Source organism: Actinomycetota bacterium (genome assembly GCA_014360655.1).
Taxonomy (GTDB): Bacteria; Actinomycetota; Geothermincolia; order Geothermincolales; family RBG-13-55-18; genus JACIXC01.
On record JACIXC010000004.1, the window covers coordinates 57,672 to 115,342 of the forward strand.

Below are 57,671 nucleotides of genomic sequence, written 5' to 3' on the forward strand. Positions count from 1 at the left end.
CCCGCCAGGGGAGGCAGGGTGCGCTCCGCCATCTCCTGTCCCATCATGAAGGATGACGCTCCCATCGGTGGCCTGGAACTCTACGACGTCGAGGCGCGCAACTACCACCGCCTGGACCTGGCGCTGCTGGCGGCATTCGCTCCCCAGGCGGGGGTGGCCATCGAGAACGCACGACTATTCTGGCTGGAGAGAAGGCGCAGCCGCCAGATGGAGCTCATGAAGGAGATGGCGGAGGAAACGGCGGGAGCGGTGAGCTTCGGCCAGGCGGTGGCGGCGGTGCTGCGCAAGATAGCGGAGGTCGCCTCCGTCGACAAGTGCCTCCTCTTCCTCTATCACCGCGAGGAGGACAAGCTGGAGTTCGTGCGCGGTCATGGGCTTACCGTACCCGTGAACAGGAAGATGCGGGGAGTGCGCTGGAGCCCGGGGGAGATCGACGAGATGACCGTGCAGGCCCTGCGCAAGGGGGAGACCGTCATCGTCGAGGACGCGGAGAGGGACCCGCGCGTGAACCGCGAGCACCTCGGAAGTTTCAAGATAAAATCCTGCATGGCGCTTCCCCTCGTCTCCGAGCGGGAGGTCACGGGGATCATATACCTGGGGGACTCCCGCAGGCGCAGGATCTTCGACAGGGACGAGGTGGAGATGATCGAGGCCATGGCCGCGCAGGCGGGGGTGGCCATCCTCCAGGCCCAGCTGCGCCAGCGCATACGAGTGCGCGAGAAGAGGCTGCAGGAGCTGGAGGCGAGCGAGAGGGTCTTCCACGAGAGGGAGCGCAGCGAGGCCATCGTTTCCGCGAACCCCGATGCCATCGTGGTGGTCGACCGCCAGCGCAACGTCGTCCTCTTCAATCCGGCGGCGGGGGAGCTCTTCGGCTGGCGCGAGGAGGAGGCCCTGGGAAGGCACGTGCACGAGATACTCTACGGGGAAGAGAACCCGCTTCCCGGTGCCTGCATGCGCAAGGACTGCCCGGTGGAGGCCGCTTTCCGGGGCGAGAAGGTCACCATGGGGGAGATGGAATACCGTAGGCGGGACGGCGGTAGGGTATGGATCAGCGGCTCCTTCTCCGTGATCAGGGACCGCAAGCGCCAGATAGTGAGCGTCATCTGTACCTTCCGCGACATCAGCGAGCAGAAGAGGTTGCAGCACCTGGCCCTTGTGGAGAAGGAACTGGATATCGCCGCGCATATCCAGGGGGCGCTCCTGCCCGAGGGGATGCTTGAGAACGAGACGGTCAGGGTGATGGCCCACATGGAACAGGCGCGCATCGTGGGGGGCGACTGGTACGATTACTGGGAAGAAGGGGGACGGCTGGTGTTCGTCGTCGGTGACGCCGCCGGCAGTGGCGTACCCGCCGCGCTCCTGGCCACCCTGGCCATGAGCGCCATCCGCGCCGAGGCCAAGTACCGCGTGGACGTCCTGGACGTGGTGAGGAAGGCGAACCTGGCCATCTTCCCCCACCGCCTGGAGGACCGCTTCATAACCATCATCTACGGTGAACTGGACCTCGAGACGCTGCAGTTGCGTTACGTCAACGCCGGACATAACGACCCCTACCTCATCCGCGGCGGCGGAGAGGTCATCACTCTCTCCTCCGGCCAGAGGTCGATACTGGGGGCCTTCGAGGATATCCAGCTCCAGGTGGAAACGGTGCATCTGGAGCCGGGCGACCGGCTTTTCCTCTACACCGACGGCGTCATCGACTGCCGTGACGCGAAGAGGCGGCAGTTCGGGGAGAAGCGCCTGCGACGCTACCTGAGGCGCTCCGGATCGCGGGCCGCCGCATCTTTCCTCGAGGGCTTGGTGGAGGAACTGCGTTCCTTCTGCGGGGGGAGGATGGAGGACGACTTCACCGTCATGGTATGCGACGTCAAGAGGTGACGGGTCGGGGTTGCCGGCCGTCGCGATGCGCCCGATCCCTTCCCCGCCGCTCCGGTACCGTTTGGGTTTATAATCATGGACGGCAGGTGTTGGCCGGGCAAGCCGTGAGGGGATGCGCTGCATGAGGAGATGAGGAAGGAAGACATCACCCCAGAGAAGGTAAGGCGCTTTGTCGGCTCGTGGAGCATATACTCCCGGGACCGCGGGAACCCGCTATGGATGAAACCGGACGAGCTGCGCGGGCTGCAGGAACGCAACCTGCGGCGCCAGCTGGAGCTGGCGGCCTCCTTCAGCCCCTACTACCGCGAGGCATTCCGCCGCGAGAAGGTGGACCACGAGAAGGTGCGCGGCCTTGCCGACCTGGAGAGGATACCGGTCACCCCCAGGGAAGCCTACGCCGAGAGGCCGCTCTCCTTTCTTCTGGCTGTCGACCCGCCCGACGTGCTGGACGTTACCTACGAGATCACCTACACCTCTGGGACCACCACCGGCGCGCCGTCCCCCTTCTTCAACACCGCCTACGACATGTTCCGCATCAGCCTGGCGCTGCGTCGCATGGCCGAGATATCCTGGATGACGCCCCAGGACACGGTGCTCAACCTCTTCCCTTACGGCAACCTCCCGCACATCGGCTTCTACCGCACTATGCACTTCGCGTCCTCGGTGGGCATGAAACTGGTGAACGCGCTTCTGGGCAGGGACGTCCCCGGTTTTCCCCTTCACCGCTCCCTGGACGAGGCGCTGGAGCTGGCGGTGATGCACCGCGTCAGCGTCCTCTCGGGCATGGGCCGCCAGGAGCGCCGCTTCATCCTGCGCGGCGAGCAGATCGGCGCGGACCTCTCCGGCCTGCGCGTCATCCTCTCCCTGGGGGACACGGTCACGGAGGGCATGCGCGAGGAGATGCGGGCCCACCTGCCCGGCGAGGCTTCGCAGGCCTTCATAAACAACGGCTACGGTTTCACGGAATGCCAGGGGACATTCGTGGAATGTTGCGAGTTCGGCGGCTGCCACAATCCCGCCCCCGATCTTTACCATATAGAGATCCTCGACCCCGAGACCCTGCGGCCCCTCCCCGACGGTGAACTGGGACTGCTGGCCATCACCCACCTCGACCGTCGGGGCACGGTGCTGCTGCGCTACCTGGTGGGCGACCTGGCGGCGCAGGAGAGCGGTACGTGCCCCCACTGCGGCCGTTCCGGGTGCCGCCTGGTGGTGCGCCTCGGCTCCACCTACGCGGTACGGGCTGAGAGGGTGATACGCGTGGAGGGAAAGCTGGTGAACCCGGAGGCGGTGAAGAGCCAGCTGGCGGGGATCGAGGGCGTGGTGGAATACCAGCTGGTGGTGGAGAAGGAAGACCCCGGCGATCCCCGGAGCCCCGACGTCCTCACCATCCGCCTCTCGGTGGCGGGAAGGCTGCGCCGGGACCTCGAGGAGGAGGTGGTGAGGAAGGTGAGGGAAGCGGTGGGGATCACGCCGCGCGTGCAGTACGTGCAGTCGCCGGAGATTTACGACCCGTCGCGGATGCTCAAGGCCACCCGCTTCGTGGACAACCGTTGACGAAGAGGGCCTCCCCCACCCTTTCCACGTGCTTATTCGATGGCCCCGATGGAGCAGTGCCCTCCCGACCTCCCCAGGAAGTACATGGCCCTCTCCGCCACCACGGGGTAGCGCGAGCTGACCTTCACGCTCACCTCCCGAGCACCCACTGCGGAGCCCACGTTCAGCGTGAAGCGCGAACGCGGCTTCACAAAGGCGTATAGGGTGCTGCTCCCTCCGTCGGGGAACATGAAGGTCACCTGAACGCGGCTCTCCCTCTCCCAGGGATTCTGGAGGACGACCCATTCCTCGAACCCCTCCGCTGTATAGCCCTCGGCGAAATACCAGGTGTACTCGGGGCAGGGTGATGCCAGGGTGGCGTGACCGTCGCTGCGTCCCTTCCAGTACATGGCGCGCTCGACCACCACCGGAAGGTCGGAGAGAACGGAGGTGGCCAGCTCCCTTCCGGGAAGGACGGAATGGGCGGCCACCGTGTAGCGGCTGCGGGGGGCGATATAAAAGCTGAGCTTGCTGTTGGTTCCGTCCGGTTGCATGAAGGTGAGGACGGCCTTTGCAGCGGCGTCCTGGGGGTTCTGGATGCATATCCATTCCTCGAACCCTCCCCCCGTGTACCCCTCCGCCAGGTACCAGGTGGTTGATGCGGAGCGGGCTCCAAGGGAGCAGCTCCCGCTGCGCATGTGGTTCAGGTACTGCGCCCTTTCCACCACCACCGGCAGGTAGCTGCTCACGAAGGTGCTCACCTGGGCGTCGGGCAGCAGCGCGTCCACGTGGATGGTGAAACGGGAGCGCGGCGGGAGCGGGAACGACCTGACGGTTTCACCCTGCCCCTGGGTCTGGAAGCGCACAAATACTTCGGCGACCGCGTCGTTGGGGTTCTGTATGAGCACCCATTCGTCGAAGTCGCCCCCCGTGTACCCCTCCGCCAGGTACCAGCGGGTGGAGAGGGCGTCGGCCCCCACGGAGCAGTGCCCGGCGCGGCGGCCGCTGAAATACATGGCCCTCTCCGCCACCACCGGGCGGTCGGTCTCGATCATGGTGGACACCTCGGCCTGGGGGAGGACGGCGTCCACGCTGAGGGTGAAGCGGGAGCGCGGTGAGAGGAGGTAACGGCGCTCCGTGTTCGTCCCGCCCGGCTGCATGAAGACCACCCTGGCGTTCACCGCCTGGTCGTTGGGGTTCTGGATGGTTATCCAGGTCTCGAAGTCTCCCCCTGTGGGGTTGCTGCCCGTGTACCCTTCCGCCAGGTACCAGCGGGTGGAGGGGGAGGGGACGTTGACGTTCACACCCACCTCGACCAGGGCGGGGGGCACGAACAGGGAGGGGTCGGCGCCGTCCGTCTTCAGGTAGACGGTATATACCCCGTCGGGCAGGGGTTGCCCGTGATCGTCCCTGCCGTCCCAGGAGAACCCCGAGGAGCCCGGGGCGACATGCCTCACCACCCGCGTTCCCTGCAGGACCAGCGCCTCGCTGACGGAGCCGGGAGGGGCGCTGTAGGAGACCTGCGCCGCGGGGCGGGTGCTGCCCTCCCTGGGGGAGCAGGAGAAGGGCCTGGTCTCCAGGCCGCTTATGGTGGATACCCTGGACCTCGCGAGGGTGGAGGGGAGGAGTTGCCGGTTGACCGTCTCGACCAGCGCGCCGCCGGCATCGAAGACCAGCACGGGGATGCGCGCCGCGGGGTCCGCGGCGCCCCAGTCGGCGCAGGCGAGGACGGGGACGCGGCCGGGAAGGTGAGCCGGGTCGTAGAGGAGCCGGTCGCCGGGAAGGTCCACGCGCAGGCGCGCCAAGGCCTCCAGGAGGCAGAAGACCGTGGTGCCCCGCGGGTAGTAACCCAGTGACTGGTGGTAGGCGGAGTCAAGGGAATAGGCGCCGCGCACCCCGCCCGCCTCCAGGCGCGCCTCCGCCAGGTAGGAGGTGGCCGACGCCGCGTCTGCGAAACCCAGCCCCACCGCCTCGCTGGTGCCCAGGAAGTAGAAGTCGCCGTAGTCGCAGACGTCCCAGAAACCGCCGTTCTTCTTGGTGGCGAAGTAATACTGCAGGTCGCGGTAGCGCGTGAGCCTGCCCTCCTGGCCTGCGGGCCACCCGTCCGAACCCAGGTAGTAGCCCAGGGCGTCGCGCCACAGGTCCTGGGAGACCCACTGGTTCTCGTTGTTCACGCTGGTATGGACGTGGCCGTACCTTCTCTCCGTGGCGGCGGCGGAGGAGAGGATATCCTGCCGCAACCGCTCCAGGTTCGTGGAGGTGATGCCGGCGTCCAGTCCCGAGGCCAGCAGGTAGAGCAGGCCGTTGGAGGCGTAGATGGAATAAGCCTCCCTCTCCTCCTTGGGGATGTCGGGGTCGCTGCAGACGACGAAATGGTCCCCGGTCCAGAGCTCCTTCTCCATGGTGAGGTTGATGGTCACCACGCGGCCGTCGCAGGCGTCGATGAAGCCCTGGTCGGGGGAGGCCTGGGCCGCTGCCATCTCCGCCGCCGCCCGGTAGGCGGCGAGCGCCTTCACCCCCAGGTAGGTCTGGTTGCTCGCGTGCTGCACGGCGTCGGAGCCCTGGTCGATGGTATTGGAGGTGTTGATGTCGGGGAGGCCGTCGGAGTCGGTGTCGCAGGCCATCACGAAGGCGACGTAGTCCCTTACGCGGGGGAAGAGCTCGCGCATGAGGGCGGTGTCCCCGGTGTGTTTCCAGTAGCCGTGGAGGAGCAGCACGTAATTGGTATTTTCTTCCACGGGCATGTCGTGGGGGTAGGCCATGCCCGTGACCTGGGTGGCCACGCCCATGTCGTGGGAGAGGTACTTTCCCTGCGCGTTGCTCTTTTCGAAGAGGGGCCACTCCCGCAGCAGCTTGCCCAGGAGGTCCGGCCAGAAGGTGAGGTAGAACCACGCGGCGTTGTACTCCAGGTCGATGGTGGAGTGGAACATGCAGGAGGTCCCCTCCCAGACGCTGAACCAGTCCTCGCCCGAGGAGTTGTAGCACCACCAGGTGTTGCTGAGGAAGCTCTGCAGCGCATAGGCCATGAGGTCCTTTCCCGCCTGCGGGAACGGGGAGAGGTGGGCGCCAGAGAGAAGGTCGTCCACGAAGGAAGTTTTTTCCAGGATGGCCGCGCGCTCCGCGAGGGCGTACTCCACCACCTCTTCCACGGACCCCAGGTCGGGCCCGGCGGGGTCGTTGTAGAGGAAGCGATAGCTGGTGTCCCCGCGCACGTTGAGCACCTCGGCGGAGGTGTGGCCCGCGAAGACCAGCCTCCTCTCCTCGCTCCCTCCCGCCGGGAGCGAGAACGACCAGGTGAGGCCGGAGTAACCCTTTGGCCGGAAAGTATAGACGCCGTGCGCATAAGGAGGAGGATAACCCGGCGGTGAGTCCCATATCCATCCCGTGGAGGTGATGTCGTCATAGTGCCAGGCGAACCCGGAGTCATCCTCCGCCGCCACGGCCTCGCCACAGACCACATAGCCCGAGTTGTAGGGGTCGGGCCGGACGTAGCTCTCCCAACCGTAGGTATACCTGGTATCGTGCCGGTAACCGGGCCTTCCCGCCAGGGGCTGCGGGCTTTCCCCTCCCACGTCGAGGTCCTTGTGCGCCCGCACCAGGAGGAAATCCCCCGTGACAGGGGAACCCCCCTCGTTCTCCACCGCGACCTCCAGGTAGACGAAGGGCGCGCTCGAGAGCTTGACGTCGCCGGGGTAGAAGGGCGCGCGCAGGGTGACCCTTGCCTCGAAGGGAAGAGACGGGTCCCGGCAGGTATAGGAGACGCCGGTGAGGAGGTCCTCCTGGTCTATGGAGGAGAAAACCGGGTAGCGGTCGGTGAAGGGAAGGCAGCGTATGTCTCCCTCCGCGTCGCGGAAGGCCAGGACCAACTCGCTCAGGTCGTCGCTCCAGGTCCCGTAGGGCGACTGGCGCCAGGCCAGGAGCTGAGGCACGGGGTTGACCATGAAGCGCGAGCCCAGGCGTCCCAGCACCACCTCGTGCAGGTCCTGTCCCGGACCGTTCACGAAACGCAGGGGGAAGGCGGAGAAGCGGCGGTTCTCCATCACGTTTATCTCCAGGACGGTGTCGCCCCACCGGAGGAAGCGGATGTTGCTCACGGTCGCCTCCCGCGAGAGCGCCACGAAGTGAAGGTCTATCTCGCCGTTGACGGGAGCGACGCCCGTCACCGTCACCTGGTGGGCCCTGTCCCTGCCCACCAGGGCGCAGAGGTCCAGGTTGGCGAGGCCGGGGAGGATGATGCCGTTGGCGTAGACGCTGAAGATGCGCTCCCCGGGGTTGTAGGTGGACTCGAAGAAGCTGAACTCGATGTCGTACCAGCTTTCCCGCAACCCGCTCACGCTGTAATGGAAATCGGGGCCGTACCGCTCCTGCTTGTACTTGTATGGCTGGCGCGTGACGTTGTCCGTTCCCGCGATGTAGCGGCCGGCATGGGAGACGGACCAGGAGAGGCCGGAGAGTTCCACCACCAGGCGATCATCGCCGGCGGCCGCCCTTCCCGCGGAGAGCAGGAGAAAAAGCGGGAGCACCACGAGGACGGCGAGCAGCCAGAGGGTTCCCCCGGGACGAAGGGTTCCCCTGGGGCAAGGGATTCCCCTTGGACCTGACGTGCCCGCGCGCGTGCCGCGCGGGACCATGCGCGCTTGCCCGAACCGCCTACCGGTTGGGATCGTGACCGAAGACACAGCTCCCTCCTCTCCATGCCGAAGAACCGTAGGAGAAGTACATGGGACGCTCCGCCACCACCGGCACCCCGTTCAGGGAGGTGACGCGCAGGGAGACGTCTTTGCCCGCCCCCACCGCCTCGTTCACGAAGAGCGTCTCGCGCGCCCGGGGAGGGACGTAGACCGTCCGGGAGATCACCGGTCCCTGCCCGGGACCCGGGAAGAAGTCCACGCCGGCCACAGCCGCCTCTCCTCCCGGGTTGGCCAGGGTGAGCCATTCCTCGAAACCGTCGCGGGTGGTCCCCTCCGCGAAGTACCAGTTAATGGAGGGGGATACGGCCCCCACGGCGTTGTGGCCTCCCTGCACCGTCCCCTTGTAGGAGAAGTACATGGGACGCTCCGCCACCACCGGCACCCCGTTCAGGGAGGTGACGCGCAGGGAGACGTCCTTGCCCGCCCCCACCGCCTCGTTCACGAAGAGCGTCTCGCGCGCCCGGGGAGGGACGTAGACCGTCCGGGAGATCACCGGTCCCTGCCCGGGACCCGGGAAGAAGTCCACACCGGCCACCGCCGCCTCTCCTCCCGGGTTGGCCAGGGTGAGCCATTCCTCGAAACCGTCGCGGGTGGTCCCCTCCGCGAAGTACCAGTTAATGGAGGGGGATACGGCTCCCACGGCGCTTTCCCCTCCCTGCCAGGCACCGCGGTAGTTGAAATACATGGCCCTCTCGGCGACGATGAAGCCGGCGCTCTGCACCACGGCGGACACGTCCTTACCGGGGCCCAGCGCCTCGTTCACGTTGAGGGTGAACCTGCTCGCGGGCGGCACGGAGTAACCCCGGACTTCCTCGCCTCCGCCCGGCAGGAGAAAGGTGAAGCGGACGTATATGTCCTCCCCTGAGGGATTGAGCACGCAAAGCCATTCCGAGAAACCCTCGCGGGTGGTCCCTTCCGCGAAGTACCACCTGTTGGACTGCATGGCGCGCAGCGCGGCGGCCACCTGCAGGATGCCGTGCCCGTGATAGGGGTCCCACCCCGCCGGGCCCAGGTCGCGGCAGGTCGCGGTTAGTAACCGGGTGATCTCCGGGGGAGAGAGCCTGGGGTCAAGGGAGAGGAGGAGCGCCGCAGCGGCCGCCGCCTGCGGGGCCGCCATGCTCGTCCCCTCCCCCCACACCAAGGAAAAGCCGGACTGGGGGTTGCCCGCGGTGCGGTAGGACTCCTGGGGGATGCCGTCCCCGTGACCGTCGCCGTTGTCGTCGCGGGTGAGGTCTCCCCCCGGCGCCACCAGGTCCAACCCCTCCCCGTAGTTGGAGTAGTGGGCGCGCAGGTCGCGGTAGTCCGTGGCGCCCACCGCCAGCACGTAGGCGCCCTCGTCGGCGGGGCAGTCCATGCCGCCGGGATAGCCCGGGTCGGAGCCCTCGTTCCCGGCGGCGGCCACGCAGGTCACGCCCTTGCCGTAGGCGTAGCGCACCGCCTCCCCCACCGTTTCGCTGTGTCGTGGGGAGGCCAGGCTGAGGCAGATCACCCGTGCCCCGTGGTCGGCGGCGTAGCGTATACCGGAGGCCACGGCGGAGGCGGTGCCCACGCCGTCCGCGTTCAGGACACGCACGGGCATGATGGAACAGCGGTAGGCCATGCCGGCGGCCCGGAAGGCGTTGTTGTAGGAGGAGGCGATGATGGCGGCCACGTGGGTGCCGTGCCCGTACTCGTCGTCGGGGTAAGCGTCGTTGGCCACGAAGTCGTAACCCGGGACGAAGGAGGTGTACTGGAAGTCGGGGGCGCGCGAGAAGTAGCCGTCGCTGCGGTAGGCCACCCCGGAGTCCACCACCGCCACCACCACGTCGCCGCTCCCGCCGCCGGCGATGTCCCATGCTTCCGGCATGGTGATCTTTTCCATGTACCACTGCCTGGGGTAGTCGGGGTCATTGGGCGTGCCCGCCGCCCGGAAGAGGAGGTCCGGCTCGGCCCAGGCCACCCCCGGCAATCCCTGGAGGCATTCCGGGGACAGGGAGGAGGGGACGTCCAGTAGGAATTCCCCCCCGGGGAGGCGCTCCAGGAAGCGCGCCCCGCGGGAAAGCAGCTCACCGCGGGCCTTGTCCTGACTCCCTTCCTCCAGGCGCACGATGACCCGTTCGCGGGGGGCTCCATCACCGCTTTCGCTTCCACCGTCCCCCGCGGCGGAGACGATGCCGGAAAGCGGGAAGGCGAGCAGCAGGACGGCCGAGAGCAGCAACACCGTGAGGAGCCCGGCTTTGTCTACGAAACCGTAGCCGCAGCCCTTATCCGCTCCGCCGGCGAGATCTCCCCTGCGCATCCCGGTTCCTCCGGTTTCATATGAAAATGGTTCGGCTCGTTTTCCCGTGCTATGCATGTGACGCCTTTCGCGCGTCACGGTTCCCTCTTGCCCCAGAGCCCGTTTCCCCTCCGGGCGTAAGTCCCGGATACCTGATGATATCCGATGATATACGATAAGACGATTGTGCGGTAAAGCAAGGCAAGAATTCCAGGCGCCGTCATGCGGTGCGGTAGGAGGGACGCAGGCTTATCCCTGCCCCGGGCCGCGGGAGGCCAGGTAGGCCTCCAGGCGGCGCGCCCCCTCCTCCAGCCTGTCCAGCCGGTTGGCGTAGCTGAAGCGTATGTAACCCTCCGCCCCGCTGCCGAAATCTATCCCCGGGGTGACCGCCACGCGGGTGTTTTCCAGGAGCTCCATGGCGAAGGAATAGGAATCGTCGGTGAAGCGCTTCGCGTTGGCCAGGATGTAGAAGGCGCCGTGGGGCTCCACCGCCACACCGAAGCCGATCTCGCGCAGGCGGGGGAGGAGGAAGCGGCGCCGCTGGTCGTAGGTGCGCACCATGGCCTCCACCTCCTCGCCGGCCTCGGTGAGGGCGGCGATGCCCGCCCACTGCACGAAGTCGTTGGCCGAGATGAAGAGGTTCTGCATCATCTTCTGTATGGGGCGCACGAATTCCGCGGGGGCGATGAGGTATCCCAGGCGCCAGCCGGTCATGGCGTAGAGCTTGGAGAAGCCGTTGATGACGAAAGCGTGCTCTGTGAATTCCAGGATGGAGTGCTCCCTGCGCTCGTAGACCAGCCCGTGGTAGATCTCGTCGCTCACCACGTAGAGCCCCTTGCGGGCGAAGGCCGCGATCTCCTCCATGGTCTCCGGCTCCAGGAGGTTCCCGGTGGGGTTGGAGGGGGAGTTGATGATGACGGCCCTGGTCCTTTTCCCCAGGCGCTTCTCTATCTCCTCCGGGCGGTACTGGAAACCGTCCTCCTCGAAGACCGGGACCTCCATCGGTCTGCCGTCAACGAACTCCACGATGTTGGGGTAGCAGGCGTAGCATGGGTTGGACAGGATGACCTCGTCGCCGGGGTCCAGGAGGGCGGCGAAGAGGAGGAGCATGGCCGGGGAGCTGCCGCTGGTGACGACGACGCGGTCGGGGTCCACCTCCACGTGGTATTTCTCGCGGTAGTGCTCGCATATGGCCTCGCGCAGCTCCCGCACGCCCTGGCTGTGTGTGTAGTGGGTCTTGCCCTCCAGCATGGCACGGTAGGCGGCCTCCTTGACGCAGCGCGGGGTGTCGAAGTCGGGCTCACCCACCTCCATGTGGACGACGTCGTGTCCCTCGCGCTCCATCTGCAGGGCCTTCTCCAGGACCTCCATGACGATGAAGGGCGGTATGCGTTCGCCGCGGCCGGCTGTCATCGGCTACCTCCGGGATGCCGCTTCCCCTGCAACGAGATTGAAGAACATTATATTACACGGGGAAAGGGTTATATTACACGGGGAAAGGGGAAAGGGCGGCGCATGATGTATAGTTTATCGGGAAGGATAATGGCGAGACCGGGAGGCGGTCGCTTCATCTGGAAGGAGAGGCCATGGACTGGGAAGCCCTGCGGACGCGCATACGCGCCGATTTCGAGGCCAAGAACAATACCCGGGAGGAGGTCCTGAGGCTCTGCCGGTCCCTGGTACAGGTCTCCAGCTACGTCATCCGCAGCGTGCACAGGGGGGAGAGGGAGGAGGCGGAGAGGCTGTTGCGGCAGGCGCGGGACCTCTCGGCCAACATCACCCACATCACCGCTGACCACCCTGAGGTCTACACGGCCGGCTTCGTGCACGACGCGCAGAAGGAATACGCCGAAGCGTGCTCCACCTTCGCGCTCATCAACGGAGAAGCGCTGCCCGGCCCCGAGGAGCTGGGCGTTGAGTACCCGGCCTACCTGAACGGCCTGGGGGAGGCGGTGGGAGAGTTACGCCGCGCCATCCTGGACCTCGTCCGCGAGGGGCACCTCGAGCGCAGCGACGAGCTGCTCTCGTTCATGGACGACATCTATTACCTCCTGGTCTCCTTCGACTATCCCGACGCCATCACCGGCAACCTGCGCCGCACCACGGACATGGCGCGGGGGATCATCGAGCGCACGCGGGGCGACCTCACCACCGCCATCCGGCAGAGCAAGCTCAGGCAGGCCATCTCCGAGCTCGAGGAGCGCCTGAAAAACGGCTGAACCGGGGATGTGATCCCCGGGCACCGCCACGCATTTCGCGTGGTTCCGTATCCCTTGACGGCTGGATCGGTACTCGCCCTACCCCTCCCCTGCGCTCTCCTTTGCGCCGGTCCCCGCCGCGAAGAGTTCCCGCTCCATGGCTTTCAAGAAGCGGTCGATGCCCATCTGGGAGGTGGCCATGGCACGGGACTGGTTTCTGACCAGCTCGAAGGCCAGCCGTGTGAGATCGCGATCCTCGTCCCAGAGGAGGCGCGAGAGGATCAAGCCCACCGAGGATCCGGCGATGAAGGTAGCGGCCAGCTCGGTGTCGCAGGGGATGATCATGCCCCGTTCCAGTAACATGTCCAGGCTTTCCGCCATCTTCTTTCTCGCGAACACCGCCTGGTTTTCCACCTTCTGCGAGAAGGCGTTATCCCGGCCCATGGCTAAACGGTAGATAATGGAAGTCAGGTGAGGGTTGTCCCTGTGAAAACGGAGATAGTCGAGGGCGTTCTGCAACCACGCTTCGAGCGGCCGCCCGCCGCCCAGGACGGCTTCCCTTAAGCGGGCGCTGTTTCTTTCGAGAATGTCCGTAAGCTGTTCGAAATAGGAATTGACAAGCTTGAGAAAGACGTCCTCCTTGGAATCGAAGTAGTTGTAGAAAGTCCCCCGCGCCACGCCGGAACTTTCCACGATCTCGGTGACCGAAGCGGCATGGTATCCCTTGGTGGCGAATATCCTCGCGGCCTCCCGCAGGATCTGCTGCTCCCGTTCCTCACGCGCCAGGGAACCCCTTTTTCTCGCCAACGGCGGACCCCCGAAAGACGTCATTTCCTTTTCTGAAGAGCCGAATCCGAAGAGAGCAAACGACGGAACATATTATGTCACCCGTGACCAGCAGAGGCAAGCCACGGGCGTCTCCGCTTCCCGCAGGAAGGCGGCTCGCTGATCCTCGAGGGGCACGGTTGCGTCTGGCCCGGTTCGACGCCGGCGCGACGGAGGGAATGGTCCCGCCGCAGGAGACCGGAGGACAGGCAGGTCACGATACACGTCAGGGTCCCGGTGTGGCCCGCTCACTCTCGGGAGCGGGGTTTTGGTTGGCGTCGACTGTTGTTTCCTCCATCAGGGAGGGCTTGACGTGGAGGCTTTTTTCCATGGTCGCGAGGAGGCGGTCGACCACACGCAAGTTCACCGCCAGGGCTCGGGACTGGTTCTTCACCAGCTCGAAGGCGACCTTTTCCAGGTCGTAGTCCTTGTTCGTCGTCACGAAGTGCATGATGATCTCCAGGGCAGCCCCGGTGATGATGGCCGCGGCCACGTCGAAGTCGCACTGTATGATGAAGCCGCGCTCCGCGAGCATGCGCAGCTCCGCAGCCAGCACGCGGCGCGAGTAAAGGGCGTAACTCTCCAGCTTTTCGGAGAAAACGGCCTCCTGTCCCATAGCCTGACGGTAGATGATGGAGGTGAGATCGATATTGTCGCGGTGGAAACGGAAGAAATCCAACGCGAAGTCCAGCCAGGCGAAGAGGAAGTTGCCGTCCGCCATCAAGGCTCTCTTGATGCGCACGCTGTTGGCCTCGAGGATCCTGTTGAGGTTCTCAAAGTAGATGTCTATGATGCGTAAAAAGATCTCTTCCTTGGATTTGAAGTAATGATAGAAGGTGCCCCGCGCCACCCCGGCGCTTTCCACGATGTCCGTAATCGAGGTGGCGACGTATCCCTTGGCGGCGAATATCTTGATGGCCTCGTGCAAAAGCTGCCTCTCCCGCTCCTTGCGGGGCAGCACCCTTCTCTTCCCACCCATGCTGACTCCTCGACATTCCCGCTCCGGAGGCTCGTTCCCCCTCGCTCAGCATGAAGATATCAGACGCAGGCTTGGCGAACAACAATTTCCGGAGGAATTCAGATTTTCAAAGTCTGTTATCCCGTCTGAAAACGTGAGCTCGCTCCGGCTCACGGCACCGATATCCCATGCCTACTTGCGTGGCGGCAGCCGAGGCAAAAGGACTGCGCCCGGGGGCGAGGTCACCCTCGTGTCCGTGACGCGGGGAAACGCGGACCGGATTCATCCCCGGAGGTAAGAGGTGCCTGCCGCTTCCCGCTCGGGTCGGAGGGATGCCCGCGTATTTAGGCCCGGGAAGTGACTGTAGCCTTGCGCGCGCAGCAGGAAAGGCGCTCTCGATATGCGCTGGCGACGGTCATCGCCGTGAAGAAAGAAATTATACTTGATTGTCAGTAAAATGAAATCGTCCACGATGGCTGTAATCCTGCAGGTTGTTTAGCAGGAGATATCAAGCATATCCGTTAAAGAAAAAATGTATTGACTAGTCAATCTAATATATGTTAACTTGTCAATAGTTTCTTTCTCGTATTGTAGGGTGGAATTGGCTGTTTGTTGATTCTTTAACGGTCGGCCCTGGACACCGCATTGGTACTCGTTCCCGTATCTGCGGTGCATGCGGACAGGTGCGATGGGTTAACGGACAAGGGGGGATGCTAGAGGGAAGATCGGTCGTTTTCAGGACGGCGTCATTTTTTCTCGAAAGATAGAAAGGGGGCAAACGAATGAGGCGAGGGTTGAGTTACTTCCTGTGTGTATTCCTGTCGGCGTTGTTGGCTTTGGCGCTCATGGCCCCGGCGCTCGCGAATCCTGCGGCAACGGTGACCGAGGCCGGGGAGGACCTCTATACCGTCACCACCGCCGACGGGGTGGAGCTGGTGATCAAGCACTACCTTCCCGCGGAGGGCGCCCTTTACCGTACCGGGGCACAGCCGGTCATCCTCATGCCGGGCCTGCTCTGCAACAACAACTTCTACGAGGTTAGGACGCCCAAGGGGGCTTCCTACAACGGAGTGAAGCTCCCGGAGGACCTCCCCGACTGGGCCGAGGGCGATCCCTACATCGAAGCGGACCCCATGAAGTTCTACAGCCTGGCATATTACCTGTGGGACCAGGGATACGACGTGTGGACTGCAAACTACCGCAGCGAGGGACGTGACGAGATGCGGTGCGGTGGCGCCGGCCCCTTCGCCATCGACGAGCTGGGCGCCAACGACATGCCGGCCATCGTGACCAAGGTACGCGAGCTCACGGGACAGAAGCCGGTGTGGATAGGACACAGCATGGGTTCCACCATGGCCTACATGTACCTGCAGGGGGCGAGGTTCACGGATCCCACCAACACCCAGAGCAAGATCGTCTCCGACCCCGCCCTGGTGGCCGAGAGGAACGACGGGGAAGGCTCGCAGGCCCTCAAGGGCCTGGTGGACCTAGACGGTCCCGTGATCCCGGGAGGCTCCATAAACCCGTTGTTGCGGCCGCTGGTCTTCATGCTCCTGGGGGTGCCCATGTACGTTGACCTGCGCCCCCTCACCGCCAACTTCGGCTACCTGGCGTCCAATCCCATGCTGGCCCTGCAGTCGCTCCTGGCGGCCATGTCGGGGATCATCGGACTCGTTCCCGGCATGGACATCTTCAACATCGTGCGCCTCATCAACCCCGGGAACATAAGCGGTTGCGTCTCGAACTTCTTCTTCCAGTTCGTGGTGGACGGCGTGAGCGCCAGGGTGCTCACCCACTTCGCGGACGCCATCACCTACCGCAAGTTAAGGGAGGACTGGCACAACGCGCCCAAGTGGGGACAGGTGCCGCCGGCGCCAAAGGCGGGAGACGGTTATTATTACTACTCCGACAACCTGGCCAAGATAAGCCTTCCCGCCCTGGTCATCGCCGACGCAACAAAGGACATCACCAACCCCGGCGACGTTAAGGGCTTCTATGACAAGAAGACCAGGGACGCCAGGGACCTGTATTTCATGATCCCCAACACCGCCCACGTGGACCTGGTCATCGGCTTGAACGCCCCGCTGGAGCTGTTCCCGAAGATAGGGTCTTGGCTGGCGAGCCTGTGACGGCCGCCCGTCCGGCGGAATGGAGGTCACGCGCTCACTCTGGGGTTTGCCGCACCCGTAGCATGCGGAAGGATCACCTCCCGGTTTCCGGGAGGTGATCGCTTTTGCCTGGCGGGAACAAGCGTTTCGGTTCCCCGTGATGAAGGGGTTCCCCGTTACGGAATCGTGGCCGGCGCTTAAACCGTAAAACACCGGACGATCGTGAGGCTTGCCGGCGGCGAACGGGAAGCCAAGAAATGTATTGACATGTCAATACATTATTAGATAAACTGATTGGTAACAAACATGTTCGCGTCTATGAACCCCTGCATCATGGCACTTCCACAAATAGGAGAAGAAGGGAAAGGGGGTATGGCCATGACAGGTTAGTGCACCGTCAAAAGCGTTGCATAATGCGGTTTCTAACGCGAAAGGGGGATGTGATGAGGGGGAGATTCTCTGGCTTCACCGCTATTTTGCTGGCCGCGCTCATCGCGCTTCTCGTGATCCTTCCCGGGACGGCAGGTGCCGCGACCTCCACGCAGCAGGAGATGTACAAAGTCAACACCCTGGATGGGGTGGAGATCGTCCTGAAGCGGTACCGTCCCGACGCCGCAAGCGCTTTCCGCGCCGGGAAACAGCCGGTCATCCTCATGCCGGGGATACTCTGCAACCATAACTTCTTCGACCTTCACACCCCGGAGGGGGAGAGCTGCGGGGTGAAGTTGCCCTCCGACCTGGCGGATTGGGCCAAGGGAGACCCTTACGTGAACGCGGACCCCATGAGGTATTACAGCCTTGCTTACTACCTCTGGGACCAGGGCTACGACGTCTGGCTTGTGAACTACCGCGGCGAGGGTCGCGATCCCGTCAGAAGCGGGGGCGCCGGCGGCTATGCCATCGACGAGCTTGGGATCTATGACATGCCGGCCATAGTCACCAAGGTGAGGTCGGTAACGGGCAAGAAGCCGGTATGGATCGGGCACAGCATGGGCTCGACCATGGCTTACATGTACCTGCAGGGGGCCAAGTTCAGCAGCGCCTCGGACGCAGGCTCACACGTCGTTTCCGACAGCTGGCTGGCCTCCCAGCGCAACAACGGGACAGGTTCGCAGGCGTTGAAGGGGTTCGTGGACCTGGATGGACCGGTAATACCAGGCGGTTCCATACCCGCCTTGCTGCAGGTGCTGCTGTGGCCGGCGTTGTCCACTCCACTATACCTGGACCTGAGGCCGCTCACTTCCAACCTGGGCGGATTGGCCGCCGATCCACTCATGGCGCTGGAGACCATGGCCCGCTGGCTGTGGGGAACGATAGGATATCCCGATCTCGGGCTGCTGAACCTGTTGCTGCTCATCAACCCCGCCAACATGGATCCCGGGGTCTCCAGGTATTTCTTCCGGTACGGGCTGGACGGGGTGAGCACCCGGGTTGTGGCACAGTTCGCCGATGCCATCGTCAACGGCAAGCTGAGGGAGGATTACCGCAACGGGCTCCTGAATTCCCTTCTGGTGGCTCCGCCGGAACCCCGCTCCGGTGATGGTTATTACTACTACTCGGACAACCTGGGCAAGATCAAGCTACCCGCCCTGGTCATCGCGGACGCCACCAGGGACATCACCAACCCAGAGGACATCAGGAGCTTCTACGACAGGAAGACCCGCAACAGCAAGGACAGGTACTACGTGATCTCCAACACCGCCCACGTGGATCTGGTGATGGGGTTGAACGCGCCCAAGGAGCTCTTTCCGAAGATCGGGGACTGGCTGAAGTCGCTTTGAGGCGCGGAGCGGATGCCCGCGCGGTCGGTGGGCCGGAGCGTAGAAAGGCAGGGGCGAGAGCGCGCACGCCGCTGACCTTGCCGGTATCTTGGCGGTCGAGATCAAAGGCCGAAAGTCGCCGGGCGCAAGTCGCCCCCGAGGGTGGCCTCCCGAGGGGGCGACTTGCCGCTACGAAAGCATACCCCTCTCGGCGGTCATGCCCGGCACGGGGTAGCTGGGCGCGGAGTGCCCGGCTTACCTGGATGGCCTGGGGGAGGCGCACCGGGTAGGCATGCGCATCTTCCGACCTTGATATGCATTGCATGCACGGCGACGGAGCGTAGCTCTCGGCCACTACTTCCGACACGCGGAGACAACGACCGCCCCGTGCCCTCGTGTCTGGCGGACGCTGCACGTGAGGATCGAAGACGCGACTCCTCAGACCAACTTGCGCACGTAGATGGAGTTGGCCAGGTGCCAGCCCACGGTGCGGCGATTCCTGCCCACCACGGCCTGCAGGGGCCCCTTGAAGGGATCCTTGGTTATCACCCTGATCCTAACCCCCGGCTTGATCCCCAGCGATGCCATGAACTGAAGCAACTCGGGCTCGTCGTCCTTCACGCTGATGACCTCCGCCCGCTCCCCGGGTTCCAGGGAATAGAGTGTGGTTTCCTCCACCCTGACGTCCTCTACCTTGGAGGGTATGGGGTAGCCGTGGGGGCAGACCTTGGGGCGGTTGAGGGCCACGAAGAGCCTCCTCTCCACCTCTTCGGAGATCTGGTTCTCGAAGGGGAGCGCCTCCTCGTGGGCCTCGTGCCACTCGAACCCGAGCATGTCGGTGAGGAACCTCTCCACGATGCGGTGACGGCGGATGGCCTTCACCGCCATCTTCTCTCCCTCCGGGGTGAGGGTGATGCCGTGGTAGGGGGTGTAGTTGATCAACCCCTTTTGGGAGAGCTTCTTCAGCGTGTCGGTCACGGTTGAGGGAGCGAGCCCCATGGACTCGGCCAGCGCGGTGGTGGACACCGGGCTGGATGCCTGCTGCAGGCGGAAGATGTGCTTGAGATAATCTCCGAAAAAATCCCTTGCGGAAGGGTTGCGTGGCGATTTCATGTGCACTCCCCCAAAATCCTTGAAATTTTGAATAACCCAAATTATAATTTCGTCGTTCCGAATTTTCAACAAGAACCAGAACCTGGCGGCTCGCGGTTATACGATACCTTGTGCCGCCGCGGAAGCGGTTGAAGGCGGGCAGACGCCCGCAAAGATAGAAGGCCTCGTGGGAGGAATCGCGGTAAAAGGGGAAGGAGTGAGATATGGAGTACTGGGCCTTAGCCACGGGGGGTGCCGCGCTGGTGGGCCTGATCATGGCCTTCATCTACGCCAGGATGGTCACCAGGGAAGCCCCCGGCGACGAGAAGATGCAGTCCATCGCCGGAGCCATCCGGGAGGGGGCCATGGCCTTCATCCGGAGAGAGTACCAGGTGCTGGCCGTGTTCGTTCTCATCGTCTTTGCTCTCATCGCCATCTTCATCTGGTACAAGCCGGTGGATATAGTCAACGGTGAAAGGGTCATAGGGCAGAGCACCTATACCGGTATCTATACCGCCATCGCCTATGTCCTGGGAGCCATCTGTTCCATGACGGCAGGGTTCATAGGGATGAACATCGCCACCAAGGCCAGCGTGAGGACAACTCATGGTGCGGAAGAGGGAGGTACCGGCAAGGCACTGACCATAGCCTTCCGCGGCGGCGCCGTGATGGGCCTCACGGTAGCCGGCCTGGGGCTGCTGGGCCTCTCCGTGGTCTACCTGGTCTTCGTGAGGTGGTGGCAGGTGGTCACCAGCCCCGCCGGGCAGGCCTCCATCATCACCGGGTTCAGCCTGGGCGCCAGCTCCGTGGCCCTCTTCGCCCGCGTGGGCGGCGGCATCTACACCAAGGCGGCGGACGTGGGCGCGGACCTGGTGGGCAAGGTGGAGGCGGGCATCCCCGAGGACGACCCGCGCAACCCAGCGGTCATCGCCGACAACGTGGGGGACAACGTGGGGGACGTGGCGGGCATGGGCGCCGATCTCTACGAGTCCTACGTGGGATCCATCGTGGCCCCCATCGCCCTGGCGGCCACCGTTTTCGCCCTCTCCGGAGCGGGGGGCGTGACCAAGGGCATGCTGCTCCCCATGCTCATCGCAGGCGTGGGCATCATAGCCTCCATCCTCGCCAGCTTCTTCGTGCGCAGCAAGGAGGGCTCGCATCCCTCGCGGGCCCTTAATACCGGCAGCTACGGGGCGGCGCTGCTCACCACCATAGGCACCCTCTTCGTGGTCCTCTTCTGGTTACGCGGCGTGGATGCGGTGAAGCACCCCATAGGCTTCTGGATCTCCATAGTCGCCGGACTGGCCGCCGGGCTGGCCATAGGGTTGATATCCGAGGTCTACACCTCCGACCGTTTCAAGCCGGTGAAGGAGATCGCCAAGTCCTCGCAGACGGGTCCCGCCACCACCATCCTCTCCGGCTTCTCGGAGGGCATGGAGAGCACCGCCAGCGCCATCATCCTGTTGGTGGGGGCCATTGCCGGAGCCTACCTGGCCGGGAACTGGGCCATGCCCGACGTCGCCAACAGCGGCATCTACGGGATAGCCCTGGCGGCCATCGGCATGCTCTCAACCACGGGTATGACCGTTTCCGTTGACGCCTACGGGCCCATCGCCGACAATGCCGGAGGGATCTCGGAAATGAGCGGGAGACCGCCGGAAGTGCGCAAGATAACCGACTCGCTCGACGCCCTGGGGAACACCACCGCGGCCATCGCCAAGGGGTTCGCCATCGCCTCCGCCGGGGTCACCGCCCTGGCCCTCTTCAAGGCCTACACCGCGGCGGTGGGTATCACCATCATCGATCTGGGCAGGTGGCAGACGGTGGTCGGCCTCTTCCTGGGGGGGATGTTCCCCTTCCTCTTCTCCTCCATGGCCATCAAGGCGGTGGGTAGCGCGGCCTACGATATGATCGAGGAGGTCCGCCGCCAGTTCCGGGAGATCCCTGGCCTGAAGGAGGGGAAGGAGGGGGCTCGGGCGGAGTATGCCCGATGCGTGGACATCTCCACGCGGGCGGCTCTCCGGCGCATGATCCCACCCGCCTCCATAGCCGTGATCAGCCCGGTGGTCATCGGCCTGTGGGACAACCAGGCCCTGGCCGGGTACCTGGCCGGCGCCCTGGTGGTTGGATTCCTCATGGCCATCTTCATGGCCAACGCCGGAGGCGCGTGGGACAACGCCAAGAAATACATCGAAGCGGGAAACCTGGGCGGGAAGGGAACCACCACCCATGCCGCGGCGGTGGTGGGGGACACCGTGGGCGACCCCTTCAAGGACACCGCCGGTCCCTGCATGAACATCATGATCAAGGTGATGTCGGTCATCGCCCTGGTCTTCGCGCCCCTGTTCATAAGGTGACGTAGCGCCCGCATCGCTTGCGGGAGAAGAAAGAAGGCCGCCGCCCCCTGCGGGCGGCGGTTCCCTTGCGGGGCAAGACGATGCCGGGGATAGGCGCACCTCGCCCCGCTGCGCGCCACGGCTACCCCGCGCCGCGGTAAGGTCAGGTCACGCATTCGCATCCAAGTCAGGCTTCTAGAAAGCGCGCCACGGCTACCCCGCGCAGCGGTGATGTCAGGGTGGGCGGCCCTCGCCCTTAAGGCGGGCATCGTGATGCCTTATCCCCGGGCAAGGCGGGAGGGGCAGGGAAGGAGGCCCCTCCCGCGGGCGCCGTTGTTCCAAGTCAAGATCCACATTCGATCCTGGAGATTGACACGGTGACGAGGGGGTCTTTCGCGAGCGCCGTTGTTTCATGTCAAGGTCTACCCCAAAGCGATGCTGTATCGTTTCGGCAGGCGCTTTCCGGGTTGAAAAAGATCGGGAGACCACCAAAGCCTTACGTTGACGCGGGCGGCATGCAGCAAATATAATAATTAGCATAGCTAAATGTATGGAAGGGGATGGAGTTGAAAGGTACCGGCCGCGAGGAGCTGGCGGAGCGCTTCATGGAGAGCCTGGGCGCGATCATGCGCGCGCGGGGAAACGCTTTCCGAAAGGTGGTAGGCCGGCAAGGGATCACCATGCCCCAGTTTTTCCTCCTCAAGATGGTCAAGGCGCATGACGAGATGACCGTCACCCAAATCTCCAGGGCGATGATGGTGGCGGTGCCCACAGCCAGCCGCATGATCGACAACCTCTGCGAAAAAGGATGGCTGGAACGGCGGAAGGACCCGGAAAACCGCCGCGTGACCATGGTGCGCCTCACGCGGAGGGGGCGGAATATCCTGCGGGAGATGGGGGACCTGCAGAAGAAGGAGCTCCTGAAGCTCATGGACAGGGAGGACATCGGGGAGATAGAGGCCTTCGTCGCATGGCTGGAGAGATTCAGCGCCAGGCTCTCGGCTGCGCTGGAGGAAGCCGGAAAGCTGGAGTAAGCCGGAAAGGAAGAGGGGGACTTGGGGCGCTGATGAAACACGCCCAGGCTTACGCAAGCACGGCAGGGAAAATGGAAGTTGCGGCGCAACAGGGGAGAGGGAACCTTCCGGTGAGGCCATGTTTCCCGGGTGGATCACGGGGCCGGGTCATTGACAGAAGGCAAGGGGGGCATTAATCTATCTACATTTAGCAGTGCTAAATTAACTCGCGGAAGCGCCATGGCAGTGAGGGATGGGAGCGCGTGAGGCGGCGCCCGGCCCGGGAGGACCTCCAGCCGGCATAACGGCGGGGTGAAGGGAGCATGGCGGGGGTGGGCGGATCCGCGTGATCCCGTTGCGGGGAAGGCGGGTATGCGGCGGAGGAGACGTTGAAAGGCGATATGACATAAAGGAGATATGACATAAAGGAGTGAGCATGGACGGGTACGCGGTGGAAGTGGAGGGCCTGGTGAAGAAGTTCGATGAGCTGGTCGCGGTGGACGGCGTCTCCTTCACCGTGGACCGCGGCGAGGTCTTCGGTTTCCTCGGCCCCAACGGGGCGGGGAAGACAACCACCATCAACATGCTCTGCACCCTGCTGGCCCCCACGGCGGGCACAGCCCGGGTCAACGGGTACGATGTCCGGACCCACAGGAGCGAGGTGCGCCAGTCCATCGGCCTGGTCTTCCAGGACCCCAGCCTGGACGAGCGCCTAACCGCCAACGAGAACCTGGACTTCCACGCCGTCATCTACGCTGTCCCGGCCTCCGAGAGGGATAGGCGCAAGCGGGAGCTCCTGGAGATGGTGGACCTGCTGGACCGCGCGGACGACCTGGTGATCACATTCTCCGGGGGCATGAAGAGGAGGCTGGAGATCGCCCGAGGTCTCCTGCATCACCCCAAGGTCCTCTTCCTCGACGAGCCCACCATAGGCCTGGACCCCCAGACCCGCAAGTATATCTGGGAATACATAGATGGCCTCAAGAAGAGGGAGGACACCACCATCTTCCTCACCACCCACTACATGGAGGAGGCCGAACACTGCGACCGCATCGCCATCATAGACCACGGGAAGATCATCGCCATGGACACCTCGGAGAACCTCAAGAACATGGTGGGCGGCGACGTGATACGCATGAAGACCGCCGACGACGCGCGGGCCGAGGAGGAGCTGAAGCGGAAATACGACATCAACATCCTGGAGGACCGCGACTGCCTCTGCTTCGAGGTGGACCGCGGCGAGGAGTTCATCCCCCGGTTGATCCGCGACTTCGGGGTCGCCATCCAGTCCATCAGCCTGCACCGCCCCACGCTGGACGACGTGTTCCTCAAGCTCACCGGCAGGGAGATCCGTGAGGAAGGGGCGGACGAACTCGAGATCATGCGCAGGACGGTGCAAGTGCGGCCCCCCTTCGCCAGGTAGGCGCGGGAGAAAGGTCGCGGACGGGGAAAGGCTTGAGAGACGAGGCGAGATCGGAGGAGTAAACGATATGGGCGCGCTGGAAGAAAAAGTGGTAGACCAAGCCCAGGGGGAGGAAAGGACGGTTCGCCGTCGCGGCTCGTCTTCCCTGGAAAGAAGCATGCGGGGCGTGTATATCATATGGCTGCGCGAGTTCAAGCGTTTCTGGAGGGACAAGCCGCGCCGCATAGGGGGTTTCGCCCAGCCCATCATCTACCTGGGGCTGCTGGGCGTGGGCATGCAGAGCGCCTTCAAGGTGTTCGGCGGGGGGGACGTCCCCTACATCAAGTTCATGTTCCCCGGCATCGTCGGCCTGACGGTGCTCTTCACCGCGGTCTTCTCCGCCATTTCCATTATCTGGGACAGGGAGTTCGGGTTCCTCAAGGAGGTGCTGGTCTCCCCCGTCCCCCGTTCCTCCGTGGCCCTGGGAAAGATAATCGGCGGCTCCACCACCGCTCTCATGCAGGCGGCCATCTTCCTGGCGCTGGCCTTCACTCCCTGGGTCTACGGGTTCAGCCTCTCCACCCTGTGGAAGGTGCTGGCGGTGCTGCCACTGATCATCCTCATGGCCATGAGCCTGACCTCGCTGGGGGTGGCGGTGGCGGCCCGCATGACCTCCATGGAGGGCTTCCCGATGGTGATGAACTTCCTCCTCATGCCGCTCTTCTTCCTTTCCGGCGCCTTCTTCCCCCTGCAGGGGCTGCCGGGATGGATGGATTTCCTCACCAAGATAGACCCCCTCACCTACGGGGTGGACGCCCTGCGGGGCATCATGCTGCGCGGTCTCGACATGGGACAGGGGGCATCCTCCGCCCTCTCGCAGTTCGCGGTGTGGTTCAAGGACCCCCAGATCTACCAGATAGGGATGGGCAAGGGGTACCCGGATCCCGCCGCCCTCTCCGCCATGACCCAGCGGGCCGCCCTCCCCGGGCAGGCCCATCCGCTGTGGCTGGACATCGTGATCATGACGGGGTTCGGGGTGTTCCTCTTCGCCCTGGCCCTCTGGCAGTTCAGCCGCGCCGAGTAACGTAAGAAGCGCCGGCACTTCTGATTTAGATCATATCCCCTGGTTATTTTCCGCACTAAAGGGGCATCATGCTTATAGTGCAGCGAAATCGCTGCACTCTGGAAAATCGGGTTCTGCGGACTGCGCAAGCGAAAAGGCAGATGGTGAAGGTCAAAGATCGCCGCACGACATTCCGCTCGACCCCCATGAGATGGGGGATGCATGACAATTGAAGAAGACGACATATCCACAAGCTGGAAAGTCGAGTCCGGTGAACTGCGCAAAGGAAAACGATGGAAATGAGGGAAGGATCCACGGCATGGCGTCTTTCTTATCCGGTCGGGTGCCGATGCCTCTAGGATCGCGGGGACGGGAAGGGAAAGTGAGGATGGGGGAAATGAAGAAATCCAAGCCTGGAGGGTCCATCGCCTTGGCAACGCTGTTGCTGGTCGCCTTCCTGGTGGCGGCCGGACCGTACAGCATGGTGACGACCGCGGTGGCGCAGGACAACGGCGATATCGAGCGCCCCACGGATACGAGGGTTACCCAGGAGGAGAGGCAGGCGGCGGCGGACAGGGCGATAGCGGCAGGCCTGGAGACGGGGCCGGAGTACAGGGCGGCGGCCAATGGGAATACCATCGGTCCTGGTGATACGCCCGATTATTTCGGCATGCCCAATTACGCCAACAGCCCGTTCCCCGAGGTCTTTGCCGCGCCACATGAGCCCGCACCGCCCGTGACCTCCACCATCTTCTACTTCGCCGAGGGTACCTGCCGCCCCGGCTTCGACCCCTACATCAGCATACAGAACCCGGGCGGCACCGCCGCAGAGGTTACCATCACCTACATGAAGGGGGACGCCACCACGGCAGCCGAGACCCTAACCGTCCCCGCCAACTCCCGCGCCACCGTCCTGCCCCGCAACACCCTGGGGACCGGGGACGATCCCGCCCATGACTTCAGCGCCAGGGTGGAATGCACCAACGGCCAGCAGATCGTGGCCGAGCGCCCCATGTACTTCAACTACATGGGGAAATGGACGGGCGGGCACGACGTGGTGGGAGCGATCGAAACCTCCACCGTCTTCTACTTCGCCGAGGGTACCTGCCGCCCCGGCTTCGACCCCTACATCAGCATACAGAACCCGGGCGGCACCGCCGCAGAGGTTGCCATCACCTACATGAAGGGGGACGCCACCACGGCAGCCGAGACCCTAACCGTCCCCGCCAACTCCCGCGCCACCGTCCTGCCCCGCAACACCCTGGGGACCGGGGACGATCCCGCCCATGACTTCAGCGCCAGGGTGGAATGCACCAACGGCCAGCAGATCGTGGCCGAGCGCCCCATGTACTTCAACTACATGGGGAAATGGACGGGCGGGCACGACGTGGTGGGAGCGATCGAAACCTCCACCGTCTTCTACTTCGCCGAGGGTACCTGCCGCCCCGGCTTCGACCCCTACATCAGCATACAGAACCCGGGCGGCACCGCCGCAGAGGTTGCCATCACCTACATGAAGGGGGACGCCACCACGGCAGCCGAGACCCTCACCGTCCCCGCCAACTCCCGCGCCACCGTCCTGCCCCGCAACACCCTGGGGACCGGGGACGATCCCGCCCACGACTTCAGCGCCAGGGTGGAATGCACCAACGGCCAGCAGATCGTGGCCGAGCGCCCCATGTACTTCAACTACATGGGGAAATGGACGGGCGGGCACGACGTGGTGGGAGCGACGGCTCCGGCGGGCTCCTTCTACTTCGCCGAGGGTACCTGCCGCCCCGGCTTCGACCCCTACATCAGCATACAGAACCCGGGCGGCACCGCCGCAGAGGTTGCCATCACCTACATGAAGGGGGACGCCACCACGGCAGCCGAGACCCTCACCGTCCCCGCCAACTCCCGCGCCACCGTCCTGCCCCGCAACACCCTGGGGACCGGGGACGATCCCGCCCACGACTTCAGCGCCAGGGTGGAATGCACCAACGGCCAGCAGATCGTGGCCGAGCGCCCCATGTACTTCAACTACATGGGGAAATGGACGGGCGGGCACGACGTGGTGGGTCTGCCGGTTTCCCCCGTCACCCTGCCCGCTTTGCGCGTTGTTCCGGGAACCGGCATGAGGAAGTTCGTGGACACCCTCCCTGGTATGGGGGTTGTCAACGCCAACAACCTCGGACAGTACATACCCGTCGCCGTCCCGGACCAGAGTACCTACCCGGGCTCGGATTACTACGAGATCGAGCTCGGAGAATACATGGAACAGATGCACTCCGACCTGCCGCCGACAAAACTGCGGGGGTACAGGCAGGTGAACACCGCCGATCCGACGGTGAGTGTGTTCAACTACCTGGGGCCCATGATCGTGGCTCAGAGGGACCGTCCCGTGCGAATAAAGTTCACCAACAAGCTCCCGACGGGAGCCGGCGGCGATCTCTTCCTACCGGTCGACACCACGATGATGGGGGCGGGCATGGGCCCGAAAATGACCATGCCCCATCACGTGATGCAGGTAGGGGGAGCTGGGACTACGGTTGAGGTCATGACCATGGATCCCCACACCTTCCAGGCAGGCATGCGGGTCATGTTCCAGGACTTCCAGCCCGCCGCCTATAACGGGGTTTTCCCGGTCCTCTCCGAGGGCCTCGACGCCACGCACTTTCGGGTCACCCTAAACGTGGACCCTGGCGGGGACCCCACCGTTCTCGGCCGCATAGCCGAGGTCTACACGCAGAACCGCGCGGCCGTGCACCTTCACGGCGGTTTCACCCCCTGGATAAGCGACGGCACGCCGCACCAGTGGATAACGCCCGCCGGTGAGATCACCAGTTACCCGGAGGGCGTAAGCGTCGTGAACGTCCCCGACATGCCTGACCCCGGGGACGGTTCCATGACCCTCTTCTATACCAACCAGCAGAGCGCCCGGCTGCAGTTCTATCACGATCATGCCTGGGGAATAACGCGCCTAAACGTCTACGCTGGAGAGGCCGCTCCCTACATCATCGAGGACCAGGTGGAAAAGGACCTCATCAATGGCACCAACCTGAGCGGTGCGAACCCCGGTCTGGCCAGGGTCATCCCCGCCGAACAGATCCCCCTCGTGATCCAGGACAAGACCTTCGTGCCCGACGCGGAACAACTGGCGTGGCAGGACCCCACCTGGGACGAGTCCCGCTGGGGCGGCAAGGGCAACCTGTGGTTCCCGCACGTCTACATGCCTAACCAGAACCCGGCTGACCCCGGGGGCTTCAACCAGTTTGCGCGTTGGCACTATGGACCGTGGTTCTGGCCTCCGACCAACAACATCAAGTACGGCCCTGTCCCCAATCCCTACTACGACCCTGTCAACGCGCCCTGGGAAAACGAGACCATCCCCGGGGTGCCCGATGTCTCCAGTGTCATGGAGGCCTTCATGGACACGCCGGTGGTCAACGGGACGGCCTATCCCACCGTTACACTGCAGCCGAAGGCGTACCGTTTCCGCATCCTCAGCGTCGCGGACGACCGCTTCTTCAACCTGCAGCTCTACGAGGCAGACCCGTCGGTGGTAACGCCGGACGGGAGGACCGATACCGAGGTGAAGATGGTGCCGGCCGTGGCCACCGATGGGTACCCGGAAACCTGGCCCACGGACGGGAGGGAAGGCGGCGTTCCCGACCCCGCGACGGCCGGTCCCGACTGGATCCAGATCGGGACCGAGGGCGGTTTCCTGCCCGAGCCGGTGGTGATACCCGCCCAACCCATAGACTGGCAGACCGATCCCACGCTGTTCAACGTAGGCAACGTGACCTCCCACTCGCTGCTCCTGGCTCCGGCGGAGCGGGCCGACGTCATCGTGGACTTCTCGGCTTATGCCGGCAAGACCCTCATCCTCTACAACGACTCGCCGGCGCCTTTCCCGGCACGCGACCCGCGCTACGACTACTACACCGGCGCCCCGGATCTCACCGACACGGGCGGTGCGCCCGCGGTGATTCCCGGCTATGGACCCAACACCCGGACCATCATGCAGATAAAGGTGGCCGCGGCCCCCGGTGCCGCCCCTTACGACGTGGATGCGCTGAAGGCGGCCTGGGCCAAGACCGCCACCAGCCCGGGCGTCTTCGCGTCGTCCCAGGACCCCATCCTCGTGCCCAGCGCCGCCTACAACTCGGCCTACGATGCGAATTTCGCACGGGATCCATACGTAAGGATCTTCGAGTCCCAGAAGAGCTTCCGGACCATCTCCGGCGCGACGGTGACCATCCCCTTCCAGCACAAGGCCATCCAGGACGAGATGGGCGAAGCCTTCGACATGGAATACGGGCGCATGTCCGGGTTCCTGGGCCTGGAGCTTCCGAACACGGGGGCCCAGAACCAGAATTTCATCCTCTACCCGTTCATCTCGCCTCCCGTCGACATCACCATCGACAACATTACGCCCTCCGAGCCCCTGCCCGGAGATGGGACCCAGATCTGGAAGATAACCCACAACGGGGTGGATACTCACCCGCTGCACTTTCATCTCTTTAACGTGCAGGTGATAAACCGGGTGGCCTGGGACAACATGGTGATGCCTCCGGATGCCAACGAGCTGGGCTGGAAAGAAACGGTAAGGGTCAACCCCCTGGAGGACATCATCGTAGCCCTGCGACCCTATGCTCCCACCGTCCCCTTCGCGGTGCCTGACAGCATCCGGCCCATCAACCCGGCTATGCCGCTGGGCGAGCCGCTGATGCAGCCTCCGCCGCTCGGCGAGTGGGTCGAGCCGGGAGGCACGCCGACTATGGACGACGGCGTAGAGGGGCGGATCAACAACGTCCTGGTCAACTTCGGCTGGGAGTACATGATGCACTGCCACATCCTCTCACACGAGGAGATGGACATGATGCACGAGCTGTCCTTCACGCCCGCCCGTACCGCCCCGGCCGCGCCGGACGGCTTGGTTGCCGTGGCGGGCGCGGGACCACAGATAACCCTCACCTGGAACGACAATTCCGCCGACGAGATGTACTTCGTGATTCAGAGGACCACCGACCCCATGACCGTCCCCTGGGAGACGGTCGCCAACGTGCTGACCTCGGACCGGCCGGGGACGAGCCCTCCGGCGGAGACCTACGTCGACACCACGGTCGCGGCGGGGACCACCTATTATTACCGTGTGATAGCAGCCAACGTCGTAGGCTACCTGCCACGGGTGCCGTATAGCGACCCGGAGGCCATAGGCTTCCCCACCGTGCGGGCGGATTCGACGCCCTCCGGCGTGGTCTCGGTCACGACTCCCTAGGGCTAGGAACGAGCGGGGGAGGGGGAGATGCCCCCTTCCCCCGCTTGCTTTCCGGAAGCGGAGGCGGGCTTTCCGAACCTTCCGCAAATGAAACGAAGCCCGTGTACTTGGCCCGCTGATGGGGGAGCTTGAGCCGGTTTTCGGAAAGTTGCGGGGATAAAAGTTGTGGGGACATATGAGCTTGCGGCCTTGTGCCGGGGCAACCCATCCGAACCGTCTCGCCTGCTTTACCCCGGCCCTCCCGCCCTCCTTTGTTTCCCGGGAGGACGTGGGAAGATGGATGAAAAATCGCGCTTGCGTTTATAATAATGACGGCTTCCAACGGCTAAGTCAGCAGCAAGCGATAAAACCAGCGCGGCTTTGGGCGGAAGATTCAGCGGGATAAGGTCACGTCGGTCTCATGCGAGGAGGTCATGATGGCTTACGGAAACATGGGGAAGATCCTGGAAGTGGACCTCGCCTCGGGAAGCATGAAGGCAAGGGAGCTCCCCGAGGAAATGTACCGGGAATACATCGGTGGAGCCGGCCTGGCCGCCAAGCTGCTCTACGATCACGGGCACCTGGACGCTGAACCCCTGGATCCCGCAAGCCCGCTCATCTTCGCCGCGGGACCCCTCACCGGGATCGGGCTCTCCGGGTCCAGCCGCCTCTCGGTGGGTGCGCGCTCGCCCCTGACCGGCATCTGGGGGCAGGCCTCCTGCGGGGGCAACTTCGGCCCCGAGCTGAAGCGCTGCGGATACGATGCCATCTTTTTCCATGGCCGCGCGTCGGGGCCCGTCTATCTCCTCCTGGAAGACGATGAGGCGCGCCTCGTCGACGCCTCAGACCTGTGGGGGAAGGACACCTACGAGACGACGGACATCCTGAAGGAAAGGCACGGCAAGACCCACAAGGTGCTGGCCATAGGGCCGGCGTCCGAGAACCTGGTCCCCTTCGGGAGCATCGTCAATGACAAGGGCCACGTCTTCGGGCGCGCGGGCATGGGCACGGTCATGGGCTCCAAGAAGGTAAAAGCAATCGTGGCCAGGGGCGAGAGGAAGCTCCAGTACCGGGACCCCGAGAGATTCGCGGAACTCGCCAGGACTTACCAAGGTTGGGTGGAGAGAAGCGGCATGACCAAGGCCCTGCGCGCCTTCGGCACAGCCTGCAACATGGAGTCGAAGATGATCGAGGGCGACGTGCCCACCCGCAACTGGGGGCTGGGCATATGGGAGGAGGGCGGCGAGCGCCTCTCGGGGATCACCATGGACGAGGAGATCAAGGTGGGGAGCCGCGCATGTCGGGGTTGCCTGGTGCGCTGCAAGCCGGTGGTGGAAGTCCCGGAAGGACCCTACGCCATGGGACCGGGAGCCGGCCCGGAGTACGAGACCCTGGGCGCCTTCGGCACCATGCTCATGAACCCGAACCTGGAGGCGGTGGCCTGGATCAACGATTTCTGCAACCGCTCGGGGATGGACACCATCACCTGCGGGGCCACCTTCGCCTGGGCCATGGACTGCTACGAGAACGGCATCCTCAAGCCGGAGGATTACGAGGGCATAAGGCTGGAGTGGGGAGACATAGACACGGTGATATCCCTGCTGCCCAGGATCGTCAGGCGGGAGGGGAAGCTGGCGACCCTGCTGGCCATGGGTTCCCGCGCCGCCTCCCGGGAGGTGGGGGGCGGCAGCGAGCGCTTCCTCACCGACAGCAAGGGACTGGAAGCCCCCATGCACGACCCGCGCCTCGACTGGGGGGACGGCCTGGCCTACGCCGTCTCCGTGCGCGGTGCCTGCCACGTCTCCAACATGATGTACCAGCTGGAGTGGGGGGCCATACGCTTCCCGGAGATAGGGCTGGACAAGCATTACCGGGGGATGAGCACGGAGTACAAGGCGGAGGCGGCGGCCAAGACCTCCGACCTGGGGTGCATCATGAACTCCGCCTGCTGGTGCGTCTTCCCGGCCACCTCCTTCACCATCCCGCTGCTGCGCGACCTCTTCAACGCCGTGGCCGGCTACGGCTGGGAGATCGAGGACATGATGCGCGCGGGGGAGCGCGTGTGGTTCCTGCAGCGCTGCCTGGGCCACATCTGGGGTGCCACGGGGGCCGACGACCGCTTGGGCCAGAGGATCATGACCCCCACGAAGGAGGGCTCCATCGCGGGCGTGGTCCCCGACATGGAGACCATGCTGCGGGAGTTCTACGAGTATCGCGGGCTGCAGGAGGATGGCAGGCCCAGGCCCGAGGTGCTGCGCTCCCTGGGCCTCTCCTACCTGGAGAAGGACATCTACAAGTGACCGCGGGCGCGGGCTTTGCGCTCCCGCTCAGTCGTCGATGGGGATGAGTTCGTATTTCTTGCTGCCCAGGCCCATCTTCTCCGCGTAGTCCACCTGCTTCTGGCAGTCCACCACGGGGTAGATGGAGTGGAAGACGTCCCGGCCCGCCCTTTCGTTCAGGAGGTCCAGGCTGGCCTGCTCTATGGCCACGATATCCCGGCTGGCCAGGATGCCGATATCCTCAACCACGCGGGCGTCGTTGTAGTTCCAGCAGTCGCAGTCCGGGGTGACGTTGATGAGGAAGCTGAAGAAGGCGACCTTGTTCTCCTTGCCCTTGAGCGCTCCCATGCAGTACTCCACCACCTTCTTCTGCGCGTTCTCCAGCACCCCGGTGAGGCGCACCTGGATGGCCGCCTTGAAGCACATGACGGTGCATTCCCCGCACCCGATGCACTTGCCGCGGTCTATCTTGGCATATTTTTCCTTGCCCTTGCCGGTGAGGCTGATGGCGCCCGCAGGGCACCACTCCAGGCACTTGCCGCACCCGATGCAGCGCTCGCGGTTCACCGCCGGCTTGATGTCCGAGTGCATCTGCTGCTTGCCGCCCCGGCTCCCCATGCCCATCCCCACGTTCTTCAGGGCGCCCCCGAAGCCCATGAACTCGTGGCCGGTGAGATGGGACATGACCACGAAGGCATCGGCCTGGTAGAAGGCGGAGGCGATCTTCACCGACTTGAGCAGCTCCCCCTCGATGGGCACCTCGTGGAAATCGTGGCCGCGCAGGCCGTCGGCGATGATGACGGGCGCACCAGTCGTCTCCATGGTGAAGCCGTTGGCGGCGGCGGTCTGCAGGTGCCTCAGCGCGTGAGCCCTCCCCCCCACGTAGAGGGTGTTGGAATCGCTGACGAAGGGCCTCCCTCCAGCCTTCTTCACCTCATCGACCATGGTTCGTATATAGATGACGGGGATATAGGCGGTGCTCCCCGCTTCCCCGAAGGAGGTCTTTATGGCCACGAAGTCCCTTTCCTCGATGATCCCCTTCAGGCCTACCTTCTTGCAGAGCTCGGAGAGCTTGTGCAGCATCCCCCGGTTGGGGCCGCAGTGCATGTTGGCCAGGTAGACTTCGGACATGCGTGTACCTCCTCTCCTTTACGGCAAGGCGACCTGTCGCACCCATTTTAATACATTTCCTCGCGCCTTACCGACCGGCTCCTTCATGCGTGGATAAGCCCGATGCCGTTCGTTTCCGGTAGGTCAAGGTTTCCCCATTTTGTTCCAAACTATTATATATGTTAGCGGAGGGTTCCGCTGGAGGAGGCTTAAGCGGAGGGCGCCGCGGTGAGTGCGTCGCGGGGAACATGATATGGAACAGCGCGTAATTTCGTCGGAGGAAGGTAACATGACCATGAGCGGCGAAAGCATGTGCGAGTGCAAGGAGATGATGTGAAGATGCAGGAACTGTGTGCCGAGTGTGGTGTTCCCTCCTACTTCAGCAGCCAGCACCTTTGGCTGAACAACGGGGATATCATAAACGCCACGCTGACCCACGAGCGCCTGACCTTCCTGGAGTTCGAGTTTTTCGACCATGTCGTAAACGAGGTGGAGCGGACTCTCGGGACCTCGATAGAGCATATCGTGATCACCACGGCGCAGGCGGCCGTGCGCATGTATGTCGCATCCCTCCTGCCGGAAGGCGTTGGCGACATGATAAGGGCGGGCACGCTCAGCCTGGATAACCTGCACAAGGGCCTCATCGAGGTGGCCGCACTGACGGGGTTCGGAAGGTACGAGGAACGCGAATCGCGTTACCGGCAGGACGAGGATGATTTCCACGTCGTGAGCATCAAGCGTCCTTTCTCCGTGTACCTGACCGCGGCGACGCACGGCGCCGCCTACGAGGCCATGTTGGGGTACGACCACGATGTAAGGTATGCGGAGGTGGCCCCCGGGGTTTACGAAATGACCGCCTTTCCTTCACCACACCCGGAAGACCTGAGGGAGAGGCTGGCGCCGCGCATGTACGAGCACCGGGACGGCGACCTCGATCTGGAGAGATGCGGGACCTGCGGGGTCCCGAAGTCGCTGCAGAACCTGTCCTGGAACGTGGAAGAGGGCACCATCACCAGCAAGATCACCGGCAGGCGGCTTTCCATAAGCGGCCCCAACCTCATCATGCCCATCTTCGAGGAGCTGGAAAAGGAGCTGGGAGAGGAGATCCCAGCCATGGTGGTGGATGCCGTGCGGGGCTACGCCCGCGGCGGCGTGCTGCCCCCGGGACTTCTCGAGGACAGGGAGGCGTTCCGCCACGAGCTCGCCCTGCGGGGACTGGGCAACCTGGGACTCCTCGAAGTGGATTCCCGCAAGCTCGAGATGCTGCAACGCAACGTGTGCCTGCCCCCGGTGGTGGTGGGGTTCGTGCAGGGGATGTACGAAGACCTCCACGGGGTGGAGTCACGGGTGGAGTGGAAGGTCGACGAGGCGGGCGACCTCCATATCGTCATCTCCGCCTGATGCAGCCGTTGTGGTGGCAGGAAAGCACAACCTGTCGCGTAAGTTCTGACCGTATCATGCTTTCCCTGGAGGCCGGCTTCTGCGCGTGCCTACGGCGCGGTGTAGCGACACTTTCTTCCAATAGACCGGTCCCCTCTTCCCATGGACGGGTCTCGCGCGCAAGAGAGCGGACGGCACCGGATGCTCTCCGTGGTTAAACGGCTACAAGCTTCGGGAGCAAGCAAGCGCCGTAAAACCAACCCCTAGCGCGGGCCGGATTGATAAACCGCGGTACTCAGCCCAGCTTGTCCTTGGCCATCTCCTTCAGCTCGCGCTTGAGGATCTTGCCCACGCCGCTCAAGGGAAGCTGGTCCACGAACTCCAGGACCTTGGGGACCTTGTAGGGAGCCACGTTCTCGCGCAGGTACCCCAGGAGCTTTTCTTTCTCCGCGTCGCTTCTCTCCACGCCCGGCTTGAGGATGATGAACGCCGCCACCCGCTCCGAGCCCGGTCGTTCCGGGTCGGGCACGCCGATGGAGGCGGCCATGTCCACGTCGGGGTGCTTGACCAGCACGTCGTCCAGCTCACGTGTGAAGACCTTGAAGCCGGAGACGTTGACCATGTCCTTCACACGGTCCACGATGTAGAAGTAACCGTCCTCGTCCATGTAGGCCACGTCGCCGGTGTACATCCAACCGTCGCGCACGGCGTTGGCCGTCTCCTCGGGCTTGCCGAAGTAACCCTGCATGAGCTGCGGGCCGCGCACGGCGATCTCCCCGGGATCGCCCGGGGCGGCCAGCTCTCCGGTTTCGGGGTCCACCAGCTTGAACTCGGTGTCGGGGAGGGGCATGCCGATGGAGCCGGGCTTCTTCGTGCCGTAGCGGGGGTTGCAGCAGGTGACGGGGGAGGTCTCGGTCATGCCGTAGAGCTCGATGAAGCGGTTCTTGCCGATAACGCCCTCCAGCTCGCCGATGCTCTCCGGGGGGAAGGGGGCCGCCGCGCTGAGGCAGAACTTGATGCCCGAGAAATCGAGCTTCTTGAAGCCCTCCTCCTTCATGAGCTGGTAGAAGACGGTAGGCACGTTGACCACGACGGTCGGCCTGTGCTTCTTGATGAAGGCCACCAGGCGGTGGGTGTCGCGCGGGTCGGGCACGCACACCTGGGTGGCCCCGTAGGTGATGCAGAACCCTCCCAGGGCAAGGCCCGCGATGTGGAAGAGGGGGAAGGCTGAGACGGCCACCTCGTCCGGCTTGAGGTCCAGCCAGGTGAGGGTCTGCAGGCGGTTGCACATGTAGCTGCGCTGGGTGAGCATGGCCCCCTTGGCGGGCCCCGTGGTGCCGCCCGTGTACATGAGGAAGATGAGGTCGTCCATGGACCGCTTCACCTCCACCGGGTCGGAGGGCATGCCCTTGATGGCCTCGAGGAAGGGCACCACCTTCTTGCCGGCCAGGGGCCGCGTCTCCGCGGTGGGGATCTTCTTGGCGAGCTTTCCCAGGATGCGCAGCGGCGCCGGCATGAAATCGCCGATGCCGCTGACGAGTACCGTGGAGAAGTCCACCCTGTCCGCCACCTCGGCGACCTTGTCGAAGAGGATGTCGGTGGTCAGGATGACCTTGGCCCCGGAGTCCCTGAGCTGGTGCTCCATCTCGTGGGCGGTGAGCAGGGGGCTCAGGCCCGTGGAAACGCCCCCCGCCTTCTGCACCGCCACCACGCCGATGTAGTGGGCGGGGATGTTGGGCATGTGCATGCCCACCACGTCGTCGGGCTTCAGGCCCTGTGAGATGAGGTAGGCGGCCAGCTGGTTGGAGAGCTTATCCATCTGGCGATAGGTGATCTCGCGGCCCATGTAGATGATGCACGTCTTGTCCGGGTATCTTTTCACCGCCTCCCGGAACTTCTCGGCGAAGGTCTTTTCCTCGTACTGCAGGGTGGGCGGAACGTGCTCATCGTAGTTCTGCAACCAGGGTTTACCGGCGTAAACGTCGCTCATCTTACCCCCTCCTTACCGTAGATGCCTCCATCCCGTTCGGTATTCGTATGTGCGCGGGGCGGCCCACATCACGACCGGGTTTCTGCGGCGCCTCCCGGAACAGGTGCTTCGCTTGCCGGAGCGAAGGTCTTCTCCCCCGGCCTCCTCCGTTGCACGTGCCCGCGCGTACTACCTCCTGCCGACTGCCTACCCCGCCCCTAATATAACAAAGATCGCTCATGAGGTGTAAATCGGCTACCGCGGCCGGCCGGGGCGTGTGCTGGTTGAGAACGGAGAGGCGCCCATCTGCAGCGTATGGGGAGGTCACCGGCGTCATGCCGTGGGTTCGCCCACCGACACCGTGGAGGTTGCCTGCGCCATGGCGGCGAACGGGGCGATCGCAGGAAGCATGCCGTGGCCCGGGAAGCGGACCCGGTGTTTCACCTCAGGGTGAAGCGGAAGGTGGAGCCGCCCCCAGGGCGGGGTTCGTACCAGATGCGCCCTCCGTGGGCTTCCACGATCTCCCGGGCGATGTAGAGGCCCAGCCCCATTCCCGGCTTGGAGTGGTGGAGCACCTCATCCACCTGGTAGAAGCGCTCGAAGATGCGCTCCCGGTCCTTTTCCGGAACCCCGGGGCCCCGGTCCATGACCGAGACCCACAGCTCGCCGGAACGCTCCGCGGCGGAGATCTCCACCGGCGAGCCGTCCGGCGAGAAATTCACCGCGTTGTCCAGGAGGATGATGAGGAGGCGGGTTATCCTCTCCGGGTCGATACGGCGCGGGGACAGCCCGGGAGGCACCGATATCCTGAAGCGGCCCGCGAACCCCTTGCCTTCCATCTCCCTGACGGCATTCTCGATGAGGGGTCCAACATCCGTGTTTCTGCGGTTGAGGGGAAAGCGCCCCCGCTCTATGCGGGAGACGTCGAGCAGTTCCCTCAGCAGCATGTCCAGGCGGTCCGCACCGGCGCTGATGGTTTCCAGTATATCCCTTTTCGCCTCCCGCGACATCATGTCCTCGTAATCGAGCAGGGTTATGGCGTAACCCTTCATGAGGGTGATCGGGTGTCGCAGCTCGTGGGAGGCGATGTCGATGAAGTCCTTGAGGCCCTGTTCGCGGGAGAGCCGTTCTTCCTCCACCGCCAGGGCGCGTGCCAGGGTTCCCAGCATCTCCGCCTCGGCGTCCGAGAGCACCCTTTCCTCCCGGCTGAATACGGAGAGGAACCCCATGGTCCTTCCCATGCTTACCACGGGGTGGCTGGCGCAAGAGGAATACTTATCGTACAGGGAGAAGGCGCAGTCGCGGCAGCGGACCTGTAACGCTTCCCCGCCGTGGAAGACCGTTTCCCGGACACCCTCCTCGATGAGGTGGTGGAGAAAACAGCCGGCGGGGTTTTCGTGGACCCGGAAATCCACCCCATGCGGCGTGGTGAAGAGGATGGAGAGCCGGCCCCTTTCCTCGCGGGCGTAGGAGATATGATCCGCTTCCAGGATTTCCCTTGCGGCGAGGATAATCCTCTCGATGTTGGCGATGACGTCCGGGCCCAGGGAGGTGAAGAGGCGGTTGAGCGTCTCCAGGCGGGCGCGGGCGCGGCTGCGCTCGCTGATGTCGCGGGCGTTGATCACCACCCCTCCCACGGCCGGGTCGCGGAGGAGGTTGTAGCCGGTCACCTCCAGTTGCAGCCAGTTGCCGTCTCGGTGCCGGAAGCGGACCTCGTGATGTCCACGCGAGCCCGGGTGTTCCCGGGACCTGAGAAAGACGTCGCGGGCCCTGTTCCTGTCCCCCGGATGTACGAACTCGAAGATGTCGCTCTCCGCCAGCTCCCGCTCGCTGTATCCGAGCACCCTTGCGACGGAAGGGCTCTGGTAGGTGACCCTTCCCTCCGCATCGAGGATGAGGATGAGGTCCAGGGAGTTCTCGATGAGGGAGCGGAAACGCCGTTCTTCTCCCTCCAGTCTGTCCAGCATGCCGTTGATGGAGCGGCTGAGACTCGCTATCTCGTCTTTCCCGCTCGCGGCGACGCGGAGGGAAGGGTCTCCCGCGTCGCCGATGGCGGCGATCTCCCGGTCGAGGCGGCTCACGCGGCGCAGGAAGGTCCTTTCGAGCAGGAGGAAGATCATGGCGAAGATGACCAGCGAGGACATGGCCAGAAAGGCCATGTAATAGAAGAAGGTGCGCAGGCCCTCGCGGTGGATGGTCCTTTCCATGTTCACCCGCAGGATGAGTGCGGGATTCCCGCGTATATCCTGCAGCAAGCCGTAGGCATGCAAGTGGTTCGAGCCCTGCACCTGTACGGGGAACTCCTCTCCCCCCAGCAGGCGGCTCTCCGCCTGCAGCCAGTCGGCGTCGTCCGTCTTCAGGCCCGCGGCCCCTAACTCGACATCAAGGCGGAAAGGGGCGATGATGCGCGCCATCTCCTCCTCGTCCAGCAGGCGGCCCATGACCAGGGCGCCCCGCGGGGGGCCCACGCCCCTGCTGGTGAGGATGGGTTGGGAGGAGACCAGGAAAGGTCCATCGAGCGTCATGAGCAATCCGGAGACGCCCTCCCCTGTGCTCGCGGGTTGCAGGAGGGGGGAGCCGGGAGAGAGGTGAGCGAGGAGGCCCGTCGGGAGTGGTGTTTCCCGCTCCCGGACGAGGTCCATGCCCTTGGCTTGAACGATCCCTCCCTCGACGTCGAGGAACGCGACGGCCTGCACGCGTATGCCCACGAGGGAACCCTCGTTCAGGTTGGCCTCCACGTATTCCCGGGAGCGGTCCTCCATGAAGGCGTAGGTATCGTCCCACACGGCCCAGTCCCTGGTCGTGCGCGAGAGGTCATCGACCTCGCTGCGGACGGCGTCCAGGGCACGCGCGGCGTTTTCCTCCGCCTCCTTCCTTTCGAGGCCCCGGTATCCGCCCATGATGAACACCCAGGACAACAGGTGGAGCAGCCCCATCAGGAGCAGGAAGGTGAGAACGGAAGCAAGTACGGCTTTCCTACGTAGAGACAAGTCGTTCCTCCGTTTCGCTGCCGCTCAACTCCTGTAACCTCCCGTCCTTCGCATCAGGGTCGGCGGGATTCCGACCGCGGCCCCATGGCAAGGGGTCCGACCACGCGGTGGATCTTTCCCGCAGGCATGCCGCCAACCCGGCTGCTTCTTCGCCGCGGGTCCGCCACCCACCCGGTTCCTTCGGCCTTTCCGCGGGGTGCCGCGCCTTCTCCCGCATCCGTTTCCCTGCAATTGATGATTCGGCACAAGATGCGTTTGCATAAAGTGCGTTATGCGGTGCCTGTCGTTGACCGGTTCCCGTGCCCGCCCTACCCGGCGGCGAGGGCGAGGGCGGGATGCACACCGGCAGGGGAACTGAAAACGGATAGATCCGGGCGGACCGCGGCACGCGTCCGCGGCAAGACCGGCCGTTAAGGCATGCCGGGGATGTCCATGCCGTCCGCGGGATCCGCTCCGGCCAGCACGTACTCCGCAGCCCGCAACCCGCTGAACAAGGCGGAGGGGACACCGCCCATGGCCAGCATGGAAAAAGCCTGGTGACCGGCCATGAAGAGGCCGGCAATGGGGGTGCGGACAAGCTCCCGCGCCTCCCCCGACGGGTTGTCCCTGAAATCCCAGGACCAGCCGGCGACCGCGCCCTCGCTGCGTCCGCCGCGCTCCTCGAAGGTGAGGGGCGTGGCCACGTCCATGACCTCGACGGACCCCTGCAGTCCTGGGAGCAGGTTGGAAACCTCTTCCACCAGGGCCAGGCCCAAGCGACTCTTGTAGGAAGCGTAGGTGGCCGTTCTCCTGCCGGGCGAGGGGCGGTATGCCCGGAAATGGGAGTGTTCCGCGGGCGTCCGGATGACCAGCACCGCCCTGCCCTCCGGGGCAAGTGAAGGGTCGTCCGCGCTCAGCAGGGCGACCTCCGTTTCTTCGCCCGCCAGGTCCCGTGGGTCTATCTCGTCCCGGGACCAGTCGGGCCCACCGTCCCGGGGATGGCCGCCGCTCCACCGGCGGTAGATGACGCGATGTCCCTCGCGGAAAGCGGAGAGGTCCACGCGGTCCGTGTCGATACCCAGGCAGACCTGCAGGTTGGAGGAGGTCTGCCGGGCCGCGGCGATCGCCCTCACGATTTCCGCCGGGACATCCCCTGGTTCCAGGAGGCGCAGGAAGGCGTGCTTGAAGTCGGTGTTGCACACGACGGCGGACGCGCGGTAGAAGGTCCCGCCTCCCGCGATCACACCCTTCACCCTCCCTTTATCCACCACGATACGGTGTGCGGGGCAGCGCAGGAGGAGCACCCCCCTCGGTAGCCCTGCGCGCTCTCCGTCCACGATCGCGCAGCCGGGCCGTGGGGGCGTTTCCGGGCATGCGGCCTCCCCTGGCGCGCCCGGCTGTGGCAGACCCCGCATCCCGCCGGCGTGCCCCCAACCGTTATCCTGCCCGCGGGCGGGGAGGGCGCTCCATCCGAGGGGGGCGGCCAGGAGGTCGCAGAGCCCGCGCATACCTCCCCGGGGATAGTGGATGCCGCTCTCGCAGAGAAGGGACCACATGGAGGCGAGAAAGCCCAGCCCGGCATAGGGCTCCCGCGTCCCCGCGCTGCCCAGGATGCGCCGCAGCCGCCAGTCCCTGGTTATATTTACCAGGTAGGAAGCGGCGCTCGCGCGCGGGTCAGGGGGTTCCGGGGGTCCTTCGGCCCCCGGGTCGCCGTGCGGCGCCGCGGGTTTTCCCTGCACATGTGCAGCCTTCTTCCCTTGCGGGGGTCTGCCGGGCGCCAAGATCCGCGCCATGGGAGATATGCTGCCGATGCGCGCCCGCAATTGCCCGGACAGCGAGGACATGTCCAGGAAAAACCTCGTGACCCCCTCTTTTTCCCCCGGGAAGAGGGCGGAAAGCTCTGTTACCATTTCCTGGTAGGGGAGTGAAAGGGGTGCGGAGATGCCGAAGGCGTGCAGGCGGTAGTGAACGCGCTGGAAGGATGGCGTTTCCCTTGTGCCGAGTTGAAAGAGGACTCCTTCGACCAGTTCCGGGTGGGCGAATCCCAGGGGGCCCATGGGGAAGTGGTATCCCTTCCGGCGGTAGGAGTAGGCGGTCCCGCCGGGATGGGGGCCCGCCTCCAGGACCAGCACCCGCAGGCCCTCACGCAGCAGCCTTACGGCTGCGGTGAGCCCGCCCAGGCCTGCCCCCACCACGATCACGTCCCACTCGTCTTCCGTTCCCATGCGTCCCCCCGCATCTCGTCACGCTCGGGATGGAACTCGCGATAGAACATAAACGCTCGCCCGGTTTACGGCCTCGCGGCGGCGTTCCAACGGCGTGCGGCCCGTCCCTCTCCCTGCACCCGGCAGGTCCGGTGTTCTTCCCCGCGCATGGTGCTTCGTGATATGCCGTTTCCATCTATTCTACCCGCTTGATGCCCTGGCCCCTCCCTGCCCATGGCCCGCCGCGGGCGTTCCCCGTGGGCCGGCGTCGCTCGCAGCCAGACCGGAAAGACTGCGCCCCGGGGGCGACCCGGTGTGGCGGGGTGACATCCCGTACCCTCTCGGTTAATATGCGGTGGAGGGTTTGTTTTAGGCACGCGTGAGCGAGGCGGGTCCTCAATGTGGCTGCGTTACGTGATATTCAGGATACCCTTCGCCCTGGTGGCGAGGTCAGGGAAGTACAGGCTCGGGGTCAGCGGGCGCGAGAACGTGCCGCGGTACGGTCCCTTCATCGTGGTCTCCAACCACCAGAGCAGCACGGACATCATAGCCGTCGCCCTGGCCCTCAAGCCTGCCCTCCTCCATCACCACATGTGGCCTTGGGCCAAGAAGGAGATCGAGACGGGGGCGGAGGGTTTCCTGGGCAGGATGCTCTGGAAGGTCTTCGGGGTCATCCCCATCGACCGTTCGGGAGGGGACAACTCGGACGCCATCCGCCTGAGCCTGAAGTACCTTCGCCGGGGGGAGCTGGTCTTCGTCTTCCCCGAGGGGACCCGCAGCAAGCCGGGCGAGGTCAAGCCCTTCCAGTTCGGGGTGGCCAACCTGGCGCGGGCCGCCCCGGCACCCATTCTGCCCGTGGCCGTCTACCGCAGGGAGGACGGGGGCATACAGGTGAACATCGGCAAGCTCTTCACCCTTCCCCCCAAGAGGAGGATGTACGAGGTGCTGGAGGAGCTGGGGGAGAAGGCGGAGGGGCGCTTCATCCAGCAGGTGGAGACCCTGCGCCAGTGGGTGGACACCGTCCCCATGGACAAGAAGGGCATGAAGCTCATCGCCAGGATGATCCGCATCGTCACCGATTTCGTCTCCCGCCAGGACATCCCCTTCGACGTCTTCTTCCGCCTGGCCGAGGAGGAGGACAACGAGTTCATCCGCGACCGCGTGATGGAGCTCCTCCCGCCGGGCTGGAAGAAGGTCAGGGCCTGAGGGGCGCGGTTGAGGGGAAAGGAGGCGGCGATGCCGGGACTGTTCCGGGATATCACAGAGACGGTAGGGAACACCCCGCTGGTGAGGCTGAACCGGGTCACGCAGGATTGCGGGGCCGAGGTCTACGCCAAGCTGGAATCGTTCAACCCCCTGTCGAGCGTCAAGGACCGCATCGGGGTGAGCATGATCGAGGACGCGGAGCGCAGGGGCCTGCTGCGAGAGGGCAGCGTGATCGTCGAGCCCACCAGCGGCAACACCGGCATCGCCCTGGCCTTCGTCTGCGCCGCTCGCGGTTACCGGCTCATCCTCACCATGCCCGAGACCATGAGCGCGGAGAGAAGGAAGATCCTGGAAATAATGGGGGCTCGGGTGGTGCTCACGCCCGGGGAGGAGGGCATGAAGGGGGCGGTGAGCAGGGCGGAGGAGTTGCTACGCTCCACTCCCGGGGCGGTGATGATGCGTCAGTTCGAGAACCCCGCCAACCCCGCCGCCCACCGGGAGACCACCGCCCGCGAGATATGGGAGGACAGCGGGGGGCGGGTGGACATCCTTGTCGGCGGGGTGGGCACCGGCGGGACGCTCACCGGCGTGGCCGAGGCGATCAAGGAGAAGAAGCCCTCGTTCCGGGTGGTGGCGGTGGAGCCGGATGCCTCGCCGGTGCTTTCCGGCGGGCAACCCGGGCCTCACCGCATACAGGGGATCGGGGCGGGTTTCGTCCCCAAGGTGCTGAGAAGGGACTTCATCGACGAGGTCATACGGGTGAGGGACGAGGACGCCGGCGCCATGTCCCGTCGGCTGGCCCGGGAGGAGGGCATCCTGGCCGGCGTCTCCTCGGGAGCCGCCGCTTGGGCGGCGCTGCAGGTGGCCCGCAGGCCGGAGAACCGGGGAAAGTTCGTGGTGGTGATCCTGCCCGACAGCGGCGAACGCTATCTCTCCACGTGGCTGTTCGACACCGCGGATTCCCGGTGAGGAGTCTTTGGATCGCACTTTCCTGCAGGGAATCACGGGTAGAGGTGCGGGTATGCGTGTGCGGCGGACGGCGTGGGCGAAGCGCGACACGTCGGGGAGAGTCATGCATCAAGGAAAGAGAGCAGCCGGCTCCCATTGCTATAATGTAGGCTATGACGGTAAGGATTTTCGGGGTTGGGGGAAGCCGGCAAAAGAAAGGATCGCTTCATGGAAGATAATGATAGAGGCGACTTGAGGCCGTTCTTCGAGCCCCGCGGCGTGGTCATCGTGGGTGCCCGGCGCTCGCCCGGCTTCGGCTTCGTGCTTCCCCTCGCCCTGCAGCGACAGGGCTGGGGAGACCGGCTCTTCCTGGTGAACCCCGCAGGGGGAGAGCTGCACGGCATGCCCCTTTACCCGGGCGTGGCCGAGGTGCCCGGAGACCCCGACCTCGCGGTGGTCATCGTGCCCGCCGAGGCGGTGCCGCGCACTCTCGAGGAGCTGGGGGAGCGCGGCATCAGGCACGTGGTCATCGAAAGCGCCGGCTTCACCGAGGTGGGGGAGGAGGGAAGGGAGCGCCAGGAGAGGTGCCGGGAGGCGGCCGCGCGCTACGGGATGCGCATAATCGGCCCCAACTGCGTGGGGGTCATCAACACCGCCAATCGCTTCTCCACCGTGGAGCTGGTGGAGGAGGCCCTCACGCCGGGGCCGGTGGGGGTTATCGCCCAGAGCGGGGTTTTCGGGAACATCCTCCTGGACGGCCTGCACCAGCGGGGGGTCTACATATCCAAGGCGGTGACCCTGGGGAACCGCATGGACGTGGACGAGTGCGAGGTGCTCGAGTACATGCACGGCGACCCTGGAACCCGCCTGGTCATGATGTACCTGGAGGGGGCCGCCGACGGCCGCAGGCTGGTGGACACCCTGCGCCGCGTGACCCCCGACAAGCCGGTGCTCATCCTGAAGAGCGGCCGCACCGGCAAGGGGAGGGAGGCCACCGCCTCCCACACCGGGAGCATGTCCGGGGAGGACGCCCTCTACGAGGCGGCCTTCCGCCAGGCGGGAGCCGTGCGCGCCCGGAGCCTGGACGAGCTGGTGGACCTGGCCCGCGTCTTCTCCACCCAGCCCCTGCCGCGGGGCAACCGACTGGGCATCGCCACCTCCAGCGGTTCCCTGGGAGCCCTGGCCACGGACGCCGCCGTGGAGGCGGGATTGCTCCTGCCTCCACTGGGCGAGGAGACGACGCGGCGCATGCGCGCCATCGCGCCCCGCTGGATGAACGTGCGCAATCCCCTGGACGTAGGGCCCTCCGGTGCCTACCTCCCGGCCATGCAGGCCCTCCTGGAGGACCCCGGCATCGACATGGTGCTCTCCATCATGGTCATCCCCTTCGCCACCTTCCGGGAGTTCATGATACGTGGGGTCTCGGTAAAGGATTTCCTGGGCAGCACCGCGGGCCTGCGGGAGCTGGCCCCGGAGAAGCCGCTGGTGGCCTGCTCCATCGGCGACCAGGGCTTCCTGGACGACCTGGACCGCGCCGTGGGGCCCGACGTCCCCGTGCTACATTCCCCCGAGCGGGCGGCCCGCGCCCTCGCCGCCCTTCACGTCTACCGCCGGGCCCGGGAGAGGTTGGCCGGTCGTGATCACGCCGCGCGAGCGTAAGGCTCGGGTTTCCCGCAGACGATGTTTATTCCCTTCCTGTACCTGGGTATAAATCCTACACGAACCGGATCGATGTAAGGAACGCCAGGCACACACGGCACACGTGGTGTAGAGAGAGCATACATCCCACCCGTCGAAGTAGACCCAGTAGACCCGCAGCCACTCGTGAACCCGATTCTTAAGTCCTTGGGCTAGCGCCGACCTTTGCCCGGCGAAAAGGGGAGGTGGAAGATGGTGGAGATCAAGTTGAACGGGACGACGGTGGCGGCGGAGGAGGGGAACTCGATCCTGCAGGCGGCGGAGGCGGCCGGGTTCCCGATACCTACCCTCTGCCATCATCCCGCGCTGGCTCCCGCGGCCTCCTGTCGCATATGCGTGGTGGAGGACGAGTCCACCGGGCGTCTGGTCACAGCGTGTGACACCCGCGTGCGGGAGGGGATGTCCGTCCTCCTGGACACGGAGAAGGTGAGAAGGGCACGGCGCGCGGCTATCGAGCTCATCTTCTCCTCCCACCCCGTGCACTGCGAGGTATGCGAGAAAAACAATGCGTGCGTGCTGAAAGAACTGGCCGTGAAGGAAGGAATCAACGGCCGGGAGCTCTCCTTCGTCCAGGACCTGCGCCCGGTGGTCGACGCCAACCCCTTTTACCTGCGCGACCTCTCCAAGTGCATTTCGTGCGGGATCTGCATCAGGGCATGCCAGGAGGTACAGGGGGCCGGCGTCTACGAGATGCGGGGTACGGGAAATCGGGCGCGACCGTCCACGGCCATGGACGGAAGCGTGGATTCATCGCCGTGCGAATATTGCGGTTTGTGCGCGTCACTGTGTCCCGTGGGGGCTTTGATGGCGAAGCCCTTCCTGCACCGCGGAACGGAGGAGAGACGCGTGGTCACCACCTGCCCCTACTGCGGGGTGGGGTGTTCCCTCGAGCTTAAGGTGCGTGAGAACCGCATCATCGGGGTCGCGGCGGGAGTGCCGGCATCCGCGAACGGGGTCAGCCTCTGCGTAAAGGGGCGCTTCGGCCTGGATTTCGTGCATCACCCCGATCGCCTGCGCAAGCCGTTGCTGAGGAAGGACGGCGAGCTCGTCGAGGTGGAGTGGGAGGAAGCGCTGGATGCCGTGGCCTCGCGGCTTGCGGAGATCAGGGAAAAGCACGGCCCCCAGGCCGTGGCTTTTCTCTCCTCCGCCAAGGCCACCAACGAGGAGAATTACCTGTTGCAGAAATTCGCCCGCGCGGTGGTCGGGACCAACAACATCGACCACTGCGCCCGCTTATGACACAGTCCCACCGTCGCCGGTCTGGCGGCATCTTTGGGCAGCGGGGCCATGACCAACTCCCTCGCCGACCTCGCCGAGGCGGAGGTCATCCTGCTCACCGGGAGTAACCCCACGGTGAACCACCCGGTGGTCGGAGAGATCATCAAGCACGCGGTCCTCTCCGGGAAGGCCAGGCTCATAGTGGTGGACCCCCGTGCCCTGCCCATCGAGGCCTACGCCTCCCTCAGCTTGAGGCCCCGGCCCGGCACCGACGTGGCCTGGATCAACGGCATGGCACGGGTGATCGTCGAGGAAGGCCTCCACGACGAGGATTTCGTGCGGGAGCGCACGGAGGGTTTCGAGGAACTGCGCCGCGCCCTGGAGGGATACGCGCCCGAGGAAGTGGAAAAGATCACCGGCATCCCCTCCGCCGACCTGAAAGAAGCGGCGCGCATGTACGCGGGGGCGGGGCGGGCCGCCATCCTCTACGCCATGGGCATCACCCAGCATGTCACGGGGACGGACAACGTGATGGCACTGGCCAACCTGGCCCTGCTCACCGGCAACCTGGGGAAGGAGGGCGCGGGGATAAACCCGCTGCGCGGCCAGAACAACGTCCAGGGCGCCTGCGACATGGGCGCCCTCCCGAATGTGTTCCCCGGCTACCAGCGCGTGGATGACCCGGAGGCGAACGAGAAGTTTTCCCGCGCCTGGGGGAAGGAGCTCCCCACCGTCCCCGGACTCTCGGTGGTGGAGATGGTGGAAGCGGCACGGAGGAAAGAGATACGCGCCCTTTACGTGCTGGGAGAGAATCCCATGGTCACCGACCCGGACATCGCGCACGTGGAGGAAGGGCTGCGTTCCCTGGACCTTCTGGTGGTGCAGGACATCTTCCTGACCGAGACTGCCAGGCTGGCCGACGTGGTTCTGCCCGGCGCCTGCTTCGCGGAGAAGGAGGGGACTTTCACCAGCACCGAGCGCCGCGTCCAGAGGGTGCGCAAGGCGGTGGAGGCTCCCGGGGAGGCCAGGGAGGATCACGCGGTGATCATGGAGCTCGCGGCACGCCTGGGCTACCGCATGGAATACAAGGATACGGGGGAGATCATGGACGAGATCGCTTCCCTGACCCCTTCCTACGCGGGGATAAGTCACGCCCGCCTGGAAAAGGCGGGTATCCAGTGGCCCTGCCCTCAACCCGATCACCCCGGGACCCCCGTATTGCACGTGGGGTCCTTTCCCAGGGGAAAGGGAAGGCTCACCCCCGTGCATTACCGGCCTCCCGACGAGCCGACCGATAGGGAGTATCCCTTTCTGCTCACCACGGGTCGCCTTCTCTACCATTTCCATTCCGGCTCCCTGACCAGGAGGGTGCGGAGCCTGGCGGAGAAGGTGCCCCGGGGTTGGGTTTCCCTCCATCCCGAGGATGCCGCCAGGCTGGGTCTTGGCGAGGGTGACGGCGTGCGCCTCACATCGCGGCGCGGGACCCTGGTGAGCCGCGCCCACCTTTCTACTCGCGTGCAGCCGGGAGTGGTCTTTGCCACCTTTCATTTCAGCGAGGAGAACGTCAACCGGCTCACCAACCCCGCGCTGGACCCGGTGAGCAAGATCCCTGACCTGAAGGTGTGCGCGGTGAAGGTGGAAAAGGTGGAAGGAGGGGTTGACGATGTCCGTGTCCCCGCAACCTGAGCTGATGCCCCTGATCCTGGAAGCCTGCGGGGAGAAGGGTTACCTGGACGGGCCGGCACTGGAGAGGATAGCGCGGCGGCTGCGCATACCCGTCAGCCGGGTCTACGGCTTCCACGCCCAGTTCGCGGAACTCGCCCACCCGCCGCAGCGGCCGCGAGTGATGGTGTGCACGGGGCCGGCGTGTGCCGCGAGGGACTCCCTGGACCTGTTGGAGGGGCTGCGGGGAAGGTTGCGGGGGGTGGCGGAAGTGGTGCGCGACCCCGGCCTTACACGCCCGCATCGTTCCCCCTCACTGGTTATCCGGTTGCCCGGGGAGGGGGAGAGGATGGTGCAGGGCGTCGGCGCGAGCGATCTGGAAGATATTGCCAGGTCGCTGGAAAGAAAGGACCTCTCCGGGTATCCTCCCACGGAAGGGGATGCCCCGTATCCCGTGGCACGTTGCGGGGAAGAAGGGCTCCCGCCGTGGCTGTCCTCGCTGCAGGAGGGAGGTTCGGAGCCCCCGCTGGAAAGCTCGTTGCTGGAAAGGGTCGCGCGTGATCCCGCCTTGCTCCTGGAGCATCTGGGAGGATTGAGGCCCGACCTTTCCGACCTGGCGGCGGGAGCAGCACCTCCCCTTGCCACGCTCGTCTGCGACACGGTGGGGAATTCCCCGGAGAACAGCCCCGACCTGAACCTTTCCCTTTCGTGCCCGCGGACCGTGGTCGCCGGCGCGGCGCTGGCGGCGGTGGCCATGGGAGCGAAGGACATCGTGTTTTACGTTCCCTGGCACCGTGCCGAGGCCGGTGAGCGCATACGCAGGGCGGCGGGGGAGATACTCCCAGGGACGGGTATCCGGTACTGCGTTTTCGGGGGGCCGGTGCATATCCCGTGCTCACGGGATATCGGGGTGGCGGCCGTGCTGCGCGGCATGATGCTGTGGAGGGCGGCGGCGCTCTGCGGGCGGGAGAGTCCACGGCGCATGGAGCCCCCCCTCGCGGTGCTGGACGCCTCCTCCCTGTGGCGATTGCCGTGGTCGGTGGAGGGGATGTCGGGGATGGCGGAGGGGAACGCGGGAGAGACCCTGCTTTTGGCCGTCCCCGGGGAATTCCCATGCTGGGTGGAGCTGCCGCGCCGCGTGGCTGCGGCGGAGTTGGGTCGCTTGCTACCGGGCGGGGCGGGCAAGGGCAAGCCCAAGGGCCTGTACGTGGAAGGGATTGCCGGGGGGATGTTCCCGGTTTCGGAGGGCGGGACGGAGATCCCGCGCGGGGCGCGCAAGGCTACCGTTATCGAGGAATCCACCTGCACGGCGCGCTGGTCCTTGCACCTGCTGGGCAACCTGGAGGAGGGTTGCTGCGGAGGATGTGCCCCGGGGAGGACTGCGCCGGCGGTGGCCGCCCGGATGTTGGGCGACCTCGTTGGGGGAAGCGGTGGGGGCATGGAGTTGCGGAAACTCGCGGCGTTGCTACTGGAAGCGGAAGGGCTGGCGCTGTGCCCGAGGCTGGGGGAGGCCTTTCCCGCCGTGCGGGCTTGCCTGGAGAACTTCGGGGACGACTTCCGCTCTTATGAGGAAAAGGAAGGTTTTACGGCGTCGGCCGCCCAAGCCGCGGGGGAAGCCACTAGCTAGGGGGGGTGAAGATGAAGAGCATCACCAGGCAGAAGAGTCCCGAGGAGATCGCGAGGATGCTGGGGTCGGCGCGCCAGGTAGCCGTCATCGGCTGCGGGACATGCCCCGCCATGGCCGAGACCGGGGGCCTGCGGGAGGTGGTGGCCATGGCCGACCTGTTGCGGGAGAAGGGCCGGGAGGTCGTCTCGCAAACCGTGCTCCCCGTGGCCTGCGAGCCCCTTCCCCGCGAGGCCCGCGAGGAATTGTCGCCCCTGCTGGAAAAAGCCCAGGCCGTCCTGGTCATGGCCTGTTCCCTGGGGGTGCGCATGGTGGCGGATTACGCCGCCCTGCCCGTGCTTCCCGCCTTGGACACCCTCTTCATCGGGAGGGAGGCGGAGCCCGGTTTCTTTACCGAGGAATGCGCCCAGTGCGGGGAATGCCTGCTGGGCGATTACGCGGGCATCTGCCCCATCGTCCACTGCGCCAAGAGCCTTTTCAACGGGCCATGCGGGGGGTCAGTGGAGGGAAAATGCGAGGTGGACCCCGATCTTCCCTGCGGATGGCAGCTCATCCACGACCGCATGAAGGCACTCGGCCGCCTCGAGGAGCTCTCCCTCATCCGGCCCTACAAGGATTGGAGCAAGTCCTTGAGCGGAGGCGCCAGGCGCGCGCGCATACCGGTACCCCCTCCCGGGGATGAGAGTGGAAAGGAAAAATGAGAAAACAACTTCTCTACGAGATCTCCAAGCCGGTCATCGCCGCCGTGGGGGTGGAGAACGTCCTGCGCGCCATCGTGGAGTCCATCACCAAGGGCACGGGCGCGAAGGGCTGCTCCCTGCTGGTGCTGAGCCCCGAGGGGGACAAGCTTTACCGCCGCGTGAGCTACGGCATCAGCAAGGAATACATCGACAAGGGGCCAGTGGAGATCGACGAAACGGTGCGCGAGGTGCTTGCAGGAAAGGCGGTGGCCGTGAAGGACGTGCTGCACGACCCGCGGGTGCAGTACCCGGAAGCCGCGGCCAGGGAGGGCATCGCCTCCATGCTCTCCATACCCATGCGTTCTTACGGCGGCATCCGGGGCGTGATGCGCATATACACCTCCAGGCGCCGGGATTTCTCCAAGGACGAGATCGATTTCCTCGATTCCATAGCGGAGCTCTCCGGGTTGGTACTGGAGAAGGAGGAGGAGCGGGACCGGGTGGCGCTGGAGGCGGAAAAGGCCAGGCAGGAGCTGCACCGCATGAGCGACGAACGGGAGCACTTCCTCTATTTCATCCGCATGGTGGCCCACGATCTCAAGGCTCCCCTGGCGGCGGTGCAGAGCTACATCAAGGTCATCCTGCGCGGCAGCACGGGCCCGGTGAACGAGAAACAGAGGGCCTGGATGGAGCGGAGCGTCAAGCGCATAGACGGCATGCTGCAACTGATCAGCGATATCGTGGACCTGTCCAAGCTGGAAGCCGGCCTCATCGCCCCCGAGCTGGAGACGGTCTCCTGGAAGAACGTGCTGGAGAACTGCATAGAGGTGGCCAGGGGCCTGACCGATCCCAAGGGGATCGAGCTGGTGGTGGATATCGACCGGGACCTGCCGGAGATATTCGGTTCGGAGGTACGCCTGTGCCAGTTGATCAACAACCTGGTCTCCAACGCCGTCCGCTACACCCCGGCCGGAGGCAGGATCCTCCTCCGCGCCTGGCAGGAGGGGGACCGCGTGACGGCCTACGTGGAGGACGAGGGGTGCGGGATCCGGCCGGAGATCCTTCCTAAGATATTCGACGATTTCTTCCGGGGGGACCCCGAGGCGCAGGAGGGAACCGGTCTGGGGTTGTCCATATGCAAGCGCATCGTCGAGATGCACCAGGGGCGCATATGGGCGGAGAGCCCCGCTCCCGGCAAGGACAAGGGAACCCGGGTCACCTTCACCATACCCAAGGGAGCCATATGTGACCTGTATTACTGGGACAGGCAGAAGGAGGGGAAGCCGTGAAATCGGGAAGCAACCTGGAAAAAGTGCTGGAGGCGGGCCACTTCGCGGTGACCGCGGAGATCGGCCCCCCGAAAAGCGCCTCCGCCCGGGTCATAGAGGCCAAGGGGGAACAGATCGGGCACGCCGCCGACGCCTTCAACGTGACCGATCACCAGACGGGGGTGGTGCGCCTGTGCAGCCTGGCCGCCTGCGCCATCCTGCGCCGCATGGGGCTGGACGCGGTGATGCAGATGCTGTGCCGCGACGCCAATCGCATACGCCTGCAGGGGGATGTGCTGGGGGCGGTGGCCCTGGACATCCGCAACATCCTCTGCCTTTCCGGGGACCACGTGAAGTTCGGGAACCACCCGGAGGCCAAGCGGGTCTTCGATATCGATTCCGTGCAGCTCGTCCAGGCGGTGAAGCACATGCGGGACGAGCGCCGTTTCATCTGCGGCGAGGAGGTGGGGAGCGAGGTGCCCGTGTTCATCGGGGCGGTGGAAAACCCCTATGCCGACCCCTTCGAGTTCCGCACCGCCCGCCTGGCCAAGAAGGTGGAGGCGGGGGCCGATTTCATCCAGACGCAGGCGGTTTACGACGTCCCCAAGTTCCGCCGTTGGATGGAGGAGGTATGCGAGGCGGGCCTGGACAGAAAAACGCACATCCTGGCGGGCATCATCCCCGTGAAGTCGGTAGGAATGGCGCGCTACATGCAGAAATACGTTTCGGGGGTGGAGGTCCCGGACGAGTTGGTGAGGAGGCTGGAGGGAGCCAAGGACGTCAGGGAGGAGGGGATCAACGCGATCCTGGAGATAATACAAGAGGTGATGGAGATACCGGGCGTGCACGGCATCCATGTCCAGGCGGTGGGATGGGAGGAGGTTGTGCCGGAGATCATGGAAAGAGCCGGGCTCCTGCCCCGGCCGGTGCTCTGAGGAGGTGCTACTCATGCCGCAGAAGATACTGGTGATAGACGACGATCCGGATATCGTGGACGCCCTCGTGGTGCTGCTGGAGGGCGAGGGTTACGAGGTGGAAACGGCGAGCGACGGCGAGGAGGGCCTGGCACGGATAAAGGAGCTCAGCCCCGATCTCATCGTGCTCGATCTGCTCATGCCCCGGCTGGACGGTTACGGCGTCTGCAAGACCCTGCAGGACCCACGCTGGTCCAAGTGGAGGGATATACCAATAATCGTCCTCACCTCCGTGAGCGAAGAGGCCAGCCAGAGGAGGTACGAGCTGGAAACGGGCGTGCGCATGGACGTGGACGACTACATAGAGAAGCCCATCGATCCCGAGGTGGTGCTGGAGCGCATCCGCAAGGCGCTGGCCAGGAGGGAAGGGTAGGTTTTGCCGCGTCGGAGAAGGGGAATGAAGTTAATAACGGAGCCGGAGGAAGGCGTTGCCCATGGCGAAGAGGTGCCGGAGCGAGTTCGAGCCGGGCCCCTTTTTGCACAATATGTGTAATATGGGAAAGGGATCGCGCCGCTTGGGAACAAAGGAGGGGGAAGGATGAAAAAGATCCTCTTGGTGGACGACGACCGGGATTTCGTGGAGGCCACGCGTACCCTGCTTGAAGAGCGGTACGAGGTGGTCGTGGCCTACGATGGGGACGAGGGCATCGCCAAGGCCCGGGAAGTGAAGCCGGACCTCATCATCCTGGACGTGATCATGCCCGTGGAGGACGGCTTCACCGCGGCGGACGAGATCGCCGCCGACGCGGAGCTGAGCAAGATCCCGCTCATGCTCCTGACCAGTTTCGGTTCGCGCATGACCAGGGAAACGGAGATCCCCCGCAGTCGGGGCATGGAGGTGCGGGCGGACGATTACGTCGAGAAACCCGTGGAGCCGGACGCGCTCCTGGAAAGCGTCAAGAAATTGATCGGGGAATAACACCGGGGAACATCGCGGTCTCCTAGTTTCCCGAGGGATCGAGGCACGGCGTGAGGGTGCCTCAAGGCGGGGCAGGGACGCGCGGTTGATCGCCGCGATCACCGCGAAGCGCGTGCGGATCATGGGTCAGGATCATGGGTCAAGTGCTTTGACGTGCGCCGGGATCGCGGCAGCACGGCCCCCCTCTTTCCTCTCACGGGTTCCCACCGGGCTTTATAATAAGACTCGCAGATGGCGGGATCGCTTTCAGGACAACGCTTTCAGGTCACCGGGAGGTGCACATGGAAAGAACCAAGGAGGCCACGCGCGACTATCCCTCTTTCGCGCGCACACCGTGGACGCTCTGGGAGACCCTTTACGCGCGGCGTTCCCATAGGAAATATCTTCCAGGCAACCTGGACCCCGATCTGGAGGGAGCGCTGCGGGGTGCGCTGCGCCTGGCCCTTGAGGTGCGCGGTGCGGGCGAGGGGAGCCTGCTCGCGGTGACGGATCCCCGCCTTGTAGCCGAGTTCAGGAGGAGGGCCCACAGGGGAGCTCCCAACAAGATCAATCTCTGGCTGACCAGGGCTCCCATCCTCGGTTTCCTGGCCCTGGCCGTCCCCGCAGGGGATGCGAAGGCGGAACGGCCGCGGGAACTGCCCCGCGCGACGATGGCGGCGCAGGACGTCGTGCTCTGGCTCACCGAGAGGGGCCTGGGAACATGCTGGCTGGGAGGCGTCAACCAGGAAGAAGTACGGAAGTTATTGGGTCTGGGCCGGGACAGGGCCGTACCCGCCGCCGTCTCCTTCGGGAAGCCCAAGCCGCGCGTGATGGCGCCGGATTTCGATCACCTCGTCTACCGGACCATATCCCGGCACCGCAGGCCGCTTCCCGCCGTCGCCCGCCTGCAGGACATGGACGGGCCTTACGTGGTGCGCGACTGGGAAGGGGTGAGCCTTTCCGTCTCGCCCGTCCAGGACGTGGAAGGTCTGCTGCGCCGGATCCTGGAGGAAGAGGAGAGCGAAGGGGATGTCCCCCTCGAGCCGGCCCTGGAGGCCTGCCTGGAGGCGGCCCGCATCGCCCCCAGCGCCGCCAACGCCCAGAAGTGGTGTTTCGTGGCCGTCACCGGTGAGGAAAGGCTCGCGGGGCTGGCCGCCGCCTGCGACGTCGATGCCGCCTGGCGGGCGGCGGTGGTGGGGATGGGGAGGCCCGGGGGGTGGGAGGCCACCTTCTTCGAAAAGCCCTTCTGGATGCTGGACCTGCCCATTGCCTTCTCCCACCTCTCTCTCATGGCCGCGTCCCTCGGACTCGCCGTGGACGTCCTCACGGACGGCTTCGACGAGGGGAGGGTGAATCGCCTGGTAAAAAATGCCGGTGACCTCCGCGTCGCCGGCGTCATGGGCATCAGGTGATCTCCCTGCCGCCCCGCACGTTTGTAATTTTTTATCCCGCATGAGCTGAGCCGGGTTGAGCTTGTTGTACTTGCGCCTTAGCTTGCGCTTGGTGACCTAGTCCACCTCCGGGCTCTCCAGGAGCCTGCGGTACGGGGTCTTGGGCTTGTCGTAGGCTTCTTCACCAGGGAACCCTCGCGCACCGTCTCCCGAAGCCTGGCCCTGGGCTGAAAGAAGTTGAGGTATGGGCATAGCACCTCGTAGAGCCGGGCAAGGAGGAGAAGCTGTTCGTCGGTGTCGTAGCGGAAGTGCCCCACATACTTCCTAACCGCGGTGTAGTTCTTCTGTTCCACGTAGCAGCTGTCTTTTTTTTGTAGGGGCGGCTGCGGGTGAAGGTGATTTGGTGCCCCTCGCAATACCTCAGAAGATGGGCGTTTATGAACTCTAATCCGTTGTCCGAGTCCAGGCTCAGGAGGGGAAAGGGGAGTTTTTCCCGGATGTCATCTATGGCTTGGTGGATCCAGACCTGCGCCTTATTGCGGACCGCGCGCAGCTCGGTCCATCCGCTCTTCACATCCGTGGCATCCAGGCTCTGGCAGCAGTCACAGCTTGCAACCCCCCATCATTGCCCACCAGGTCGATCTCCAGAAGCTCACGCGGGCGTCGTCCCAGCACGAGAAGGTCCTCACCGGGATCTGGTGCTTTAGCAATGACCCCGGCTTGGTCTTGTGCCGGCTCTTTATCTCCAGCTTGCGCCTCTCGGAAGCGAGCAGCCGCTCACAAGTGGAGGCGCTCATTCCGAGCAGCTTCTCCCTCACGCCATCCGCCAGCTTAATCTCCCCGAACCTCTCCAGGGCTTTCGTCGTCTCGGGCATGGCCGCCACCAGCCTCTTCCCGCAGGTAGACTCCATGATGGCCCATACCCTGAGCAGGTGCTTTCTGACCTTGGCGGTGTAGACGGGCTTGCGGCCCCAGCGACGACAGTCGAAGGGTCCTAAGGCTGCCCTTCCGGACTTTCCCTTCGCAGGCGGTCCTTTCCGTAAGACCCCTGCCGCATAGCTGCGATTGTATTCCGTAAGCGCGCAAAACTGGTCCATCATGCGGCCTTTCTCTTTCTTCAGGGCCTTCCTGTAGCGCTTGGCCACCTCTTGGGTTATCCTCTTTCTGGTCATCAAATCCAATCTCAACTTCATCACCCCCTCGGTCTATTCATGCACCCGAGGGGGTTTTTTGCGTGCATCCTTTCGAGTAGATCTTATTTTTGAGGCAACGAATCCGTTTCGTGTAGAAAAATTATGAATCAATTCGATAATTAAACTTACAATAAAATGTGATAAAATATAATCGCGTTCAGAGGGTCTCATAAGAAGGGGAAGGTTAACATGTTAATTAAAAGGCTAATATTTGGACTAGTTTCTATTTTCTTTTTCCTGGAAATTTCTAGCGTATCGGTGCTTGCCACGCCACCTAAGCAGGCGAAGGGTGCGCATTCTTCGGGAGGGAGCGGTGTAGATAGAGATTATGATGATATTCAAAAAACAAGATATTTTGCGGAGGGATATACTGGATATTCGTCAAATTGGATTTCGATTTTCAATATAACCGGAGTCCATCAATTCGTCAGCGTTCGTTGCTACGACGATATGGGAGAATCGTGGTTCGCTTCTGTAGAGGTTGGTAGTGGCCTAAATTATAGGAAAGCAATAAATCTAAATGCATTTATTCCTGCGGGAAGAAGCATTGCCACAAAGGTAGTGGCACCGTCTGGTGATATTATGGCTGAAAGGGCTACTTATAAAGGTCAAGAAGGGTCCTGCAGTAGCGGTACTGGAAA

The 57,671-nt window shown here is 64.5% G+C and carries 35 protein-coding genes and 1 pseudogene (2 of these 36 cut by a window edge); 25 read left to right on the plus strand and 11 right to left on the minus strand.

Annotated elements, in window-relative coordinates:
* Positions 1 to 1,878, plus strand: partial view of a SpoIIE family protein phosphatase gene (locus H5T73_04295; protein MBC7246987.1) — the 3' portion only. It extends 747 nt beyond the left edge of the window; only the last 1,878 of its 2,625 coding nucleotides appear in the window; the start codon falls outside the window, past its left edge; it ends in the stop codon at positions 1,876 to 1,878.
* A 129-nt stretch (positions 1,879 to 2,007) separates the two neighbouring features.
* Positions 2,008 to 3,435: a phenylacetate--CoA ligase family protein gene (locus H5T73_04300; protein ID MBC7246988.1), complete on the plus strand. Its 1,428-nt coding sequence runs from the start codon at positions 2,008 to 2,010 to the stop codon at positions 3,433 to 3,435.
* Positions 3,436 to 3,467: 32 nt separating this feature from the next.
* Here the strand turns inward: H5T73_04300 and H5T73_04305 are convergent, their stop codons facing one another.
* From H5T73_04305 to H5T73_04315, 3 genes are all read right to left on the minus strand, one after another.
* Positions 3,468 to 7,937 carry a DUF4965 domain-containing protein gene (locus H5T73_04305; GenBank protein MBC7246989.1) on the minus strand — a complete coding sequence of 1,490 codons (4,470 nt, stop codon included), beginning with the start codon at positions 7,935 to 7,937 and terminating at the stop codon, positions 3,468 to 3,470.
* A gap of 127 nt (positions 7,938 to 8,064) precedes the next feature.
* On the minus strand, positions 8,065 to 10,383 hold the full coding sequence (locus H5T73_04310) for a S8 family serine peptidase (protein ID MBC7246990.1): 2,319 nt from the start codon (positions 10,381 to 10,383) through the stop codon (positions 8,065 to 8,067).
* A 228-nt stretch (positions 10,384 to 10,611) separates the two neighbouring features.
* A complete protein-coding gene (locus tag H5T73_04315; protein MBC7246991.1) occupies positions 10,612 to 11,775 on the minus strand; it encodes a pyridoxal phosphate-dependent aminotransferase in 1,164 nt (387 codons plus the stop codon).
* Positions 11,776 to 11,948: 173 nt separating this feature from the next.
* Here H5T73_04315 and H5T73_04320 point away from each other — a divergent pair, with 173 nt between their 5' ends.
* Positions 11,949 to 12,581 (plus strand): haloacid dehalogenase, encoded by a 633-nt coding sequence (locus tag H5T73_04320; protein MBC7246992.1) that lies wholly within the window; start codon positions 11,949 to 11,951, stop codon positions 12,579 to 12,581.
* A 78-nt stretch (positions 12,582 to 12,659) separates the two neighbouring features.
* On the opposite strand, the gene H5T73_04325 is transcribed toward H5T73_04320, so the two are convergent.
* Together H5T73_04325 and H5T73_04330 are read right to left on the minus strand one after the other, a co-directional pair.
* Complete coding sequence (locus tag H5T73_04325) at positions 12,660 to 13,367, minus strand: TetR/AcrR family transcriptional regulator (GenBank protein MBC7246993.1); 708 nt, start codon at positions 13,365 to 13,367, stop codon at positions 12,660 to 12,662.
* A gap of 244 nt (positions 13,368 to 13,611) precedes the next feature.
* Entirely contained in the window at positions 13,612 to 14,364 is a 753-nt protein-coding gene (locus H5T73_04330) for a TetR/AcrR family transcriptional regulator (GenBank protein ID MBC7246994.1), read from the minus strand.
* A 773-nt stretch (positions 14,365 to 15,137) separates the two neighbouring features.
* Here H5T73_04330 and H5T73_04335 point away from each other — a divergent pair.
* Together H5T73_04335 and H5T73_04340 are read left to right on the plus strand one after the other, a co-directional pair.
* The gene (locus H5T73_04335; GenBank protein MBC7246995.1) at positions 15,138 to 16,472 is read left to right on the plus strand and encodes an alpha/beta hydrolase; all 1,335 of its coding nucleotides are present in this window, start codon (positions 15,138 to 15,140) and stop codon (positions 16,470 to 16,472) included.
* Positions 16,473 to 16,894: 422 nt separating this feature from the next.
* Complete coding sequence (locus H5T73_04340; protein MBC7246996.1) at positions 16,895 to 18,232, plus strand: alpha/beta fold hydrolase; 1,338 nt, start codon at positions 16,895 to 16,897, stop codon at positions 18,230 to 18,232.
* 417 nt (positions 18,233 to 18,649) lie between these two features.
* On the opposite strand, the gene H5T73_04345 is transcribed toward H5T73_04340, so the two are convergent.
* Positions 18,650 to 19,324, minus strand: coding sequence for a metal-dependent transcriptional regulator (locus H5T73_04345; protein ID MBC7246997.1), 675 nt, complete (start codon positions 19,322 to 19,324; stop codon positions 18,650 to 18,652).
* 203 nt (positions 19,325 to 19,527) lie between these two features.
* Here H5T73_04345 and H5T73_04350 point away from each other — a divergent pair, with 203 nt between their 5' ends.
* The 7 genes and pseudogenes from H5T73_04350 to H5T73_04380 all read left to right on the plus strand — a co-directional run bounded on the left by H5T73_04350 (position 19,528) and on the right by H5T73_04380 (position 32,659).
* Positions 19,528 to 21,660, plus strand: coding sequence for a sodium-translocating pyrophosphatase (locus H5T73_04350; protein ID MBC7246998.1), 2,133 nt, complete (start codon positions 19,528 to 19,530; stop codon positions 21,658 to 21,660).
* Between the two features lie 545 nt (positions 21,661 to 22,205).
* Positions 22,206 to 22,673 carry a MarR family transcriptional regulator gene (locus H5T73_04355; GenBank protein ID MBC7246999.1) on the plus strand — a complete coding sequence of 156 codons (468 nt, stop codon included), beginning with the start codon at positions 22,206 to 22,208 and terminating at the stop codon, positions 22,671 to 22,673.
* 415 nt (positions 22,674 to 23,088) lie between these two features.
* Positions 23,089 to 24,075: an ATP-binding cassette domain-containing protein gene (locus H5T73_04360; GenBank protein MBC7247000.1), complete on the plus strand. Its 987-nt coding sequence runs from the start codon at positions 23,089 to 23,091 to the stop codon at positions 24,073 to 24,075.
* Between the two features lie 67 nt (positions 24,076 to 24,142).
* On the plus strand, positions 24,143 to 25,138 hold the full coding sequence (locus H5T73_04365) for an ABC transporter permease (GenBank protein ID MBC7247001.1): 996 nt from the start codon (positions 24,143 to 24,145) through the stop codon (positions 25,136 to 25,138).
* 2,092 nt (positions 25,139 to 27,230) lie between these two features.
* Positions 27,231 to 27,596 (plus strand): annotated as a pseudogene (locus H5T73_04370) (hypothetical protein).
* The gene (locus H5T73_04375; protein ID MBC7247002.1) at positions 27,573 to 30,380 is read left to right on the plus strand and encodes a multicopper oxidase domain-containing protein; all 2,808 of its coding nucleotides are present in this window, start codon (positions 27,573 to 27,575) and stop codon (positions 30,378 to 30,380) included. The pseudogene H5T73_04370 and the gene H5T73_04375 overlap by 24 nt, the downstream one beginning before the upstream one ends.
* Positions 30,381 to 30,793: 413 nt before the next feature.
* Positions 30,794 to 32,659: an aldehyde ferredoxin oxidoreductase family protein gene (locus H5T73_04380; GenBank protein MBC7247003.1), complete on the plus strand. Its 1,866-nt coding sequence runs from the start codon at positions 30,794 to 30,796 to the stop codon at positions 32,657 to 32,659.
* A gap of 27 nt (positions 32,660 to 32,686) precedes the next feature.
* On the opposite strand, the gene H5T73_04385 is transcribed toward H5T73_04380, so the two are convergent.
* Complete coding sequence (locus tag H5T73_04385) at positions 32,687 to 33,769, minus strand: DUF362 domain-containing protein (GenBank protein MBC7247004.1); 1,083 nt, start codon at positions 33,767 to 33,769, stop codon at positions 32,687 to 32,689.
* Positions 33,770 to 34,081: 312 nt separating this feature from the next.
* On the opposite strand from H5T73_04385, the gene H5T73_04390 reads away from it, so the two are divergent.
* Positions 34,082 to 35,149 carry a hypothetical protein gene (locus H5T73_04390; GenBank protein MBC7247005.1) on the plus strand — a complete coding sequence of 356 codons (1,068 nt, stop codon included), beginning with the start codon at positions 34,082 to 34,084 and terminating at the stop codon, positions 35,147 to 35,149.
* Positions 35,150 to 35,423: 274 nt separating this feature from the next.
* Here H5T73_04390 and H5T73_04395 read toward each other — a convergent pair whose 3' ends face one another.
* The 3 genes from H5T73_04395 to H5T73_04405 all read right to left on the minus strand — a co-directional run bounded on the left by H5T73_04395 (position 35,424) and on the right by H5T73_04405 (position 42,291).
* A complete protein-coding gene (locus H5T73_04395; protein MBC7247006.1) occupies positions 35,424 to 37,118 on the minus strand; it encodes an AMP-binding protein in 1,695 nt (564 codons plus the stop codon).
* A gap of 419 nt (positions 37,119 to 37,537) precedes the next feature.
* Entirely contained in the window at positions 37,538 to 40,087 is a 2,550-nt protein-coding gene (locus tag H5T73_04400) for a PAS domain S-box protein (GenBank protein ID MBC7247007.1), read from the minus strand.
* A 410-nt stretch (positions 40,088 to 40,497) separates the two neighbouring features.
* Entirely contained in the window at positions 40,498 to 42,291 is a 1,794-nt protein-coding gene (locus H5T73_04405; GenBank protein ID MBC7247008.1) for an NAD(P)/FAD-dependent oxidoreductase, read from the minus strand.
* Positions 42,292 to 42,669: 378 nt separating this feature from the next.
* Here H5T73_04405 and H5T73_04410 point away from each other — a divergent pair, with 378 nt between their 5' ends.
* The 11 genes from H5T73_04410 (at position 42,670) to H5T73_04460 (ending at position 55,858) form a co-directional block, all read left to right on the plus strand.
* Positions 42,670 to 43,476 carry a 1-acyl-sn-glycerol-3-phosphate acyltransferase gene (locus H5T73_04410; GenBank protein ID MBC7247009.1) on the plus strand — a complete coding sequence of 269 codons (807 nt, stop codon included), beginning with the start codon at positions 42,670 to 42,672 and terminating at the stop codon, positions 43,474 to 43,476.
* Positions 43,477 to 43,506: 30 nt separating this feature from the next.
* Positions 43,507 to 44,445, plus strand: a complete 939-nt coding sequence (gene cysK / locus H5T73_04415) for a cysteine synthase A (GenBank protein ID MBC7247010.1) — start codon at positions 43,507 to 43,509, stop codon at positions 44,443 to 44,445.
* A 207-nt stretch (positions 44,446 to 44,652) separates the two neighbouring features.
* Positions 44,653 to 46,083: a CoA-binding protein gene (locus H5T73_04420; protein ID MBC7247011.1), complete on the plus strand. Its 1,431-nt coding sequence runs from the start codon at positions 44,653 to 44,655 to the stop codon at positions 46,081 to 46,083.
* Between the two features lie 231 nt (positions 46,084 to 46,314).
* Positions 46,315 to 49,026: a formate dehydrogenase subunit alpha gene (gene fdhF / locus H5T73_04425; protein ID MBC7247012.1), complete on the plus strand. Its 2,712-nt coding sequence runs from the start codon at positions 46,315 to 46,317 to the stop codon at positions 49,024 to 49,026.
* The gene (locus tag H5T73_04430; GenBank protein ID MBC7247013.1) at positions 49,004 to 50,629 is read left to right on the plus strand and encodes an NAD(P)H-dependent oxidoreductase subunit E; all 1,626 of its coding nucleotides are present in this window, start codon (positions 49,004 to 49,006) and stop codon (positions 50,627 to 50,629) included. Before fdhF ends, H5T73_04430 begins: the two co-directional genes overlap by 23 nt.
* Positions 50,630 to 50,634: 5 nt before the next feature.
* Positions 50,635 to 51,327 carry a methylenetetrahydrofolate reductase C-terminal domain-containing protein gene (locus H5T73_04435; protein MBC7247014.1) on the plus strand — a complete coding sequence of 231 codons (693 nt, stop codon included), beginning with the start codon at positions 50,635 to 50,637 and terminating at the stop codon, positions 51,325 to 51,327.
* Positions 51,324 to 52,595: a GAF domain-containing sensor histidine kinase gene (locus H5T73_04440; GenBank protein MBC7247015.1), complete on the plus strand. Its 1,272-nt coding sequence runs from the start codon at positions 51,324 to 51,326 to the stop codon at positions 52,593 to 52,595. Before H5T73_04435 ends, H5T73_04440 begins: the two co-directional genes overlap by 4 nt.
* On the plus strand, positions 52,592 to 53,509 hold the full coding sequence (locus H5T73_04445) for a methylenetetrahydrofolate reductase (GenBank protein MBC7247016.1): 918 nt from the start codon (positions 52,592 to 52,594) through the stop codon (positions 53,507 to 53,509). Before H5T73_04440 ends, H5T73_04445 begins: the two co-directional genes overlap by 4 nt.
* Before the next feature lie 13 nt (positions 53,510 to 53,522).
* Positions 53,523 to 53,921 (plus strand): response regulator, encoded by a 399-nt coding sequence (locus H5T73_04450; GenBank protein MBC7247017.1) that lies wholly within the window; start codon positions 53,523 to 53,525, stop codon positions 53,919 to 53,921.
* 165 nt (positions 53,922 to 54,086) lie between these two features.
* Positions 54,087 to 54,467 (plus strand): response regulator, encoded by a 381-nt coding sequence (locus tag H5T73_04455; protein MBC7247018.1) that lies wholly within the window; start codon positions 54,087 to 54,089, stop codon positions 54,465 to 54,467.
* A gap of 281 nt (positions 54,468 to 54,748) precedes the next feature.
* Positions 54,749 to 55,858 carry a nitroreductase family protein gene (locus tag H5T73_04460; GenBank protein MBC7247019.1) on the plus strand — a complete coding sequence of 370 codons (1,110 nt, stop codon included), beginning with the start codon at positions 54,749 to 54,751 and terminating at the stop codon, positions 55,856 to 55,858.
* A gap of 581 nt (positions 55,859 to 56,439) precedes the next feature.
* Here the strand turns inward: H5T73_04460 and H5T73_04465 are convergent.
* Entirely contained in the window at positions 56,440 to 57,024 is a 585-nt protein-coding gene (locus H5T73_04465) for a hypothetical protein (GenBank protein MBC7247020.1), read from the minus strand.
* 195 nt (positions 57,025 to 57,219) lie between these two features.
* On the opposite strand from H5T73_04465, the gene H5T73_04470 reads away from it, so the two are divergent.
* On the plus strand, positions 57,220 to 57,671 hold the beginning of the coding sequence (locus H5T73_04470; protein ID MBC7247021.1) for a hypothetical protein. 946 nt of this gene lie beyond the right edge of the window; only the first 452 of its 1,398 coding nucleotides appear in the window; the start codon lies at positions 57,220 to 57,222; its stop codon lies beyond the right edge, outside the window.

Coding starts and splice junctions, on each gene's coding strand:
- H5T73_04300 (MBC7246988.1), top strand. CDS start 2,008: ATGAGGAAGGAAGACATCACCCCAGAGAAGGTAAGGCGCTTTGTCGGC.
- H5T73_04310 (MBC7246990.1), bottom strand. CDS start 10,383: ATGCGCAGGGGAGATCTCGCCGGCGGAGCGGATAAGGGCTGCGGCTAC.
- H5T73_04315 (MBC7246991.1), bottom strand. CDS start 11,775: ATGACAGCCGGCCGCGGCGAACGCATACCGCCCTTCATCGTCATGGAG.
- H5T73_04320 (MBC7246992.1), top strand. CDS start 11,949: ATGGACTGGGAAGCCCTGCGGACGCGCATACGCGCCGATTTCGAGGCC.
- H5T73_04330 (MBC7246994.1), bottom strand. CDS start 14,364: ATGGGTGGGAAGAGAAGGGTGCTGCCCCGCAAGGAGCGGGAGAGGCAG.
- H5T73_04340 (MBC7246996.1), top strand. CDS start 16,895: ATGAGGGGGAGATTCTCTGGCTTCACCGCTATTTTGCTGGCCGCGCTC.
- H5T73_04345 (MBC7246997.1), bottom strand. CDS start 19,324: ATGAAATCGCCACGCAACCCTTCCGCAAGGGATTTTTTCGGAGATTAT.
- H5T73_04350 (MBC7246998.1), top strand. CDS start 19,528: ATGGAGTACTGGGCCTTAGCCACGGGGGGTGCCGCGCTGGTGGGCCTG.
- H5T73_04360 (MBC7247000.1), top strand. CDS start 23,089: ATGGACGGGTACGCGGTGGAAGTGGAGGGCCTGGTGAAGAAGTTCGAT.
- H5T73_04365 (MBC7247001.1), top strand. CDS start 24,143: ATGGGCGCGCTGGAAGAAAAAGTGGTAGACCAAGCCCAGGGGGAGGAA.
- H5T73_04375 (MBC7247002.1), top strand. CDS start 27,573: ATGATGGGGGCGGGCATGGGCCCGAAAATGACCATGCCCCATCACGTG.
- H5T73_04380 (MBC7247003.1), top strand. CDS start 30,794: ATGATGGCTTACGGAAACATGGGGAAGATCCTGGAAGTGGACCTCGCC.
- H5T73_04385 (MBC7247004.1), bottom strand. CDS start 33,769: ATGTCCGAAGTCTACCTGGCCAACATGCACTGCGGCCCCAACCGGGGG.
- H5T73_04395 (MBC7247006.1), bottom strand. CDS start 37,118: ATGAGCGACGTTTACGCCGGTAAACCCTGGTTGCAGAACTACGATGAG.
- H5T73_04405 (MBC7247008.1), bottom strand. CDS start 42,291: ATGGGAACGGAAGACGAGTGGGACGTGATCGTGGTGGGGGCAGGCCTG.
- H5T73_04410 (MBC7247009.1), top strand. CDS start 42,670: ATGTGGCTGCGTTACGTGATATTCAGGATACCCTTCGCCCTGGTGGCG.
- cysK (MBC7247010.1), top strand. CDS start 43,507: ATGCCGGGACTGTTCCGGGATATCACAGAGACGGTAGGGAACACCCCG.
- H5T73_04420 (MBC7247011.1), top strand. CDS start 44,653: ATGGAAGATAATGATAGAGGCGACTTGAGGCCGTTCTTCGAGCCCCGC.
- H5T73_04430 (MBC7247013.1), top strand. CDS start 49,004: ATGTCCGTGTCCCCGCAACCTGAGCTGATGCCCCTGATCCTGGAAGCC.
- H5T73_04440 (MBC7247015.1), top strand. CDS start 51,324: ATGAGAAAACAACTTCTCTACGAGATCTCCAAGCCGGTCATCGCCGCC.
- H5T73_04450 (MBC7247017.1), top strand. CDS start 53,523: ATGCCGCAGAAGATACTGGTGATAGACGACGATCCGGATATCGTGGAC.
- H5T73_04455 (MBC7247018.1), top strand. CDS start 54,087: ATGAAAAAGATCCTCTTGGTGGACGACGACCGGGATTTCGTGGAGGCC.
- H5T73_04460 (MBC7247019.1), top strand. CDS start 54,749: ATGGAAAGAACCAAGGAGGCCACGCGCGACTATCCCTCTTTCGCGCGC.